General features: G+C 61.0%; 50 protein-coding genes (1 of these 50 cut by a window edge). 21 read left to right on the top strand and 29 right to left on the bottom strand.

The features are described 5' to 3' along the window. The 3 genes from EV674_RS08795 to purL all read right to left on the bottom strand — a co-directional run. Positions 1–194, bottom strand: the 5' portion of a protein-coding gene (locus EV674_RS08795) for a DUF808 domain-containing protein (protein WP_119013115.1). The gene continues 781 nt to the left of window position 1, outside the view; 194 of the gene's 975 nt are visible here — the first part of the coding sequence; it begins with the start codon at positions 192–194; its stop codon lies off the left edge, out of view. Between the two features lie 140 nt (positions 195–334). Next, the gene (locus EV674_RS08790) at positions 335–1,438 is read right to left on the bottom strand and encodes a PDDEXK nuclease domain-containing protein (RefSeq protein WP_119013116.1); all 1,104 of its coding nucleotides are present in this window, start codon (positions 1,436–1,438) and stop codon (positions 335–337) included. A gap of 117 nt (positions 1,439–1,555) precedes the next feature. After that, positions 1,556–5,584: a phosphoribosylformylglycinamidine synthase gene (purL, locus tag EV674_RS08785; RefSeq protein WP_119013179.1), complete on the bottom strand. Its 4,029-nt coding sequence runs from the start codon at positions 5,582–5,584 to the stop codon at positions 1,556–1,558. A gap of 169 nt (positions 5,585–5,753) precedes the next feature. On the opposite strand from purL, the gene map reads away from it, so the two are divergent. Continuing rightward, on the top strand, positions 5,754–6,569 hold the full coding sequence (map, locus tag EV674_RS08780) for a type I methionyl aminopeptidase (protein WP_119013117.1): 816 nt from the start codon (positions 5,754–5,756) through the stop codon (positions 6,567–6,569). Between the two features lie 89 nt (positions 6,570–6,658). Beyond that, positions 6,659–9,238 carry a [protein-PII] uridylyltransferase gene (locus EV674_RS08775; protein WP_119013118.1) on the top strand — a complete coding sequence of 860 codons (2,580 nt, stop codon included), beginning with the start codon at positions 6,659–6,661 and terminating at the stop codon, positions 9,236–9,238. 80 nt (positions 9,239–9,318) lie between these two features. On the opposite strand, the gene EV674_RS08770 is transcribed toward EV674_RS08775, so the two are convergent. The 4 genes from EV674_RS08770 to msrA all read right to left on the bottom strand — a co-directional run bounded on the left by EV674_RS08770 (position 9,319) and on the right by msrA (position 13,074). Then, positions 9,319–11,490 carry a TonB-dependent receptor domain-containing protein gene (locus EV674_RS08770; RefSeq protein ID WP_119013180.1) on the bottom strand — a complete coding sequence of 724 codons (2,172 nt, stop codon included), beginning with the start codon at positions 11,488–11,490 and terminating at the stop codon, positions 9,319–9,321. Positions 11,491–11,690: 200 nt separating this feature from the next. Further along, positions 11,691–12,143, bottom strand: a complete 453-nt coding sequence (locus tag EV674_RS08765; RefSeq protein WP_241524925.1) for a hypothetical protein — start codon at positions 12,141–12,143, stop codon at positions 11,691–11,693. 47 nt (positions 12,144–12,190) lie between these two features. Next, the gene (locus tag EV674_RS08760) at positions 12,191–12,436 is read right to left on the bottom strand and encodes a hypothetical protein (RefSeq protein ID WP_119013119.1); all 246 of its coding nucleotides are present in this window, start codon (positions 12,434–12,436) and stop codon (positions 12,191–12,193) included. A 98-nt stretch (positions 12,437–12,534) separates the two neighbouring features. Beyond that, positions 12,535–13,074, bottom strand: coding sequence for a peptide-methionine (S)-S-oxide reductase MsrA (gene msrA / locus EV674_RS08755; protein WP_119013120.1), 540 nt, complete (start codon positions 13,072–13,074; stop codon positions 12,535–12,537). Between the two features lie 124 nt (positions 13,075–13,198). Between msrA and EV674_RS08750 the strand changes: the two genes are divergently transcribed. The 7 genes from EV674_RS08750 to EV674_RS08720 all read left to right on the top strand — a co-directional run bounded on the left by EV674_RS08750 (position 13,199) and on the right by EV674_RS08720 (position 22,550). After that, entirely contained in the window at positions 13,199–13,903 is a 705-nt protein-coding gene (locus tag EV674_RS08750) for a TetR/AcrR family transcriptional regulator (protein ID WP_119013121.1), read from the top strand. Continuing rightward, positions 13,900–15,069, top strand: coding sequence for an efflux RND transporter periplasmic adaptor subunit (locus tag EV674_RS08745; RefSeq protein WP_119013122.1), 1,170 nt, complete (start codon positions 13,900–13,902; stop codon positions 15,067–15,069). Before EV674_RS08750 ends, EV674_RS08745 begins: the two co-directional genes overlap by 4 nt. Positions 15,070–15,089: 20 nt before the next feature. Beyond that, complete coding sequence (locus EV674_RS08740; RefSeq protein ID WP_119013123.1) at positions 15,090–18,287, top strand: efflux RND transporter permease subunit; 3,198 nt, start codon at positions 15,090–15,092, stop codon at positions 18,285–18,287. Between the two features lie 27 nt (positions 18,288–18,314). Then, positions 18,315–19,025 (top strand): protein-L-isoaspartate O-methyltransferase family protein, encoded by a 711-nt coding sequence (locus tag EV674_RS08735; protein WP_119013124.1) that lies wholly within the window; start codon positions 18,315–18,317, stop codon positions 19,023–19,025. 16 nt (positions 19,026–19,041) lie between these two features. After that, entirely contained in the window at positions 19,042–19,383 is a 342-nt protein-coding gene (locus tag EV674_RS08730; RefSeq protein WP_119013125.1) for a rhodanese-like domain-containing protein, read from the top strand. 32 nt (positions 19,384–19,415) lie between these two features. Continuing rightward, on the top strand, positions 19,416–20,735 hold the full coding sequence (locus EV674_RS08725) for a TolC family outer membrane protein (RefSeq protein WP_119013126.1): 1,320 nt from the start codon (positions 19,416–19,418) through the stop codon (positions 20,733–20,735). Between the two features lie 258 nt (positions 20,736–20,993). After that, the gene (locus EV674_RS08720; RefSeq protein WP_119013127.1) at positions 20,994–22,550 is read left to right on the top strand and encodes a methyl-accepting chemotaxis protein; all 1,557 of its coding nucleotides are present in this window, start codon (positions 20,994–20,996) and stop codon (positions 22,548–22,550) included. A 19-nt stretch (positions 22,551–22,569) separates the two neighbouring features. Here the strand turns inward: EV674_RS08720 and EV674_RS08715 are convergent, their stop codons facing one another. The 3 genes from EV674_RS08715 to EV674_RS08705 all read right to left on the bottom strand — a co-directional run bounded on the left by EV674_RS08715 (position 22,570) and on the right by EV674_RS08705 (position 27,012). Beyond that, positions 22,570–24,147 carry a GGDEF domain-containing protein gene (locus EV674_RS08715; protein WP_119013128.1) on the bottom strand — a complete coding sequence of 526 codons (1,578 nt, stop codon included), beginning with the start codon at positions 24,145–24,147 and terminating at the stop codon, positions 22,570–22,572. Positions 24,148–24,238: 91 nt separating this feature from the next. Beyond that, entirely contained in the window at positions 24,239–25,621 is a 1,383-nt protein-coding gene (locus tag EV674_RS08710) for a 3-deoxy-D-manno-octulosonic acid transferase (protein WP_119013129.1), read from the bottom strand. Between the two features lie 2 nt (positions 25,622–25,623). Further along, a complete protein-coding gene (locus tag EV674_RS08705) occupies positions 25,624–27,012 on the bottom strand; it encodes a phosphomannomutase/phosphoglucomutase (protein WP_119013130.1) in 1,389 nt (462 codons plus the stop codon). 192 nt (positions 27,013–27,204) lie between these two features. On the opposite strand from EV674_RS08705, the gene EV674_RS08700 reads away from it, so the two are divergent. After that, positions 27,205–27,723 (top strand): methylated-DNA--[protein]-cysteine S-methyltransferase, encoded by a 519-nt coding sequence (locus EV674_RS08700; protein WP_119013181.1) that lies wholly within the window; start codon positions 27,205–27,207, stop codon positions 27,721–27,723. Positions 27,724–27,817: 94 nt separating this feature from the next. Continuing rightward, a complete protein-coding gene (locus EV674_RS08695; RefSeq protein ID WP_241524926.1) occupies positions 27,818–30,817 on the top strand; it encodes a sensor domain-containing protein in 3,000 nt (999 codons plus the stop codon). Between the two features lie 67 nt (positions 30,818–30,884). On the opposite strand, the gene EV674_RS08690 is transcribed toward EV674_RS08695, so the two are convergent. After that, positions 30,885–32,780, bottom strand: a complete 1,896-nt coding sequence (locus EV674_RS08690; RefSeq protein WP_119013132.1) for a propionate--CoA ligase — start codon at positions 32,778–32,780, stop codon at positions 30,885–30,887. 152 nt (positions 32,781–32,932) lie between these two features. On the opposite strand from EV674_RS08690, the gene EV674_RS08685 reads away from it, so the two are divergent. Together EV674_RS08685 and EV674_RS08680 are read left to right on the top strand one after the other, a co-directional pair. Next, the gene (locus tag EV674_RS08685; protein ID WP_119013133.1) at positions 32,933–34,129 is read left to right on the top strand and encodes an alpha/beta hydrolase family protein; all 1,197 of its coding nucleotides are present in this window, start codon (positions 32,933–32,935) and stop codon (positions 34,127–34,129) included. Between the two features lie 108 nt (positions 34,130–34,237). Next, positions 34,238–35,599, top strand: coding sequence for a Fic family protein (locus EV674_RS08680; protein ID WP_119013134.1), 1,362 nt, complete (start codon positions 34,238–34,240; stop codon positions 35,597–35,599). Positions 35,600–35,907: 308 nt separating this feature from the next. Here the strand turns inward: EV674_RS08680 and EV674_RS08675 are convergent, their stop codons facing one another. The 16 genes from EV674_RS08675 to EV674_RS08590 form a co-directional block, all read right to left on the bottom strand. Further along, positions 35,908–36,624: a hypothetical protein gene (locus tag EV674_RS08675; protein ID WP_132750405.1), complete on the bottom strand. Its 717-nt coding sequence runs from the start codon at positions 36,622–36,624 to the stop codon at positions 35,908–35,910. 42 nt (positions 36,625–36,666) lie between these two features. After that, positions 36,667–37,404 carry a GNAT family N-acetyltransferase gene (locus tag EV674_RS18010; protein ID WP_165887083.1) on the bottom strand — a complete coding sequence of 246 codons (738 nt, stop codon included), beginning with the start codon at positions 37,402–37,404 and terminating at the stop codon, positions 36,667–36,669. Between the two features lie 67 nt (positions 37,405–37,471). Further along, positions 37,472–37,795 carry a DUF2834 domain-containing protein gene (locus EV674_RS08660; RefSeq protein WP_119013183.1) on the bottom strand — a complete coding sequence of 108 codons (324 nt, stop codon included), beginning with the start codon at positions 37,793–37,795 and terminating at the stop codon, positions 37,472–37,474. 69 nt (positions 37,796–37,864) lie between these two features. After that, positions 37,865–38,263 carry a hypothetical protein gene (locus EV674_RS08655; RefSeq protein WP_132750404.1) on the bottom strand — a complete coding sequence of 133 codons (399 nt, stop codon included), beginning with the start codon at positions 38,261–38,263 and terminating at the stop codon, positions 37,865–37,867. Positions 38,264–39,229: 966 nt separating this feature from the next. After that, the gene (locus EV674_RS08645) at positions 39,230–40,084 is read right to left on the bottom strand and encodes an FRG domain-containing protein (RefSeq protein ID WP_119013136.1); all 855 of its coding nucleotides are present in this window, start codon (positions 40,082–40,084) and stop codon (positions 39,230–39,232) included. 27 nt (positions 40,085–40,111) lie between these two features. Next, the gene (locus EV674_RS08640) at positions 40,112–40,402 is read right to left on the bottom strand and encodes a DUF1010 domain-containing protein (RefSeq protein WP_119013137.1); all 291 of its coding nucleotides are present in this window, start codon (positions 40,400–40,402) and stop codon (positions 40,112–40,114) included. Positions 40,403–40,432: 30 nt separating this feature from the next. Next, positions 40,433–40,648: a DUF1010 domain-containing protein gene (locus EV674_RS08635; RefSeq protein ID WP_241524927.1), complete on the bottom strand. Its 216-nt coding sequence runs from the start codon at positions 40,646–40,648 to the stop codon at positions 40,433–40,435. Between the two features lie 103 nt (positions 40,649–40,751). Then, entirely contained in the window at positions 40,752–40,973 is a 222-nt protein-coding gene (locus tag EV674_RS17960) for a DUF1010 domain-containing protein (protein ID WP_341539455.1), read from the bottom strand. A 221-nt stretch (positions 40,974–41,194) separates the two neighbouring features. Then, positions 41,195–41,443, bottom strand: a complete 249-nt coding sequence (locus EV674_RS08625) for a hypothetical protein (protein WP_132750402.1) — start codon at positions 41,441–41,443, stop codon at positions 41,195–41,197. Between the two features lie 48 nt (positions 41,444–41,491). Next, positions 41,492–41,782 carry a DUF1010 domain-containing protein gene (locus EV674_RS08620; protein ID WP_119013141.1) on the bottom strand — a complete coding sequence of 97 codons (291 nt, stop codon included), beginning with the start codon at positions 41,780–41,782 and terminating at the stop codon, positions 41,492–41,494. Positions 41,783–41,935: 153 nt separating this feature from the next. Continuing rightward, positions 41,936–42,652: an HNH endonuclease signature motif containing protein gene (locus tag EV674_RS08615; RefSeq protein ID WP_132750401.1), complete on the bottom strand. Its 717-nt coding sequence runs from the start codon at positions 42,650–42,652 to the stop codon at positions 41,936–41,938. Between the two features lie 66 nt (positions 42,653–42,718). Beyond that, complete coding sequence (locus EV674_RS08610; protein ID WP_132750400.1) at positions 42,719–43,075, bottom strand: hypothetical protein; 357 nt, start codon at positions 43,073–43,075, stop codon at positions 42,719–42,721. Positions 43,076–43,106: 31 nt separating this feature from the next. Further along, positions 43,107–43,397 (bottom strand): DUF1010 domain-containing protein, encoded by a 291-nt coding sequence (locus EV674_RS08605; RefSeq protein WP_119013142.1) that lies wholly within the window; start codon positions 43,395–43,397, stop codon positions 43,107–43,109. A gap of 28 nt (positions 43,398–43,425) precedes the next feature. Then, complete coding sequence (locus tag EV674_RS08600) at positions 43,426–43,716, bottom strand: DUF1010 domain-containing protein (RefSeq protein ID WP_132750399.1); 291 nt, start codon at positions 43,714–43,716, stop codon at positions 43,426–43,428. An 81-nt stretch (positions 43,717–43,797) separates the two neighbouring features. Further along, the gene (locus EV674_RS08595; RefSeq protein WP_132750398.1) at positions 43,798–44,007 is read right to left on the bottom strand and encodes a hypothetical protein; all 210 of its coding nucleotides are present in this window, start codon (positions 44,005–44,007) and stop codon (positions 43,798–43,800) included. Positions 44,008–44,179: 172 nt separating this feature from the next. After that, complete coding sequence (locus EV674_RS08590; RefSeq protein WP_119013143.1) at positions 44,180–45,094, bottom strand: LysR family transcriptional regulator; 915 nt, start codon at positions 45,092–45,094, stop codon at positions 44,180–44,182. A 132-nt stretch (positions 45,095–45,226) separates the two neighbouring features. Here EV674_RS08590 and EV674_RS08585 point away from each other — a divergent pair, with 132 nt between their 5' ends. From EV674_RS08585 to EV674_RS08555, 7 genes are all read left to right on the top strand, one after another. Beyond that, positions 45,227–46,732 (top strand): CoA-acylating methylmalonate-semialdehyde dehydrogenase, encoded by a 1,506-nt coding sequence (locus EV674_RS08585; RefSeq protein WP_119013144.1) that lies wholly within the window; start codon positions 45,227–45,229, stop codon positions 46,730–46,732. Between the two features lie 99 nt (positions 46,733–46,831). After that, positions 46,832–47,998, top strand: coding sequence for an acyl-CoA dehydrogenase family protein (locus EV674_RS08580; protein WP_119013145.1), 1,167 nt, complete (start codon positions 46,832–46,834; stop codon positions 47,996–47,998). Between the two features lie 225 nt (positions 47,999–48,223). Continuing rightward, the gene (mmsB, locus tag EV674_RS08575) at positions 48,224–49,120 is read left to right on the top strand and encodes a 3-hydroxyisobutyrate dehydrogenase (protein ID WP_119013146.1); all 897 of its coding nucleotides are present in this window, start codon (positions 48,224–48,226) and stop codon (positions 49,118–49,120) included. 162 nt (positions 49,121–49,282) lie between these two features. Continuing rightward, entirely contained in the window at positions 49,283–49,753 is a 471-nt protein-coding gene (locus EV674_RS08570; RefSeq protein WP_206613242.1) for a phage tail protein, read from the top strand. A gap of 10 nt (positions 49,754–49,763) precedes the next feature. Next, entirely contained in the window at positions 49,764–50,276 is a 513-nt protein-coding gene (locus tag EV674_RS08565; protein ID WP_119013148.1) for a phage tail protein, read from the top strand. Between the two features lie 32 nt (positions 50,277–50,308). Then, on the top strand, positions 50,309–50,812 hold the full coding sequence (locus tag EV674_RS08560; protein ID WP_119013149.1) for a phage tail protein: 504 nt from the start codon (positions 50,309–50,311) through the stop codon (positions 50,810–50,812). 11 nt (positions 50,813–50,823) lie between these two features. After that, positions 50,824–51,408, top strand: coding sequence for a GNAT family N-acetyltransferase (locus EV674_RS08555; RefSeq protein WP_119013150.1), 585 nt, complete (start codon positions 50,824–50,826; stop codon positions 51,406–51,408). On the opposite strand, the gene EV674_RS18005 is transcribed toward EV674_RS08555, so the two are convergent. Beyond that, entirely contained in the window at positions 51,346–51,633 is a 288-nt protein-coding gene (locus tag EV674_RS18005) for a DUF6916 family protein (RefSeq protein ID WP_374761677.1), read from the bottom strand. The genes EV674_RS08555 and EV674_RS18005 overlap by 63 nt on opposite strands. 98 nt (positions 51,634–51,731) lie before the next feature. Between EV674_RS18005 and EV674_RS08550 the strand changes: the two genes are divergently transcribed. After that, on the top strand, positions 51,732–52,505 hold the full coding sequence (locus EV674_RS08550; RefSeq protein ID WP_132750397.1) for an NHL repeat-containing protein: 774 nt from the start codon (positions 51,732–51,734) through the stop codon (positions 52,503–52,505). A gap of 64 nt (positions 52,506–52,569) precedes the next feature. Here EV674_RS08550 and EV674_RS17380 read toward each other — a convergent pair whose 3' ends face one another. After that, a complete protein-coding gene (locus tag EV674_RS17380) occupies positions 52,570–57,564 on the bottom strand; it encodes a hypothetical protein (RefSeq protein ID WP_165887082.1) in 4,995 nt (1,664 codons plus the stop codon). Between the last annotated feature and the right edge of the window lie 107 nt (positions 57,565–57,671).

Raw genomic sequence — 57,671 nt, 5'->3', positions numbered from 1 at the left:
GCCACCTGCTGGGCGTTGAGTGCCAAATCGTCACCCAGCACGCCAGCGGTTTTTTGCGCCGCCACCTTGGTCATCACCGACACATCGTCGGCCATGGCCACGCTTTTCTTCGCGGCCACTTTGGTCATCAAGGCCACATCGTCGAGGATGGCGGCAATGTCGTCCAACAGGGTCAGCAAACTGGCTCCGGCCATGGGGTGGCTCCTTGCAAAAAAACAAACAAAAATAGCTTCTGGCGCTTATACAGCAAGCGCAAGAAGCTATGTTTTTGATAGCTAATTTCGGGAATGGAACAAAGTGATCCCGGTGGTCTGTCCATGGTGCGCCACGCAACTCATGGCTCAAGTCCACCCAGTTCACTCTCGATTTGCTCAATGCTGGGCAGGCTGGTTTGCAAATCCTGCGGCAAGGCGCGTGTCAGCTCGTAGCTGGAAACGCCAATCGGCTTTTCGACACCGCGCAAAGCGTACTCGGCCAGCACACGGTTGGGCTGCTGGCACAGAATCAGGCCCACGGTCGGCTGGTCACTGGGGTGGCGCAGCAGGTCATCGACCACGCTGCAATAAAAACTCATCTTGCCTGCGTACTCGGGCTTAAAGTCGCCTCGCTTGAGCTCAATCACCACGTAGCAGCGCAGCTTCAGGTGATAGAACAGCAGGTCGATGTAGAAATCCTGGTCACCAATATCCAAGTGGTACTGGCGCCCGACAAATGCAAAACCCTGCCCCAATTCGAGCAAAAATTTTTCTAGGTGCGCCATCAGCCCAGTTTCCAGTTCGCGTTCGTGAAACGGGTCGGAGAGCGTCAAAAAATCAAACAAGTACGGGTCTTTGAGCGTCTGCTGCACCAGATCGGATTCGGGCTTGGGCAGGCGCAGCGCAAAGTTGCTGGCCGCGCGCCCATGGCGTTGGTGGGCAGCCGTTTCGATCTGCATCAGCAAAACATGGCGGCTCCAGCCATGCTCCAGCGCCGCCTGCATGTACCAGCGGCGTGTGGCGTGGTCTTTGACCTTGGCCATCAGCTCCGCGTGGTGCCCCCAAGGCAAGGCCAAAATCAGTTCGACCGTAAAAAGTGCCACAGCCTGTGGCACTTTTGGTATAGGCGGAGTTGGTGCCACAGGCTGTGGCCCCCACTCCAATTGGGCGTACTCCCGGTAAAACGCCAGCATCCGCTTGATGTTGCGCTCGGAAAACCCCTTCTCCTCGGGCAACTCATTGTGCAAATCCCGCGCCAGCCGGGGAATCACGCCCGCGCCCCAGCCTTCTTGCTGCTGACGCTCATGAATGGTCTGGCCAATGCCCCAATACAGGCGAATCAGCTCCGCGTTGACCGACAGCATGGCCCGCACCTGGGCTTGGCGCACGCGCAGCTTGATGTCGGCAAGCAGCGAGGCGTAGCCCTGGGGCGGGGGCGTGAGGGAGGCGGGTTGTTCGCTCATTTCAGCGCATCCAGATGACTTTGTGACGCAAAAAAGCCGCTTAACTTTCGAACAAAAAAGGCTGCCAGCCCTTGCACAGTAAGCGCCAGCAGCTCTTATTTCAGGAGCAAATCCTGATCAACCTACCCACTTGCGCGCGTTGCGCCAGAGGTGCATCCAGGGGCTGAGGGCAGCCTGACCACCGCTGGCGCCCACGTCTGTCCAGCTCATCTGGATGTTGCGGAACACGCGCTCGGGGTGCGGCATCATGGCGGTGAAGCGGCCGTCAGCAGTGGTCACGGCGGTGAGGCCACCCGCGCTGCCGTTGGGGTTGAACGGGTACTGCTCGGTGGCCGCGCCGGTGTTATCGACAAAGCGCATGGCGCCAATCACCTGCGCCGCGTTGCCCCGGTGTTTGAAGTTGGCGTAGCCCTCGCCGTGCGCCACGGCAATCGGCAGGCGGCTGCCCGCCATGCCTTGCAAGAACAGGCTGGGTGACTCCAGCACCTCGACCATGGACAGGCGCGCCTCGAAGCGCTCGCTCTGGTTGGTGGTGAAGCGCGGCCAGTCTTGCGCGCCGGGGATGATGTCGGCCAGCTCGGCAAACATCTGGCAGCCGTTGCACACGCCCAGACCAAAGGTGTCCTGGCGGGCAAAAAAGCCCTGGAACTGCGCCGCCAGCACCGGGTTGAAGGTGATGGAGCGCGCCCAGCCAATGCCCGCGCCCAGCGTGTCGCCGTAGCTGAAGCCGCCGCAGGCCACCACGCCCTGGAAGTCTTGCAGTTGGACGCGGCCCGTTTGCAGGTCGGTCATGTGGACGTCGTAGGCCTCAAAACCGGCTTCGGTGAAGGCGTAGGCCATTTCGACGTGCGAGTTCACGCCCTGCTCGCGCAGCACCGCCACTTTGGGGCGCGCCAGGTTCAGGAAGGGCGCGGCCACGTTGTCTGCCGGATCAAACGTCAGGTGAACGTGCATGCCGGGGTCTTGCGGGGCACCGGCGGCGGCGTGTTCGGCATCGGCGCAGGCGGGGTTGTCGCGCTGCTGGCAAATCTTCCAGCTCACGCTGTCCCAGACCTGGTGCAGGTCAGCCAGCTCGGCGCTGAACACTTGCTTGGCATCGCGCCAGATGGAGAGCTGGCCCTTGCCCGCATCCATGCTGGAGCTTTGCGGGCGGGTTTTGCCGACAAAGTGGCTGAATTTGGACAAGCCGTGCTCGCGCAGCGTTTGCATGACGGCGTTGCGCTGTTCGGTGCGCACTTGCAGCACCACGCCCAGCTCTTCGTTGAACAGCGCCTTGAGCGTGAGTTCTTCGCGCCGCGCGCTGACCTGCTGTGCCCAGTTTTTGGCGTCGCCGGTTTCCATGCGGCTGTCGCTGATGCCGTCGCCTTCGGTGACGAGCATGTCCACGTTCAGCGCCACGCCCACATGGCCGGCAAAGGCCATTTCGGCCACAGCAGCCAACAGGCCGCCGTCGCTGCGGTCGTGGTAGGCCAGGATGTGGCCTTGCGCGCGCAGGGCGTTGATGGCGTTGACGAGGTTTTTCAGGTCTTGCGCGTCGTCCAGGTCGGGGGCGGCATCGCCTGCCTGGTTCAGCACCTGGCCCAGGATGCTGCCGCCCATGCGGCTTTGGCCGTGCCCCAAGTCAATCAGCACCAGCGTGGTGTCGTCTTCGGTGGCGTTGAGCTGCGGCGTCAGGGTGCCGCGCACGTCCGCCAGCGTGGCAAAGGCCGTGACCACCAGGCTGACGGGCGAGACGACCTTTTTGGCCACGCCACCATCGTTCCACTGCGTGCGCATGGACAGGCTGTCCTTGCCGACCGGAATCGAAATGCCCAGCGCGGGGCACAGCTCCATGCCCACCGCTTTGACGGTCTCGTACAGGGCGGCGTCTTCGCCGGGTTCGCCGCACGCGGCCATCCAGTTGGCCGACAGCTTGACGCGCGGCAGCTCAATCGGCGCCGCCAGCAGGTTGGTGATGCTTTCTGCCACCGCCATGCGGCCCGAGGCCGGGGCGTTGAGCGCGGCCAGCGGTGTGCGCTCGCCCATGGCCATGGCTTCACCGGCAAAGCCTTGGAAGTCGGCCAACGTCACGGCCACATCGGCCACGGGCACCTGCCAGGGGCCAACCATCTGGTCGCGGTGTGTCAGGCCGCCCACGGCGCGGTCGCCAATGGTGATGAGAAAGCGCTTGGAGGCCACGGTGGGGTGGCTCAGCACGTCAATCACCGCCTGTTGCAGGGCCACGCCGGTCAAGTCCATGGGCGTGAATGGGCGCGCTACGGTCTGCACATCGCGGTGCATTTTGGGCGGCTTGCCCAGCAGCACCGACATGGGCATGTCCACGGGCAGCTTCTGGTCGTCGTCGGTGGCTGCCGGGTCGTGCAGCACCAGCTGGCGTTCTTCGGTGGCAGTGCCGATCACGGCAAACGGGCAGCGCTCGCGCTCGCAAAACGCCGTGAACAGCGCCAGCGATTCGGGCGCAATGGCCAGCACGTAGCGCTCCTGGCTTTCGTTGCTCCAGATTTCTTTGGGCGACAGGCCCGATTCTTCGAGCTGCACGGCGCGCAGGTCAAAGCGGGCGCCCCGGCCCGCGTCATTGGTCAGCTCGGGGAAGGCGTTGGAGAGGCCGCCCGCGCCCACGTCGTGGATGGCCAGAATCGGGTTGCCCGCGCCCTGCGCCCAGCAGTGGTTGATGACTTCTTGCGCCCGGCGCTCGATTTCGGGGTTGCCGCGCTGCACCGAGTCAAAGTCGAGTTCAGCGGCGTTCTGGCCAGTGGCCATGGAGCTGGCGGCGCTGCCGCCCATGCCGATGCGCATGCCGGGGCCACCCAGCTGGATCAGCAGCGAGCCCGCCGGGAACAGCACCTTTTGCGTCTGCGCAGCGTCGATCACGCCCAGGCCACCGGCGATCATGATGGGCTTGTGGTAGCCACGCTGCACACCGGCCACTTCCTGCTCGTATTCGCGGAAGTAACCGGCCAGGTTGGGACGGCCAAACTCGTTGTTGAAGGCAGCGCCGCCCAGCGGGCCTTCCGTCATGATTTGCAGCGGGCTGGCGATGTGGCCGGGCTTGCCGCCCTCTTGATCCGAGGCACCGCCCCAGAGCTTGGACACCGTAAAGCCCGTCAGCCCCGCCTTGGGCTTAGAGCCGCGCCCGGTGGCGCCCTCATCGCGGATCTCGCCGCCCGCGCCGGTGCTGGCGCCAGGAAAGGGCGAAATCGCTGTGGGGTGGTTGTGTGTTTCCACCTTCATCAGCACATGGTGGGTTGCGCTCTCTTTTTGATAGCTGCTAGCGCCCGACGCATGGGCGCCAGAGGCCATTTTGGCTACAAACCGTTCGACCGCGCTGCCTTCCATGATGGAGGCGTTGTCCGAGTAGGCCACCACCGTGTGCTGGGGCGCCAGCTGGTGGGTGTTGCGGATCATGGCGAACAGGCTTTTGTCTTGCACTGCGCCATCGATGGTGAACTGGGCATTGAAGATTTTGTGGCGGCAGTGCTCGCTGTTGGCCTGCGCAAACATCATCAGCTCCACGTCGGTGGGGTTGCGCCCCAGCGACTGGAAGGCATGGGCGAGGTAGTCGATTTCATCCTCGGCCAGGGCCAGGCCCCACTGGGTGTTGGCGGCTACCAGCGCAGCGCGGCCACCGCCCAGCACATCGACGTGCTCCATGGGCTGCGCGGGCAGTTCGGTGAACAGGGCCTGGGCGCCTGTCAGGTCGAACAGCACCGATTCGGTCATGCGGTCGTGCAACAACGCGGCCACTTGTTGCAGCTGCTCGGCGCTCAAGGTGGGCTTGCTCAGCAGGCCCGACTGCAGCTGCACGCGGTATTCGGTCACGCGCTCGACGCGGTGGATGTGCAGGCCGCAGTTGCGCGCAATGTCGGTGGCCTTGGAGGCCCAGGGCGACACTGTGCCCCAACGCGGCGTGACGACGATGGCAGCGCCCTCGGTGGGGCCAGCGTAGGGCTCGCCGTAGGTCAGCAGAGCCGACAGGCGCGCGTGCTGATCGGGCGTGGGCGCTGCATCCTGGGCCACCAGGTGGACAAAGCGTGCGGCAATCGACGCAATTTTGGGGTGGATGGCCTGCAACGCAGGCAGGAGTTGCTGGGCGCGAAAGGGGCTGAGGGCGTTGGCGCCCGCAAGCGTGGTCATGTGCAAGGTCACGTTGGCGGCCTGGTTGGGTGGAGAGGGAAAAGCGGAAAAATCGCAGTGGGGGAAAGCGGGCAGAACCGGCGGCGGCGCTGCTGTGCCAAAGGCCAGCGCAGGCACGGGGCAAGCGCGGCATTTTACCGGCCAGGGGCAAGAAAGCCGGTGCGATGGGATAATTGGACGCATGAGCATCACCATCAAAACGGCAGCCGACATCGCCGCCATGCGCGAAGCCTGCCGCCTCGCTTCTGAAGTGCTGGACTACATCGCACCGCACATTCAACCCGGCATCACCACCCTCGAAATCGACCGCCTCGGCGCCGAATGCATGGCCCGCCAGGGCACGCGCTCGGCCACCGTGGGCTACCAGCCACCGGGCTACCCGCCCTACCCGGCCTCGCTGTGTACCTCGGTCAACCATGTGGTGTGCCACGGCATTCCCAACGACAAGCCCCTGAAAAAAGGCGACATCGTCAACGTGGATGTCACCGTCATCACCCAGGACGGCTGGTACGGCGACAGCAGCCGCATGTACCTGATCGGCGAGTGCTCGGTGGCCGCCAAGCGCCTGTGCGCCCTGACCTACGAGGCCATGTGGCACGGCATCTTGCAAGTCAAGCCCGGTGCCAAGCTGGGCGATATTGGCCACGCCATCCAAAAGTTTGCCGAGAGCCACGGCCTGTCGGTGGTGCGCGAGTTTTGCGGCCACGGCATTGGCAAAAACTTCCACGAAGAGCCCCAGGTGCTGCATTACGGCCGCCCCGGCACCCTCGAAGAACTCAAGCCCGGCATGATTTTCACCATCGAGCCCATGCTCAACGTGGGCCGCCGCGAGATCAAAGAGTTGGGCAACGACGGCTGGACCATCATCACCAAAGACCGCAGCCTGTCGGCGCAGTGGGAGCACACCGTGCTGGTCACGCCCACGGGCTACGAGGTGCTGACGCTGTCGGCGGGCTACCCGGCGCTGCCCGATTTCGTCCACGCCACCACCACCTGAGCGCGCCTGCGCGCAGCGCCGCACCTGCGGCGCTTGCACGTTTCTTGCGTAGCGTGGCGCCTGTTGCTTCTCTTCCCGGATAAAACGCCATGACCGAACTGCAAGCCCTGCGCGACACCTACCGCCGCGACAAAGCCGCGCTGCTGGCCCTGCTGGCCGCCTCGCAAGCCTCCACGCGCGGCATTCACTCCCATTTGCGCACGCTGGCGCAGATTGCGGGCAACCTGCTCACCCAGCTGTGGCAGCGCGCTGCCCTGCCCGACTCCATGGCCCTGGTGGCCGTGGGCGGCTTTGGCCGGGGCGAGCTGTTTCCGCATTCCGATGTGGACGTGCTGCTGCTCTTGCCTGGCAGCGACATGGCCGAAACCCAGCGCCAGGCCATCGAATCCTTCATCAGCAGCTGCTGGGATGTGGGGCTGGACATCGGCTCCAGTGTGCGCACCGTGGCCGAATGCACCAGTGAGGCGGCGCAGGACGTGACGGTGCAAACCTCGCTGCTGGAGGCGCGGCTGCTGCACGGCAATGCCGCCTTGTTTGCCGAGTTCCAGGCACAGTACCGCGCCCACCTCGACCCCAAAGCCTTCCTGATCGCCAAAACGCTGGAGATGCGCCAGCGCCACAACAAGTACGACAACACCCCCTACGCGCTGGAGCCCAACTGCAAAGAGTCACCCGGCAGCCTGCGTGACCTGCAAACCGTGCTCTGGGTGGCGCGCGCCGCAGGGTTGGGCAACAGCTGGCACGAGCTGGCCCGCAGCGGCCTGGCCACCCCGTTCGAGCTGCGCCAGCTGGTACGCAACGAAGCCCTGCTCTCTTTGGTGCGCGCACGATTGCACGCCATTGCCGGGCGGCGCGAAGACCGGCTGGTGTTTGACTTGCAAACCGCCGTGGCCGAATCGTTTGGCTACCGCTCCGAGGCCCCCGACGGCAGCGGCCTGCCCCTGCGCGCCAGCGAAACCCTGATGCGCCGCTACTACTGGGCCGCCAAAGCCGTCACCCAGCTGTGCCAAATCCTGCTGCTCAACATCGAAGAGCGGCTCAACCCGTCGGACTGCGCGCCGCGCCCCATCAACGCGCGCTTTCTGGACAAGGCCGGCATGATCGAGATCGCCAGCGACGACCTCTACCAGCGCGACCCACACGCCATCCTCGAAACTTTTTTGCTCTACCAGACCTCGGCGGGCTTGCAGCACCTGTCGGCGCGCACGCTGCGCGCGCTGTACCGGGCGCGCAGCGTGATGGATGGGGCCTTCCGGCGCGACCCGGTCAACCGGGCGGCTTTTTTGCGCATCCTGCAACAGCCCGAAGGCATCACCCACGCCATGCGGCTGATGAACCAGACCTCGGTGCTGGGGCGCTACCTGTGGCCGTTCCGGCGCATCGTCGGGCAGATGCAGCACGACCTGTTCCACGTCTATACGGTCGATCAGCACATCCTGATGGTGCTGCGCAATGTGCGGCGCTTTTTCATGGCCGACCACGCGCATGAATACCCGTTCTGCTCACAGCTGGCCGCTGGCTGGAACAAGCCCTGGACGCTGTACGTGGCCGCGCTGTTCCACGATATTGGCAAGGGCCGGGGCGGCGACCACTCGGAAATCGGCGCCGTGGTGGCACGGCGCTTTTGCCGCCAGCACGGCGTGGCCCGCGAAGACGCCCAGCTCATCGAGTTTCTGGTGCGCGAGCACCTGACCATGAGCCAGGTGGCGCAAAAGCAGGATTTGAGCGACCCCGACGTGATTGGCGCCTTTGCCCAGCGCGTGGGCAACGAGCGCCAACTCACCGCGCTGTACCTGCTCACGGTGGCCGATATTCGCGGCACCAGCCCCAAGGTCTGGAACGCCTGGAAAGGCAAGCTGCTGGAAGACCTGTACCGCGCCACGCTGCGCACGCTGGGCGGGCGCGCCCCCGATGCCGCTGCCGAGATCGAAGCGCGCAAACGCGAAGCGCTGGTGCTGCTGGCCTTGATGGCCCAGCCCTTTGAAGCGCACAAACCACTCTGGGCCACGCTGGACGTGAGCTATTTCATGCGCCACGAGGCCGCCGATATCGCCTGGCACACGCGCCACCTCTCGCGCCACGTGGGCAGCGCACGGCCTGTGGTGCGCGCACGCCAATCGCTGGCGGGCGAAGGCTTGCAGGTGGTGGTCTATGCCGCCGACCAGCCCGACCTGTTTGCGCGCATCTGCGGCTACTTCGACCGCGCGGGCTTCAGCATCCTGGACGCGCGCGTACACACCGCCGCCAACGGCTACGCGCTCGACACCTTCCAGGTCACCACCACCACGCTGCCCGGGCACTACCGCGAACTGACGCACATGGTCGAAAGCGACCTGGCGCGCGCCATCGAAGAAGGCGGTGCGCTGCCCGAGCCGGGGCACCGGCGCCTGTCGCGGCGCGCCAAAAGCTTTCCGATGGCGCCGCGCGTGACGCTGCGCCCCGATGAAAAAGCCCAGCGCTGGCTACTGGGCATTTCTGCCAGCGACCGCGCGGGCCTGCTCTACCTGGTGGCGCGCGTGCTGGCCCAGCACCACCTGAGCGTGCAGCTGGCCAAGGTCAGCACCCTGGGCGAGCGGGTGGAAGACACCTTCCTCATCCAGGGCCCCGAGCTGCAAAGCAACGCCCACCAGATCCAGATCGAAACCGAGCTGCTGCAAGCACTGTCGTAGCAACTCCTGTTTTGATAGCTGAAAGCGCTCACCAGCATTGCGTTTGAAGGCTTTTTAAGCCTTCATCCAAAGGCCGGGCATCAAAACGCGACGCGCACGCCCACGGTGATGTTGCGCCCCATCAAAGGCGCCGCATTCTTGATGAACGAGGTGTGCGCGTAGGCCAGCCGGTCGGTCAGGTTGTGGGCCTTGAGGTAGAGCTGCCACGGGGTGGCGTTCATCTGGCCGCTGTAGCTGATGCCCAGGTTGAGCATGCCGTAGCCCGGTGTGGTGCTCTCGAACTCCGCCACACGGGTCTGGCGGGCCACTTGCACCCATTCAACCTGCCCCTCCCACGCATTCCAGTTCGCATCCAGGCGCAGGCCCGCCCGGGCGGCGGGAATGCGCGGCAGCAAGCCGCCGCCCGCCAGGCGCGCGCGCACCACGTCGCCGAACAAGGTCAGGCCGATGTGGCGCGTCAGGCGCTGGCGCACCTGGCCTTCGATGCCGGTGAAGGTGGCGTCCTGCTGCGCGTATTGCAGCAATTGCAGGCCATCGAGTTCATCGAGCGTGCGGCCATAGATGTAGTTGCTGATGCGGTTGCGGAACACGCTGACGCCAAACGTGGTGTCGCCGCTGGTCTTGCGCAGGCTCAGGTCGATGTTTTGCGAGGTTTCGGCGCGCAAATCGGCATTGCCGCGCTCGTAGGTGCTGGTGGCCATGTGCAGGCCGCGCGCATACAGCTCTTCTGCCGACGGGGCGCGGCTGGCGCGGGTGAAAGACGCACCCAGCGCATAGCCGGGCTGGAACTTCCACACCGCGCCCAGCGATGCCGAGGTGCCGTGGTGGCTGCGCTCGATGCCGCTGGTTTGCGCCTCGGCGGTCTGGCGGTCGTGGCGCAGGGCGCCTTCAAAACGCCAGTCGCCCCAGCGGTATTCCTCCAGCAGGAACAAGCCCGTTTTGCGCGTGACGGTGGGCTGCACATAAGCCTCCTCGCCCACCGCACTGAACTTGCGCTGCGAGGTTTGCAGGCCGATCAGCCCCTTGAAACCGGCCACGGGTTCGTGTTGCAGCTCCAGGCGGGCGTCGTAGGCCTTGTTCTTGAACGTGGTGGAGACGGCACCTTCCTCGATTTCATCGTGCGCGTAGTCGGTGTGGCCCGCGCGCAGGCGCAGGGCGGAGAAACCAGCGAACGGGTTGCGCAGCTCGCCGCGCACATCCAGGCGTTTGCTGCGCAAATCCACCACGGGCACGGCGCCGTGGGCTTCGTCGTGGTCATGGTCGTGGTCGTCGTGCCCGTCCTGCATCTGGGGGCCGTGGGTGCCGCAGTGCAATTGGGCGCCGTGGGTGTGGCAGCCGTCAAAGCTGTGGCTGTGGCCGGGCAGGCCGTATTCGGCGTTCTGGCGTGTGTAGGCCACGCCCAGGTAGCCCTGGCTGCCCACCCACGACAGGCCCAGGCTGGCGCTGTCGGTGCGGTTGAAGCTGCCGGGCACTTTGCGCTCGGCGTGGCCCTCGTGCAGCCAGCCGCCGCCCACGCGGTAGTCGCTGGCGTTGCGCTTGGCGCCTTCGACGTGGATGGCGATGTTGCCCGCCCCGCCGGTCAGTGCAAAGGCGCCTGCCCCCTCACGGGCGCCGCTGTTGGCGCGCAGCTCGGCGCTGCCTTCTATGCCCTTGTCAGGAACGGCGGTGGGCACTTTGCCATCGAGCACGTTGACCACACCGCCCACCGCAGCGCCGCCATAGGCCAGCGCCGAGGGGCCGCGCAGCACCTCGATCTGCGTGGCCAGCAGGGGCTCGGCGGCCACGGCGTGGTCGGGGCTGATGGTGGAGGCGTCGTGCAGCTCGGCGCCGTCGGACAGCACCTTCACGCGCGGGCCATCCATGCCCCGGATGATGGGGCGGCTGGCACCCGCGCCAAAGTGGCTGGAGGTGATGCCGGGCTCGCTGGTGAGTGTTTCGCCCAGGGTGGCTTCGCGCTGGCGCACCAGCGCATCGCCTTCGAGCACGCTCACGGGGGTGGCCATGTCGCTGCTGCCGTGTTGCAGGCCGCTGGCCGAAACGGTGACTTCAGACAGCGCTGCGGTGGCTACTGGCGCCCCGGCGGGCGCCTGCTGGGCCTGTGCCTGGCCCCAGGTGGTGAGCAGCAGCGCCACGGCCAGCGGCAGCGGGCGCAAGGCCTGGGGCTGGCGCCGTGGCAGGGGCTTGGAGCGGGCGGTGGAGACGTCAGCCAGGTGCTGGTCGATCGGGCCTGTACGGTGAAAAATGGAAATCATGGTGTGCATTGAAAAAACACGGGCGGCGCTGGCGCATCAGCGTGCGCAGGCCGCCCCCATGCGGGGCATGGATAAAGGATAAAAAACGGCTCCAGCGCTTACGGGATAAGCGCTAGCAGCTATCAAAAAAGGAGTTATTACCTGGCGCAGCAGCCACTACAGGCCACGCTGCAAACGCAGCGCTGGCCATGCTCGGGTGCTCAGGTGTGGCTGGGCGCGGGGGGCGCGCCCCAGCCCATGGCCAGCGGCGGGGCGCGGGCCTGGAAGGCGGCGGTGCGCCGCGCACTGAAATGCGCGGGCGGGCCAGCGGGGGGCGCGGTGGCGGGCGCTGCATGTGCCAGCGCAGGCGCGCTGCGGGGTACATCGCCCAGGGTGAGCTGGTCGAGTAACTGGCAATCGACCAGGTGGTGGCCAGAAAAAAGCGCAGCCACCCAGGAGGTCTGGTCGCCCGGCGCAGCGTGCGGGCCGCCGTGGACGCTGTGGGCAGACAGCGCTGGCGCCGCATCGCCATGCACGGCGCGGTGCATCTGGCCCAAAGCGGGCGCCAATACCAGCGCCAGCACCAGCCAGACCGACCACCACACGGCGCTGGCCCTGCGGCCCACGGCCCGGCCCCGCTGTGCTGCGGTGGAACGGGTGCTGTGGGCGGGCATCACGGGAATGGGTACGGACTGGCGGGCGAAAAAACGGGCAAACGCGGTCAGTGCGCGTGCTTCATGCCGCAGTATTTGCCGATGGCCAGGTTTTTGCAGGCGGCTTGCAACTCTTTCATGCACTGCTGGGCGTCTTTGCCAGACTCCAGGCACTGCGCCGCTGCGGTGTGGGCGGCGGCCATGGCGCGGTGGCGTTCGATATCAGCCTTGGTTTCCTGGTCGGAATGCACCTGGGCCTGCGCCAAAGGGGCACACAAAGCGGCAAAGGCCAGAAGGGTCAGCAGACGGCGCATGGCAAATTTTCTCCAGATCAGATTCAAAAATCATAGCGTATAGCGCCCGATTGGCGGGCGCCACAGCCATTTTGGCTATCAAAAAAATAGACCCAACCTCAATCGGGCTTCAAAAAGCGGGTAAATGTCTTGCGGAATTTGTTCACCTTGGGGCCGACCACGGCGGCGCAATAACCTTGCTGCGGATTGCGCGCGTAGTAGTCGTGGTGGTAGGGCTCTGCGGGCGAAAAATGGGCCACCGGCACCACCTCAGTGACCACGGGGGCATCGAACCACTGCGCTTGCACCATGTGCTGGATCAGCTCGTGGGCCACCTTTTCTTGCTCGGGCGTGTGAAAGTAAATGCCGCTGCGGTATTGCGTGCCCACATCGTTGCCCTGGCGGTTGGGCGTGGTGGGGTCATGGGTGCCAAAGAAAATCTCCAGAATCTCTCGCACGCTGATGACCGCGGGGTCAAACGTCACGCGCACCACCTCGTTGTGGCCGGTGGTGCCGCTGCACACTTGCTCGTAGGTGGGGTTCAAAACATGGCCGTTGGCGTAGCCACTTTGCACATCCGTGACGCCGCGCACGCGGTCAAACACGGCCTCTGTGCACCAAAAACAGCCTCCGCCGAGGGTGATGGTTTGCAGTTGCATGAAAAGTCTCCTTGGATGGAAGATGAAGCGCCAGGATACAAGCGGGTGTGCGCGATTATGAATTGACGCCATCCAGGGGGATGGGTACATTACTAACCGGTCAGTCAGTAATCATCTTCACCCCATGCCCCCCGATTCACACTCCTTCACGGCCCCTCCCGCGTCCCGGCGCGAGCGCCGCAAAGAGGCGCGCCCGGGCGAGTTGCTGGACGCCGCCCTGGATTTGTTCGTCGAAAAAGGTTACGCCGCCACGCGTGTCGATGATGTGGCAGCACGCGCAGGCGTCTCCAAGGGCACGCTGTTTTTGTACTTTCCCAGCAAGGAAGAGCTGTTCAAGGCCGTGGTGCGCGAGAACCTTGCCGGGCGTTTTCCCGAGTGGAATGCCGAGGTCGATCAATTCCAGGGCAGCACCGCCGACATGTTGCGCTACTGCTACACCGTCTGGTGGGAGCGCATTGGTGCCACCCGCGCCTCGGGCATTACCAAGCTGATGCTGTGCGAGGCGTGTAATTTTCCGCAGATCACCCAGTTCTACCAGCGCGAGGTGGTGGCACAGGGCCAACAGCTGATCCGGCGCATCCTGCAACGCGGGGTGGATCGGGGCGAGTTTCGTGCCCTCAACCTCGATTACGCGGTGTACGCGGTGCTGTCACCCATGATTTTTCTGATGATGGCCAAGCACTCTGAGGAAGCCTGCATGCCCCAAGAAATCCTGATGGCGCCGCAGGCGTACCTGGAAACCCAGATCAACACCCTGTTGTACGGCCTGTGCCAGTCTGGCACGGCGCCAGCAGCGCCCTCCCCCGCCACCCCATCGGAGAACGCATGACGCAGCGCAAACGCTGGTTGCCTTGGGTGGTGGCGGTGGTGGTGGTAGCCCTTCTGGGCGCCACACTGTGGCGCACGCTGCAAGCGCGGCAATCCCAACAAAAAGCCCTGGAAACCGCTGCCACACACAGCGCCGCGGTGGTGATGGACATCGCTGCCGATGAAGTGTGGCCTGTGCGCCGCCAGGCACTGGCCCTGAACGTTCCCGTGACGGGGGCATTGCACGCGGTGCAGTCGGCCACCATCAAAGCGCGCGTGGCCGGGGAGCTGCAAGGCCTGGGCCTGCGCGAAGGCGACAGCGTGCGCGCAGGCCAGGAGGTGGCGCGCATCGAAGCCACCGAGATGCAGGCCCGCCTGCGCCAGGCACAGCAGCAGGCCGACGCGGCCCGCGCGCAGGTCGATATCAGCCAGCGCCAGTTCGACAACAACCGCGCGCTGGTGGCGCAGGGCTTTATCTCGCGCACCGCACTGCAAACCTCGGAGGCCAGCTTGCAGGCGGCGCAGTCGTCGCACCAGGCGGCGGTGGCCGCTGCCGACGTAGCCCGCAAATCGCTGTTGGATACCGTGTTGCGCAGCCCCATCAACGGCCAGGTGGCGCAGCGGCTGGTGCAAAACGGCGAGCGTGTGGCCATAGATACCCGGATTCTGGAAGTGGTGGATTTATCGCGCATGGAAGTCGAAGCACTGCTGGCGCCTGCCGACTCTGTGGCCGTGCGCGTCGGCCAGAGCGCCCTCCTGCACATGGAGGGGCGCAGCGACGCCCTGACGGCCACGGTGGTGCGCATCAACCCCAGCGCCCAGACGGGCAGCCGGGCCGTGCCGGTGTACCTGGCCCTCCAACCCGCCCAAAACGCCAGCCCCGATGCCCTGCGCCAGGGCCTGTTCGTGCAAGGCAGCATCCAGACCGGCACCGCAGAGCCCCTGGTGGTGCCGCTGGATTCGGTGCGCACCGACCAGCCCGCCCCCTACGTGCAAGTGGCTGACCAGGGCCGCGTAGCCCACCACCGCGTGCAAACGGGGGTGCGCAGCCTGACCGACGGCCAGATGCTGGTGGCCGTGGACGGCGTACCCGAAGGCGCCCTGGTACTGGCCGGGCGCGTGGGGGTGCTGCCGCAAGGCACCGCGCTGCGCCTGGCACCCGCCGCCCCCTCCCCAGCCAAGCCCTGAGCGCACGGACACCCCCACCCATGTGGTTCACCCAAGTCAGTCTGAAGAACCCGGTGTTCGCCACCATGGTGATGCTCGCCTTTGTGGTGCTGGGCGTGTTCTCGTACCAGCGCCTGAAGGTAGATCAGTTTCCGGAAATCGACTTCCCCGTCGTCGTGGTCACTGCCGAGTACCCCGGGGCATCGCCTGAAATCGTCGAAAGCGAAGTCACCAAAAAAATCGAAGAGGCCGTCAACTCGATTGCCGGCATCAATGCCCTGACCTCGCGCAGCTACGAAGGCAGCGCGGTGGTCATCATCGAATTCCAGTTGCACATCGACGGGCGCAAAGCGGCAGAAGATGTGCGCGAAAAAGTGGCTGGCGTGCGCCCCCTGCTGCGCGATGAGGTCAAAGAGCCGCGCGTGCTGCGCTTTGACCCGGCCAGCCGTGCCGTGTGGTCGCTGGCCGTGCTGCCGGAGGCGGGCGCTGGAGCCAACGCGGCACCGTCCGCCGTGGCACTGAGCAGCTGGGCCGAACAAACGCTGAAAAAACGCCTGGAAAACGTGCGCGGCGTGGGCGCCGTGAACCTGGTGGGCGCCACCCAGCGCGAAATCAACATCTACCTGAACCCGCAGGCGCTGGAAGCCTTTGGCATCACGCCCGAGCAGGTGGCGCAGGCCGTGCGCACCGAAAACCAGGACTTGCCCCTGGGCGCCGTGCGCTCGCTGGCGCAAGAGCGGGTGGTGCAGATCGACGCGCGCATGCAGCGCCCCGAAGACTTCGGTCAGATCATTGTGGCGCGCAAAAACGGCGCTCCCGTGCGTGTGGCCCAACTGGCGCGGGTACAAGACGGCGCGCAAGAGGTGGAGAGCCTGGCCCTGTACAACGGCCAGCGCACGCTGCTGCTGTCGGTGCAAAAGGCCCAGGGCGAGAACACCATCGAAGTGGTCGATGGCCTGAACGCCGCCGTGGCCGCGCTGCGCGCCGAGCTGCCGCCAGGAGTTCGCCTGGAGACCATTGGCGACAGCGCCCGCCCCATCCGTGTGGCCGTGGACAACGTGCGCCAGACGCTCATCGAGGGCGCGCTGCTCACGGTGCTGATCGTGTTTTTGTTTTTGAACTCGTGGCGCTCCACGGTCATTACGGGGCTGACGCTGCCGATTTCCATCATCGGCACCTTTTTGTTCATGCACTGGTTCGGCTTCACCATCAACATGATCACGCTGATGGCCCTGAGCCTGTGCGTGGGCCTGCTGATTGACGATGCCATCGTGGTGCGCGAAAACATCGTGCGCCATGTGCAAATGGGCAAAGGCAGCTACCAGGCTGCGATGGAGGGCACGCAAGAGATCGGCCTGGCCGTGTTGGCCACCACGCTGTCCATCGTGGCGGTGTTTTTGCCGATTGGCTTCATGGGCGGGATCATCGGCAAGTTTTTTCACGAGTTCGGCATCACCATCGTGGCGGCGGTGCTGATTTCGATGTTCGTCAGCTTCACGCTGGACCCCATGCTCTCCAGTGTCTGGCACGACCCCAGCATCCACACGCACGGCCAGAACGCGCCACCGACCACGCTCTACGACAAGACCATTGGCCGCATCACCGGCTGGTTTGACCGCAGCACCGAGCGGCTGGCCCAGGGCTACCAGCGCATTCTGGGCTGGGCACTGGTACACAAGCTGGCCACCCTGGCCCTGGCCGGGGCGATTTTTGTCGCCAGCATTTTCATGGTGCCGCTGCTGGGCACCGAGTTTGTGCCCAAGGCCGACTTTTCTGAAACTACGGTCAATTTCTATACCCCGGCAGGCTCCTCCATCGAAGCCACTGAGGCCAAGGCCAAACAGGTGGAAGCCCTGGTGCGTGAGCTGCCCGAGGTGCGCTACACGCTGGCCACCCTGAACACCGGCAATGCGCAAGGCAAGATGTACGCCAGCATTTACGTGCGCCTGGTGGATCGCAAAGCGCGCAGCCGCAGTGTGGATGAGATGTCGGGTGTGCTGCGCGAGCGGCTGCGCCAGATTGCGGGCATCACCGTCACGCATGTGGGCCTGCTGGACCCGGTGGGCGGACAAAAACAGATCGAATTCTCGCTGCAAGGGCCTGACTTGCAAGAGTTGGAGCGCCTCACGCACCTGGTGCAAGACAAAATCCGCACCATTCCGGGCCTGGTCGATCTCGATTCCAGCCTCAAGGCCGACAAGCCGGAGATTGCCGTCGCCGTGCGGCGCGATGCAGCCTCTGACCTGGGCTTGTCGGTGGCCTCCATGGCCAACGCCTTGCGCACTTTGATTGCCGGGCAAACCGTGGGCAACTGGCGCGCGCCCAACGACCAGACCTACGATGTCAACGTGCGCTTGGCCCCCGAGGCCCGCACCAGCGTGCAAGACCTGGAGCGCCTGCCCTTTGCCCTGACCGCCGCGGATGGCAGCACGCGCACCGTGCGCCTGAACCAGGTGGCCAGCGTACACACCTCCAGCGGCCCCAACCAGATCAACCGCCGCGACCTGACGCGCGAAGTGGCCATCAGCGCCAACGTGTACCAGCGCTCTACCGGTGCCGTATCGGCAGACCTGCGCAAAGCCCTCGACAGCGTGGCTTTTGCCCCCGGCTACCGCTACCAGTTTGGCGGCTCCACCAAAAACATGACCGAGGCATTTGGCTACGCCATCTCGGCGCTGGTGCTGGCCATTGTGTTCATCTACATGATCCTGGCCAGCCAGTTCAAGAGCTTTGTGCAGCCGCTGGCGCTGATGACGGCGCTGCCGCTGACGCTCATCGGCGTGGTGCTGGCGCTGATGATGTTTGGCTCGGCGCTGTCCATGTTCTCCATCATTGGGGTGGTCATGCTGATGGGACTGGTCACCAAAAACGCTATCTTGCTGGTGGACTTTGCCATCCGCGCCCGCGAAGACCAGGTGGACGCGCACGGCCAGCACCAGCCCGGCCTGGCGCGCGTAGACGCCCTGCTGCTGGCCGCACGCGTGCGCCTGCGCCCCATTTTGATGACCACGCTGGCCATGATCTTCGGGATGGTGCCGCTGGCTTTTGCCATGACCGAGGGCTCCGAGCAGCGCGCCCCCATGGGCCAGGCGGTGATTGGCGGCGTTATCACCTCGTCGCTCTTGACGCTGGTGGTAGTGCCGGTGGTGTATTGCTACATGGACGACCTGGCGTGCTGGGCGCGCCGCTGCCTGGGTTCAGGCACTGCCGCCCGTCCTAAAATCGAAGGCTTGTCCTGAACCGCCCTCTCCCGGAGATTTTTTCCCATGAACATGCCCCTGAACACGTCTGCCAACACCAACGATCCGATAGCGCACGCCCGCTACAACATGATCGAACAGCAGATTCGCCCCTGGAACGTCTCCGACCCTGAGGTGCTGGAGCTGCTGCACCAAGTGCGCCGCGAAGATTTTGTGCCTGCGGCCCACCGCAGCCTGGCCTTCATGGACATTGAAATCCCGCTGCGCGGCACCCCCGAAGAAGGCGTGCGCACCGGCCAGTGCATGCTGGCGCCCCGCGTGGAAGCGCGCCTGCTCAACGACCTGCAAGTGAAAAAGCACGAGCGCGTGCTTGAAATCGGCACCGGCTCGGGCTACATGGCGGCCTTGCTGGCACACCGCGCCAAGGAAGTGCTGTCGCTGGAAATCGTGCCCGAACTGGCCGACGCTGCGCGGGCCAACTTGCAGCGAGCTGGCATCGGCAACGCCACTGTGCGCGTGGCCGATGGCTCCCAAGATCCGCTGCCTGAAGGCCCGTTTGACGTGATCGTGCTCAGTGGCTCGGTGGCCGAGGTGCCGCAAGCGCTGCTGGCCAAGCTCAACGATGGCGGACGCCTGGCTGCCATCGTCGGCCTGGACCCCATCATGCGCATGACCATCGTGCAGCGCCACGGCAACCGTTTTGAAACCACCCAGCCCTGGGACACCAGCTCGCCGCGCCTGACAGGCTTTGCAGAGCCATCGCCCTTCAAGTTCTGACACGCAGGAGCCTTGCATGGTTGCCCACATCCGCCCCCAGGAGCTTGCTGCCTGGTTTACCGAGACCGCACCCGGCCAGCAGCCACTGGTGCTGGATGTGCGCGAGCCCTGGGAGCTGCAAACGGCCAGTGTCACGCCAGAGGGCTTTGAATTGCTGGCTGTGCCCATGGGCAGCGTGCCCCAGCAACTGGCCACGCTGGACCCCGAGCGCGCTGTGGCCTGCTTGTGCCACCACGGCATGCGCAGTCTGCGGGTGGCCGCTTTTCTGGAACACCACGGTTTTGCGCGCGTGGCCAACATCACCGGGGGCATAGACGCCTGGGCCTGCGAGCGCGACCCCGGCGTGCCACGCTACTGACCACAACGCTACCCTCCCTGAAAGACACTGCCATGCACCTGCTGAGGCTTCTTCCCCTGGCGCTGGGCGCCGCTCTCGCTGTTCCTGCCCAGGCCCAGAGCCTGATGGCACTGGTCGAGTCCGCGCGCAGCTACGACGCGCCCTGGCAATCGGCCAAAGCCCAGTTGGATGCCGCCACCAGCCGCGCCGATCAGGCACGCGCGGGCCTGCTGCCCAGCGCGGCTTTGTCGGCGGGGCTGTCGCGCGCCAACACCAGCATCAGCGCGCCCACCGCCGACCGCAGCCTGACCACGCAAACCGTGGGCATCAACGCCACCCAGCCGCTGTACCGTCCGGCCAACCGCATCACGCTGCAACAAGGGCTGCGGGGCGTGGACGTAGCGCAGGCGCAGCTCGATGGCGTCACGCAAGACCTGCTGGTGCGCGTCAGCCAGGGCTACTTTGATGTGCTGGCAGCACAAGACACGCTGGCCTTTGTGCAGGCGCAAAAAGCCGCCGTATCCGAACAACTGGCGGCAGCCAAGCGCAACTTTGAAGTTGGCACCTCCACTGTCACCGATTCGCGTGAGGCCCAGGCCCGCTACGACTTGGTCGTGGCCCAGGAAATCGCCGCCGACAACGATCTGCGGGTGAAAAAACTCGCCCTCGACCAATTGGTAGGCCGCACCGGCACCCAACCCCTGCCGCTGGCCCAGCCGCTCCAGCTGCCCACCGTGCAGCCGGGTGACGTGGCCACCTGGGTGCAACAGGCGCAAGATGCTCAACCGCTGGTGCGCCAGGCCAGCATTGCGCTGGACGTGGCCCAACTGGAAACGAAAAAAGCCCAGACCGGCCACCTGCCCACGGTCGATCTGCAAGCGGGCTACAACATCCAGCGCTCGCCCAACGGCACCGTGAGTGCGCCAGGCATCAACTCGCGCACCAACAGCGCCAGCGTGGGCGTGGCCTTGAACGTGCCGCTGTTTGCGGGTTTTGCGGTGCAAAACCGCATCAAGGAAACCCTGGCGCTGGAAGAAAAAGCCCGTGCCGATCTGGAGAACCTGCGCCGCACCGTGGCGCAATCCACCCGTGCCGCCTTTTATGGCGTGCAGTCCGGCCAAGGCCAGGTCAAAGCGCTGGAAGCCGCCGAAGCCTCCAGCCAGAGCGCGCTGGAAGCCAACCAGCTGGGCTACCAGGTGGGCGTGCGCATCAACATCGATGTGCTCAACGCCCAAAGCCAGCTCTACCAAACCAAGCGCGATCTGGCCCAGGCGCGTTACAACGTGCTGCTGGGAACGCTCAAACTGCGCCAGGCCGCTGGCACCCTGCAAGAAGCCGACGTGCAGGCCATTGACGCACTGCTCGCCAAGTAACCCATTTGCCCACCACCCTGCGGGCGCCCCTGTTGCGCCACGCCTGACTTGACGGCTTGCCCCCCGTCCTCACCACACTGCGCCGCATCGCACTCCTTGCCCAAGCCACCGCCCGGGCAAGGAGTTTTTTGGTGGTGCCGCACGTTGGCGGGGTCTGGAAGCCAGCGCCTTTGCAGTCGTCGCACGACACCGGGGAAACCTGGGCTGGATGTACCCCATCCACGCCCCTCACACTGCTCCAAGAAAGCCTCTTCCTCCATGCAATCGACTTTTCTGGGTGGCCTGTCGGGCCGCCTGTACCTTCTGGCCCTGGCACTGTCTATCGCCCTGGCCGCCCTGGCTGGCGTGGCCTACACCCAACTCCACCAGGTCAGCGAACTGGCGCACCGCACTGAAGACATGCGCGTGCCCCAGCTCTCCCACATCGGCCTGCTGGAGCTGAGCGTCACCCGCGTATCGCTGCAACTGCGCCACGCCATGCTGGCGCGCAACCACCAGGAACGCCAGGCAGCGCTCGATGACATCAGCGCCAAACGCAAGCTGATAGCCGAGCTGATGGCCACCTACGAAAAATCCTTGCAAACGCCTGCCGCCCAAAAGCGCTTTGCCCAGCTCCTGCCCCTCATGGCCGCGTTCTGGCAGCATGGCGATGCCAACATCGCGCTGCTGGGCGCTGATGACCCGGGCGCGGCATTTGCCTACCTGGTGGACAAAACCATTCCGGTGCGCAACCAAGTGCTGACCGTGCTGCACGACACACTGGAGCACCAGCAAACAGCCTTGTCGCAAGACATTGCGGATATCCACCAACTCACCCAAAGCACCCTGCAATGGCTGATGGCACTGGCGCTGGCCATCGTGGCCGGGCTGGTCTTTTTTACCCACCACCTGGGTGGCACCTTGCGCCGGCGCGTGGCCACGGCCCAGACAGTGGCAGAGCGGGTGCGCGATGGCGACCTCACCGTGGCGCTGAACGACCCGGTGCGCGATGAGTTTTCTCCACTGCTCATGGCGCTGCAAGACATGCAAACCTCGCTCTCCAGCGTGGTGGGCGGTGTGCGTGACAGCGCCCAGTCGGTGGCCTTGTCCAGCGCTGAAATTGCCCAGGGCAACGGCGACCTCTCCAGCCGCACCGAGCAACAGGCCAGCGCACTGGAGCAAACCGCAGCCTCCATGCAAGAGCTGGGCGACACCGTGGGCCAGAACGCCGACAACGCCCGCCAAGCCAACCAGTTGGCCATGCAGGCATCCAGCGTGGCCGAATACGGTGGCCAGGTGGTCACGCAGGTGGTGGACACCATGCAGGGCATCAACGCCAGCAGCCGCAAAATTGCCGACATCATCGGCGTGATTGACGGTATCGCTTTTCAGACCAACATCCTGGCGCTCAACGCTGCTGTCGAGGCCGCGCGTGCCGGTGAACAAGGCCGTGGCTTTGCCGTAGTGGCCTCCGAAGTGCGCAGCCTGGCCGGGCGCAGCGCTGCAGCGGCCCGCGAAATCAAAAACCTCATCAGCGACAGCGTGGCGCGCGTGGAGCATGGCTCTGCACTGGCAGACCAGGCGGGCGAAACCATGACCGATGTGGTGTCCGCCATCCGCCGCGTGACCGACATCATGGGCAAAATCAGCAGCGCCAGCCAGGAGCAATCGCAGGGCGTGGCCCAGGTGGGCGAAGCAGTTACCCACATGGACCGAACCACCCAGCAAAACGCTGCCCTGGTCGAAGAAATGGCCGCGTCGGCCCAAGGCCTGAATCAGCAGGCGCAAGAGCTGGTGCGCGCAGTGGCGGTGTTCCAGCTCGCGCTGCCGGGCTGACCGCGCCAGGGCCTGCCGCTCAGTCAGTGGCCCGGGGGGCTACCACCACCCGGTTGCGGCCCGTGTGCTTGGCCTCGTACAGCGCGGCATCAGCGGCCTTGAGCACGGCGGCCATGTCGCTGCCGTGCTGTGGCCAGTGGGCCACCCCCAAAGAGACAGTGATATGCCCCACAGGGGCCATGGCGGTGTTCTGCACCTGCGCACGCAGGCGCTGCGCCACCTGCTCGGCCACCTCCAGGCGGGCCTCTGGCAACAGCATCAGAAACTCTTCACCGCCCACCCGGCACAGCACATCACCACCGCGTGAGTTGTCACGCATCAACTGGGCCAGGCGCTTGAGCACCTGGTCTCCGGCGCTGTGGCCATGGCCGTCGTTGACGCGCTTGAAATGGTCAATGTCCATCGCCACCACCGCCACCGGGGTTTGCGCCGCCTGCCACACCGACAATGCCAGCTCCATGCCGCGCCGGTTGCTCAGGCCCGTCAGGGGATCGGTTTGCACATCCTGGTGCAGCTTGCCGATTTTCTGGTGCAGCAGGTTCACCCCCACCAACATGGCGCGCTTGAGTTCCGAGGTTTCAAAATACCAGGATCGGATCTTGAGAATGCTCTCTGCGGTGGTCGATTTGTCCATGTAGCGCGCGCCATCGGCCAGCTGCCACAAGGGGCGCGCAATCAGCCGCGACAGCCACCCCACCAGGCCCAGCAGCACCACCACCAGGGGCAGGCTTTTGTAGAACACGCTTTGCATCAAGTCGTCCAACGCTGCCAGTGCGGCATGCGTGGGCCGCTGGGCCACGATGCCCCAGGCGGTGGAAGGCACATAGGCATAACCGGCCAGCATGTCGATGTCCTGGCTGTTTTTCAGCTGCATGGCACCACTTTTGCCCTGCAAAACGGCATCAATGACCAGGTTTTTGTCTATCTGCACACCCACCCGGTGAATGTCCGGGTGGTAGATCAGCCGCCGACTCTGGTCCACGGCATACAGGTAAGAACCATCGCTGTGGTAGTGCGCGCCCAGCAAGTTGTGCAGGATGCTTTTTTGTTTGAGGTAAATGGTGCCGCCCACATAGCCCAGGTAGCGGCCCGCACGGTCTGTGACCGGGTGGGAGATAAACACCAGCAAATTGCCCGCTACCGAGACATACGGCTCGCTGACCAACGCACGCTTCTCACGCAGGGCCTCGACAGCACCTGGCGTATCCAGGCGCCGCCCCTGGATTTGCAGGGCCTCGGGTGAAGTGGCCCGCACCCGGCCTTGGGCATCGACCATGACCACGGAGTTGAAGGTGTCCGTTTGCAAGCGCAAACGATCGACTTCGGCCAACAACATCCCCCCCTGGTCAAAGCGCTGGCCCACCACGCCCGCGCTGTAGGCCAGTTGCTGCTGGGCTGCACGCAGAAAGTCATCTACCGAATCGGCCAGCTTTTGCGCGTAGGCACGGTTGCTCTCCAGGGCGCTGTCTATCAGTTGCTGGCGCTGGACGGCGTGGCTCGCATAAAACCCGTTCACCAAGGTGACGATGGCGCTGAAGGTGGCCAAAAGCAATATCAGGCGGCGCAAATCCACCCGAAACAAAGAAGCAGAAGACATGAAAAAAAGTGACCGAGTAACGCCCCCATGGTGCAGCAGGGCGGAATTCTGACATTTCGATGAAAAACCCCCGCCCCACGCGGGCCTGGCCTTACCCCAAGGCCATGGGATCGCGGCACAGCAAAGCGGCCACTGCCTGCGCCGTGGCCTGCGCGGCGCCCCGGTGGGCCTGGGCAAATTGCGCAGCGGCATCTTGGGCCTGGGCCAAGGCAGTGGCGTTGTGTGCCAGTGCAGTGGCCACCTGCATGGCCTGCGCCATATCGGGCATGCGCTGCGCGGCGCCAGCGGCGCAGGCCAGCTCGGCAGCCTGGGCAAAGTTGAAGGTGTACGGCCCCAGCACCACGGGGCAAGTGCAGGCAGCGGCCTCGATCAGGTTTTGCCCGCCCAGCGGCGCAAAACTGCCGCCCAGCAAGGCCACGTCGGCCAGGCCGTAGTACAGGGCCATCTCGCCCAGGGTGTCGCCCAACAGCACATCGGCCTGGGCGTCGGGGCCATCGGCCCACTGGCTGCGGCGCGCCACGCGCAGGCCCGCGCGCTCCAGCAGCTGGGCTACCTCGTCAAAGCGCTGGGGGTGGCGCGGCACGATCAACCACTGCACGCTGGCGTTTGCTGCGGTATCCTGCGCCCCATTTGCTTCATTATTGATAGCTGGTAGCGCCCTATGCGCCTGCTCTGGAGGCCGATTTGGCTTGAAATTTTCCAGCCACATGGCCTCCTCGCCCTCGCGGCTGCTGGCCAGCAACACCACGGGGCGCGGCAGCGGTGCGCGCCAGGCACGGCCCTGGGCCAGCTGGGCGGCGTCGGGCACCACGTCGAACTTGAGGTTGCCGAACACGCCCTGCACCGGCGCCCCCAGACTGCGCAGGCGCTGGGCATCGGCCTCGGTTTGCGCCCACACCGCCGCCAAGGCGGCGTAGGCCGGGCGCGCCAGCCAGGCCATGCGCTGGGCTTGGTGCAGGGATTTATCGTTCAGCCGGGCGTTGGCCAGCACCAGCGGCACACCCTGCGCGCGGCAGGCAGCTATCAGATTGGGCCAGACCTCGGTTTCCATCAGGATGCCGATGGCGGGCCGCAAGTGGCGCAGAAACCGTGCCACCGCGCCGGGCGTGTCCCACGGCTGCCAGACCTGCACATCACCGGGCTGCAACAGCTTTTCGCCCTCGGCGCGGCCCGTGGCGGTGCCGTGGGTGAGCAGCAGGCGCATGCCCGGCAGTTGCTGGCGCAGCGCGCCCAGCAAGATGGCGGCAGCACGCGTTTCGCCCAGCGAGACGGCGTGTATCCAAACCAAAGGCCCAGCAGGCGCGGGGTGGCCACCCACTGGCACATCGCCGTAGTGGCCAAAACGCTCGGCCACGCGCAGGCCGTAGCCGGGCTCGGCCAGGGCGCGGCGGCGCAGCTTGCGGCGCAGCAGTGGCTGGGCCGCCCAGGTCAGGGCCGAATACAGCCCCAGGGCAAGGCGCGATAGGGGCGACACATTCAGTGCGCCGCGCTGCCCACCTGGGCGCCGGGTTTGACGCGGTGCAGCAGCGCCAGCATGGCCGCCTCGATGCGTGCCAGCGCCTCGGGCGTCTGGCCCTCAAAGCGCAGCACCAGCACGGGCGTGGTGTTGCTGGCGCGGATCAGGCCGAAGCCATCGGGCCAGTCCACGCGCAGGCCGTCGATGGTGCTGATCTGCGCCGGGGCGGCAAAGGTGTCGGCAGCCAACGCCTGCAATTGCGCGGTCAGCTGGTGCGGCTCGCCCTCGGCGCAAGCCACGTTCAGCTCGGGCGTGGAAAAGCTGGTCGGCAGGCCGTTGAGCACGGCGCTGGGGTCGCTGCTGCGGCTGAGGATTTCCAGCAAACGGCAACCCGCATAGGTGCCATCGTCAAAGCCGAACCAGCGCTCTTTGAAAAAGATGTGGCCGCTCATCTCGCCGCCCAGGGGCGAGTCCAGCTCTTTCATGCGCGCCTTGATGAGCGAGTGGCCGGTTTTGTACATCACCGGCACGCCGCCCGCTGCGGCAATGGCGGGCGCCAAACGCTGCGTGCATTTCACGTCGAACAGGATGTGGCCGCCGGGCACGCGCGAGAGCACGTCTTGCGCAAACAGCATCATCTGCCGGTCAGGAAAGATGTTGCTGCCGTCTTTGGTGACGATGCCCAGCCGGTCGCCATCGCCGTCAAAGGCCAGGCCCAGCTCGGCATCGCTGGCCTGCAAGGCGGCGATGAGGTCGCGCAGGTTTTCCGGCTTGCTGGGGTCGGGGTGGTGGTTGGGGAAGTTGCCGTCCACCTCCGAGAACAGCTCGACGACTTCGCAGCCCAGCGCGCGGAAAATGGCCGGTGCCGAGGCGCCCGCAATGCCGTTGCCGCAATCGACCACGATTTTCAGAGGCCGCGCCAGCTTCACGTCGCTGGTGATGCGCTGGGTGTAGGCGGCCAGCACGTCCACGCTGCGCACGCTGCCCCCGGCTTGCAGCTGCCAGCTCTCGTCCTGCATGGTTTGGCGCAGCTGTTGGATGTCGTCGCCGTAAATGGCGCGGCCACCCAACACCATCTTGAAGCCGTTGTAGTCTTTGGGGTTGTGGCTGCCGGTGACCTGGATGCCGCTGGCGCACAGGGTGCTGGCCGCAAAATACAGCAGCGGCGTGGTGACCAGGCCCACATCGATCACGGCGATGCCCGCATCCACCAGCCCGGCAATCAATGCGGCGCTCAGTGCAGGCCCGGACAGGCGGCCATCGCGCCCCACGGCCACCGTGGTCTGGCCCTGGGCGCGGGCCACGGTGCCAAAAGCGCGGCCCAGGCCCCGGGCCACGGCCTCGTCCAGGGTGGACGGCACAATGCCACGGATGTCATAGGCTTTGAAGATGGAAGGAGAGAGCTGCACGGCGTCACACTTTCACAGAAGCGGGTGGGGGAAGAAAAAACCGGCTGCATTGTAGGTGCGCGCTGCCATAACCGGCCCTGCCCGCATCCTGCCACAGCCAGGTTTCCGGGGTTTTGAAAACTATCAAATTCATAGCTGCTTGCGCTTGTTCTACGTGGCCTTGAGGCCAAAAACACTCTACACTTTTACACCATGCAATTTCACACCACGACAGTTCAAAAACGCTGCATCACAGCGCTGGGGGGCGTGCGCCTGGCAGCATCGCCACAGGGCTTGTCGGGCCTGTGGTTTGAGGGCCAGCGCCACTGGCCCGCACAGCTCGATGGCGCACAGGCCTGGCCGCATGACGAAGACAACGGCCTGCTGTGCGCTGCCGCCCAGCAGTTGCAGCAGTACCTGGACGGCCAGCGCCTTCACTTTGACGTGCCCCTGGACTACAGCGGTGGCACGCCGTTCCAGCAAAGCGTGTGGCAAGCCCTGCTGGGCATTGCGCCCGGCAGCACCACCAGCTATGGCGCCCTGGCGCAGCAGCTGGGGCGACCCAGCGCCGTGCGGGCCGTGGCCAGTGCGGTGGGGCGCAACCCCTTGAGCATCGTGGTGCCCTGCCACCGCGTGCTGGGGCGCGATGGTAGCCTCACGGGATACGCTGGTGGTCTGGCGCGCAAAACCGCCTTGTTGCAGCGCGAGGGAGCATGGCCTCCAGGCGCCTGATGCGCGTTTGTCAACCGGGTTAATCCGGGTTGGTGGGGCACCGTGCAGGCCAGCCATAGGGCCTGATACTGCACGCCAGCAAAAAACAGAATGGATGAATGTGACAAATTTGCAGCTGGTGCTGGCCTGCGCCACCGTCTTGGCACTGCTGGGCGCCCTGCTGTGGGCGCTGGTGCGCGTGCGCACCTTCAACACCTTGCAGGCAGAACACCAGGCCCTGCGCCAGCGCGAGCAAGAGCTGATCAGTGCCATCCGCGCCTCTGGCGGTGGCCAGTGGGAGTGGGACGTGCGCAACCGCCAGCTCTCGTTCCACGGCCACTTCTATGCCCAGTTCGGGCTCTTCGAGATACCCCCGGAAAAACGCACCGCCTACTGGACCAGCCTGCGCCATCCCGATGACGCCGCCCGCCTGGCCGACCCCTTGCGCCAGGCCATGGACGGTGAAGTCCACACCTACGAAGCCGAACTGCGGGTGCGCGACAAAAACGGCCAATGGCGCTGGGTGCTCTCGCGCGGCAGCGTGACCCAACACGGCGCCGACGGCAAGCCCCTGCGCATGGTCGGCATGAGCCTGGACGTGACCGCCCGCCGCGCCACCGAGCAGGCCCTGCGCACCTCCGAGGCCAAGTACAACACCATCTACCAGGCGCTGCCCGACCCGGCAGGCATCTCGCGCGTGGCCGATGGGCGCTACATCGAAGTCAACCCCGCGTTCTGCCAACTGCTGGGGCGGCCGCGCGAAGACGTGGTGGGCCGCACCTCCGCAGAGCTCAACATCTGGGCCACCGAGCACGAGCGCACGCGCCTGCTGGAAACCTTTGCGCGCGATGGCCAGGTGGACAAACTGAACCTGGTGGCACGCAAGCTCGACGGTACGCGCGTGCCCGGCCTCATGTCGGCCTACCCGGTACAGATTGACGGCGAAGAATGCTTTGTCTTCGTCTTTCACGACATCACCCAGGAACAGCACGCGCGCGATGCCCTGCAAGCCAGCAACAGCCTGCTGCAGCAGGCAGGGCGCCTGGCCCGCCTGGGTGTGTGGGAAGACATGCCCGCACGCGGCCCGGTGTACTGGTCAGACGTGTGCTACGACATCCACGGCCTGCCCCCGGGCAGCCCACTGCCCCAGGACTACGTGCAGCGCCACGTGGCCCCGGCCTGGCACGACACCTTCCGCAACGCACTGCGCCGGTGCATCCGCGAGCGCGTGGAGTGGAGCCTGGAGATTGAGATCGTGCGCGCCGATGGCCGCCTGGTCTGGATGCGCTCGCTGGGCGAACCCGTCATTGAGAATGGCCGCGTCGTGCGCATTCGCGGCGTGATGCAGGACATCGACGCCTCCAAGCGCGCCGAAGCCCTGGTGCGCGAGCGCGAAGCCCTGCTCTCGCTGACCATGACCGCCGCATCGCTGGGCCGCTGGGACTGGGACTTGCCCGCAGGCACCCTGCAAGGCGATGCCCACTGGCAGCACCTGCGCGGCCTGCAACCGGGCGACGAAAGCGCCGCCCGCCCCCAGCCTTGGCAAGACTGCGTGGTGCCTGAAGACGCCGCCAAAATCACCCGCGAACTGGAGCGCCACACCGCCCAGCCCGACACCCACTTCGATGCCACCTGGCGCATCCCGCTGCCCCATGGTGGCCAGCGCTGGCTGCGCAACCTGGGCAAAACCGTGGCCCACGATGCCAGCGGCGCCCCGCTGCGCATGCTGGGCGTATCCATCGACGTGACCCAGCAGCGCGAACAAGAGCAGCAATTGCAGCGCCTGGCCCACCACGACGCCCTCACTGGCCTGCCCAACCGCGTGCTGCTGGCGCGCAAGCTCACCGAAGCCATGGCCCAGGCGCGGGTGCAAGGCAGCTTGCTGGGCGTGGCCTACCTGGATCTGGACGGCTTCAAGCCCGTCAACGACCGCCACGGCCACGACGCGGGCGACCGCCTGCTGGTCATGGCCGCAGGCCGCCTGACCCGCGCCCTGCGCGCCACCGACTGCGTGGCCCGCCTGGGCGGCGACGAGTTCGTGATCCTGCTGCCCGGCCTGCATGGCGCCACCGATTGCGAAAAAGCGCTGCGCCAGGTCATGGCCAGCATTGCCGCCCCCTACGCCCTGGGCAACGACTGCGTGAGCGTGACGGCCAGCATCGGCTACACCCTGTTCCCGCAAGACGACGCCGACGCCGATGCCCTGGTGCGCCACGCCGACCAGGCCATGTACGCCGCCAAGCAGGCCGGGCGCAACCGCTACCACCAGTTCGACAGCGCCTCCGAGCGCGCCGCACAGCAGGTGCAGGCCGACACCGCGCGCGTGCAGGCAGCGCTGCAAGGCGGCCAGTTCATGCTGTATTTGCAGCCCAAGGTGGACATGCGCCTGGGCACCGTGGTGGGCGCCGAAGCCCTGGCACGCTGGCAGCACCCCGAGCAAGGTGTGCTCTCGCCCGCCGCGTTCTTGCCGCTGATCGAGGGCACAGCCCTGGAAATCGCTTTTGGCACCTGGGTGGTCGATACCGCCCTGGAGATGGCGCAAACCCTGCACGCCCAGGGCCTGAACCTGACGATCAGCGTCAACATCACGGCGCCGCACCTGCAACAAACTGACTTTGCCCCCTGGATGGCCAGCCGCCTGGCGCGCTACCCGCAACTGCCCCGGAGCAGCCTGAAGATAGAAATCACCGAGACGGCCGCCCTCTACAACCTCGCCCCGGTGGCGCAAACCCTGCTGCAACTGCGCGAAATCGGCGTCAACACCGCGCTGGACGACTTTGGCACCGGCTACTCGTCACTGACCTACCTGCGCCGCCTGCCGCTGGACACCCTCAAAATCGACCAGAGCTTTGTGCGCGGCATGATGGGCGATGCGGGCGACCTGGCCATCGTGCAGGGGGTGATCGGGCTGGCGCACTCGTTTGGCTACCACGTCATTGCCGAGGGCGTGGAAACCGTGCCCCAGGGCAGCATGTTGCTGGAGCTGGGCTGCCGCCTGGCCCAGGGCTACTGCATCGCACGGCCCATGCCGCTGCAAGACTTCATCGCCTGGGCGCCGCACTGGCAGGCGCCAGCGCCGTGGCGATGCAGCCCAGATTCGCAGGTCACGATTTAACAATAAAAAAGCTGCCAGCGCTTACCCAGTAAGCGCTGGCAGCTCTCATTTCAAGAGCAGATTCAGGTCATTGGCCGACCATGTCACGCACCTGTTGCAGCACGGCGGGGTCTTCCATGGTGGTCAGATCGCCCGGATCGCGCTTTTCTGCCACGGCTTGCAGGGCGCGGCGCAGCAGCTTGCCGCTGCGCGTTTTGGGCAGCAGCGCGACAAAGTACACACGCGATGGCCGGGCCACGGCGCCCAGTTGCGCATCCACCTGCTTCATCACCTCGGCCTCCAGGGCGGCGCGGTCGGCATCGCTGTTGAGGCTGCTGGCATCGCGTGGCACGGCAAAGGCCAGCGCCACCTGGCCCTTGAGGTTGTCGGCCACGCCCACCACGGCCACTTCGGCCACGTTGGGGTGGGCCGAGATGCACTCTTCGATCTCGCGCGTGCCCAGGCGGTGGCCGGCCACGTTGATCACGTCATCGGTGCGGCCCAGGATGAAGTAGTAGCCATCGGCATCGCGGATGCCCCAGTCAAAGGTGCTGTAGACCAGGCGACCCGGAATGCTCTTCCAGTAGGTGTTGACAAAGCGGTCGTCGTCGCGCCAGACGGTTTGCATGCAGCCGGGGGGCAGCGGGCCTTCGATGGCCACCACGCCCTTTTGGTTGGGCGCCGTGAGTTCTTCGCCTGTCGCCTCGTCAATCAGCTTGACGTTGTAGCCATACACCGCCTTGCCGGGGCTGCCAAAACGGGTGGCTTGCTGCTCGACGCCGTTGGCCAGCGTGAGGATGGGCCAGCCGGTTTCGGTCTGCCAGTAGTTGTCGATGATGGGCACGTTGAGTGAGCCGCTGATCCACTGCGCGGTGGGTTCGTCCAGCGGCTCTCCGGCCAGCCACAGCGCCTTGAGGCTGGAGACGTTGTATTTGGCCAGATACGCCGGGTCTTGCTTTTTCAGCACACGCACCGCTGTGGGCGCCGAGAACATGTGCGTGACCTGGTACTTTTCGACAATGCTCCACCAGATGCCCGCGTCGGGGCGGGTGGGCAGGCCCTCGTACATGATGGTGGTCATGCCCGCAATGAGCGGGCCATAAATGATGTAGCTGTGGCCCACCACCCAGCCGATATCGCTGGTGGCAAAGAAGGTCTGGCCCGCCTTGCCATCAAAGATGTGCTTCATGCTGGCCGCCAGCGCCACGGTGTAGCCGCCGGTGTCGCGCTGCACGCCCTTGGGTTTGCCGGTGGTGCCGCTGGTGTAGAGGGTATAGCTGGGCTCGGTCGATTCCAGCCATTCGCAGGGCACCTGCGTATCCAAGTGCAGCGTGCGCAGGGCCGACCAGTCGTGGTCGCGCCCGGCTTGCAGCGGCATGGGCGCCAGGCCCCGGTTGACCATCAGCACCGCCTGGGGCTTGTGCTTGGACAGGGCAATGGCCTCGTCCAGCAGCGGCTTGTAGGGCACGACCTTGCCGCCGCGCGAACCGGCATCGGCACTGACCACGGCCACCGGCTCGGCATCTTCAATGCGCGTGGCCAGCGAACCAGCCGCAAAGCCGCCAAACACCACCGAATGCAGCGCACCAATGCGCACACAGGCCAGCATGGCAAAGGCGGCCTCGGCAATCATGGGCATGTAGATCAGGACACGGTCGCCCTTCTTCACACCCAGCGCTTGCAGGCTGGCGGCCATGCGCTGCACCTCGGCGTGCAGCTCGGCAAAGCTGTAGCTGCGTTCGGTGTTGGTTTCGGTGGAAATGGCTACCAGCGCCGCCTGGTCGGCGCGCTCGGCCAGGTGGCGATCGACGGCGTTGTGGCACAGGTTGGTGGTGCCGCCCACAAACCAGCGCGCAAACGGCGGGTTGCTGTAGTCGCAAATCTGCTGCGGCGGCGTTTGCCAGTCAATCAGGCGGGCCTGTTCGGCCCAGAAGGCATCGCGCTCGGTAATGGAACGTTGGTGAAAGTCGGCGTAGCTGGTCATGCAATGTCTCCGGGTTGCGCACACAGGTTTCAGCAATTTTTGAATTCATAATTATTCAGCCTGCGCTTGCGGGAACCTGACGCCCCACCGGCACAGCCTTCCGTCCAGGCCGAACAAATTAGAATCTGACCCCATTTTTGAGACGATTTCCTATGCAAACTGCTTTTCTTCGCTGGCCCCGTGTGGCCGCCACCTGGGTTCTGGTTGCGGCGCTGGCCGCTTGCGGCGGTGGCGATGGCGAAGACCCCGGGCCTGAGCAGCCCGTGTTGCCGGTCAACCCGGCGGGCGCGGGACAATTGCAAAGCGCCACATTGCTGGGCTCCATCGCGGCCACCGACATCGCCCAGGCCCTGCAAGCGCAGGATTCGCGCATCCCCGACCTGGTGCCGCGCTACGACGTGCTGGCCTACCGGCTTGAATACACCACCTCCGATGTGAATGGCCAACCCATCCGTGCCTCGGGGCTGGTGGGCGTGCCCGCCAAGGCAGCGGGCGCCGCCAGCCCAGTGCTGAGCTACCAGCACGGCACGATTTTTCGGGACAGCGAGGCGCCCAGCAACAACGCCGTGGCCTCGGAGGTGGCGCTGGTGATGGCCTCGGTGGGCTACATCGTGCTGGCGCCCGACTACGTGGGCTACGGCGCCTCCAAGGGCGCGCCCCACCCTTATTTGCTCTCGGGCCCCTCCGCCGCAGCGGTGGTGGATTTTCTGACCGCCGCGCAAACCTGGCGCCGCCAGCAGGGCGTGGCCGACAACGGCCAGCTCTTCATGACCGGCTACTCCGAAGGCGGCTACGTCACCCTGGCCGCGCACCGGGCCTTGCAGTGGGGCAACTCGGCGCACCTGCAAAACCTGCGCCAAGTGGTGGTGGGCGCAGGCCCCTACAACGTGCAGGCCACCATGGATGGCCTGGTGGACGTGGTGCGCCAGGAGAACAAAGTGGTGGGCGCGCTGATCAACCCCGGCTTTTTGCGCCACCTGGGTGGCAGCGCCCAGCGCGAAGTGCGCCGCGCCCTGCTCAAGGCCCTGCTGCCCAACGACGCCGATGTGGTGATTGATGCCACCTTCATCGACAACTTCTTGTCAGACGACGTGGCCAACCTGAACCGCCTGAGCAACGTCCACCAGTGGCGCCCCACCTTGCCGGTGCGCTTCTACCACGGCAAGGACGACCGCACCGTGCCCTACGCCAGCGCAGCCAGCACCGTGCAAGCCATGCAGGCCCAGGGTGCCGGTGATCTGGTCAGCCTGAACGATTGCCCTGCCACCCCGGCAGGCCACCTTGAATGCGTGCCCTCGTTCCTGGACTTCATGCTGCGCCAGCTGGGGGCGCAGGCGCAGGGGCTGTAAAGGCGGCTTCAGCGCCAAAGTGGCGCAGTTTGGCGAACTGCGCCAGAACTGCGCCAAAATAGCGCCAGAAACACCCCAAACAGCGCCAAAAACTGCGCCAACACGGCCATGCCATACACCACAGACTTACTGAGCAGCATCCAGGCATCCCCACATGGATTGACGCTGGCCGAACTCCTGACCGAGCACCCCGGCGTGGCAAGGCGCACGGCACAGCGCCTGGTGGCAAAGCTGCTGGAGAGTGGCCAAATTTATGCGCTGGGTGAAGGCAGAGCCCGCCGTTATTTTGGCGCTGGCACCACCTTGGGCACAGGTGCGGCAGCCAGCCCCACCGACGTATTCCCCCCCTTCATTCCCCTGTCTGCTGACAGCCAGGATATCCTGGCCTATATCAATCAGCCCGCCCCAGCGCGCAAGCCCGTGGGCTACCAACATGAGTTTCTGGATGCCTACCAGCCCAATGCAACCTGGTATTTGTCGCAATCGCTGCGCCGCCAATTGCACAAAATGGGCAGAACCACCGACTTTGGCGCGCCTGCTGGCACCTATAGCCGTGCCATTCTGAACCGATTGCTGATCGATCTATCCTGGGCATCGAGCCACCTGGAAGGCAACACGTACTCCCGGCTCGACACACTTGAACTCATCGAGCACGGCAAGGCGGCCCAAGGCAAAGCCGCCCTTGAAACACAGATGATCCTGAACCACAAGAGGGCCATCGAGCTGCTGGTAGAAAACATCGACAGTGCCCAGTTCAACCGCTACACCTTGATGAACTTGCACAGCGCCCTGGCAGAAAACCTGCTGCCCAACCCCACCGATGAAGGGCGCATTCGCCAGCATGCCGTCGATATTGGCCAAAGCGTTTATCGCCCACTGTCTGCACCGCAGCAGATTGACAACGCACTGGATGCACTGCTGAGCAAAGCCAACCAGATTGGTGACCCGTTCGAGCAGTCTTTTTTCATGATGGTGCACTTGCCCTACTTGCAGCCGTTTGCAGACATCAACAAACGCACCGCGCGCCTGGCCAGCAATTTGCCACTGTTTCGCGCCAACCTCTGTCCGTTGACTTTTCTGGACGTGCCGGAACAGGCTTACAGCCGCGCCACCCTGGGCGTGTATGAAATGACCCGGGTAGAGCTGCTGCGCGACCTTTATGTATGGGCCTATGAACGATCGACGCAGGAATATCTGGCCATCCAGCAAAACCTGGCGGAACCCGATCCGCTGCGCCTGACCTGGCGCGACTTGATCAGACAAACCCTGCGCGAGGTCATCACCCAGCCCGAGCGCGATCCGCTGTCCAGCATTCAGCGCTGCGTAGCCGAGCACGTTCCAGCGGGCGAGCAGCCCGCCGTGCAGGCCCTGATGGTGGAAGAGCTGCGACGGCTGCACGAAGGCGTGCTGGCACGCTATGGTTTGCGGCCATCGGAGTACGCTGCGTGGAAAGCGCAGCATAGGCATTGAAGCGGCCCACTCCTGAAGGCAGCACTGCGCCAGCAGATGCAGAGTGCCCCTCAAAATTGTGAAGAAAAACGGCTCCAGCCCTTGCGCAGCAAGCGCAAGCAGCTACGCTTTTTGAAGCAAATCAAACCCGGCTTTTGCGCCTTGCCAGCCCCGGCACGCCGCGAGGTACCCCATCAGCACCAGATACACCCGCCCCAGCGCGGGGTGGCTGGGCGAGCTTTTTCTGCGCACGAGCAACCACGTACCAATCGCAAAGCCGGAACCACCGCAGCGAGATGCAGGTAAGCCAGTTGCTCGTAAAGCATTTTTTACAACCCCAGAATTTGAACTACTTTTGTTGGCCTTTTGGCAAACGATGCATATTGGCCCCCTTTTTTCTCTACTTCAAATACAGCGCTAAATTCAATAACAACAGATTTATCGAATTCTTCCGTTGTTGAATTCCAGAGAACATCCAGAATAACGCCCCTGCCTTTGTAAAAAAACACATCTCCTTCCAGCGTTTTGAATTCCATTCCTGTGCTCTGATAAATATCACCAACAGCCCAGGTTGAAATCAGCCTCGCCCTCACTTTGACTCGTCCATTCGGCAGAAATAATCCATTACCAATTTCAAAATTTTTTGCGCTCAATGAATTCTCAGGAGATTCACCGAAAAATTTTTTCTTTGGGACTTTGCTTCCGCTCAGAAAATAATAATTTTGGATATTTCCATCCCAGCTCCCTATGATATGAATTTTTTCAGCACCAAGCTTTGCCAAAGATTTTACAAACCATACCGGATGCTCTGATGTATAAGTATAAGAATCAATAGTTAACTTGCAACTATTTCTCTCCATCTTTTCGACATTGATCAATTCGTCTTTGTAGTCAATTTGATTGGCCACTGGATATATGGCATTCAGCGCCTGAGCAAGCTCATGATCGTTTTCAATCAAAGAATTTTTTAATTCCAACTCAGCCTGGGATGCAATTTTTTCATCGACAAAAGTTGCAATTACCCTGACCTTGGCCTCAATTGACATTGCAAATCCTTTAATTTTTCAAAAAAATTTATTTATTTTGATTTACCGAACCACATGTCGGCTATAGGCCAAAAACAAGTCATCGCGCAGCCAACCCAAAGACTCGTAGAGGCGCTGGGCTTGATGGTTCGTGCGCGCGGTGGTGAGATCCATGCGCACTTTGCCATCTGCTTGGGCTCGCGCCTGCGCTGCGCACAAGAGCATTCGACCCACGCCACCCTTGCGAGCGGCTGGCAACACGAACAGGTCATAGAGCGTGTAAATAGGTTGTGCCTCTACAGAGCAGAACGTCGGGTAAAGCTGGCAAAAGCCAACTAACCCATTTGCATCGGATTCAGCGACCAAAATCACAGATTCCTTTTTATCGATTCGCTCTCTGATAAATGTGTTTGCACGGGGCAGATCGGATGGCTGTTCATAGAACTGGCGATACAAGTCGAAGAGTTCAGCGACGGCATACGTGTCTGCACTCATGGCTTGCCTGATGGTAGTACGCATATATGCATCCATAAGCAAGTAGGTTCCCGGTGATCTTTGGTGCTTGTCTATCAGTGGCACCAGCCTCTTGAAGTGCTCAGTGTTGCAATGCACGTCCAATGCTGCACGGTCAGGCCATTCCTCTATGAATACGAAGTGCCCAGGATCCTTTTGGTCGATGTAAAGATCGTACGACACGCACAGCGGTTCTTCTTTGGTTCTTGCCACAAGCTCTCGGTAAAGAGGCATGACATCCTGAATATGTTCAGGCTTGATGAAATCTTGAGCAATAATTTTTAGCATCTTGTGTATTTTATTATTCAGCCTAACGCCTGAATTAATCTGCGCTGCGAAGTGGCGTCGGCTTGAATTAATGGTTAGGAGCTGTCGCCGCAAGATGCCGCTCCCGCAACAACAGAAATAGCGGCAATGCCAATGAAGGGCCGACCATAAGACAAGACAACGGTAGCCATAAGCGACGCATTGCAAGCTTGCGCCCCTCAACAAGTAAGAACACAGCAACAACGATGCCTGAGATCAGAACATCAGCCCAAGCGAATGCGGCGATGTGGCTTGATGTGGCCTGCTGCAACAGGAGAGGCACATTAAGGCCATGTGCAGAAAGCCACGGGACGAACTGCGAGAGTGGTAATGCCGCGCCAGCAATACAAAGAAGGATGTAGAAAATCTGCACGTTTTTTTCCTGCAAAGCTTAACGAACTGAGGTAAGCAGCAGCTGGAAGCTGTCCGCTTGAGCGCATTTTTAGCTGGTAACGCACCCTGTATCGTCACTCGTGTTATTTAAATGATAGCGAACAAGCCTGACTGCCAGTATTAAAGCTGGTGTGAGTGTGATCATAGGAATTACGGTAGGAATCCACGGCAAAATGCTTAAAGTCCCTATTATGGTTCCTGCAATAGGAATGGCTCTGTGAAGCTTTTTATCGTAGGCCCATGCTATCCCCATAGCAATAAGAATTCCCCATGCACCTATTCCGATTATCCATGAGAATACTGCGAGAATACTGCCAATTTTTGATGAGTACGGCCAGCCAAAGCCAAAGGCTGCGGGAGCAATCGTTAGTATTGCAGTCAAACTGAATGAAAATGAAACAGTCAGAAACGTATTCAGCAGCTTCAGTGTTTTATATTTTCTCTTCATAGCGGCTAACGTTGAAATTAAGCTGCCCGCCGAAGGTGAGTCGACTTGATTGCCAGGTTAGACACGACGGCTAAAACCATAGTAAAAGATCCATGCCACTCCGATGTAAACAAATGGATATGCAGCAACATAGATAATTAGCGATAAGTATGCTGATGCAATATTTTCTGCAAAAAATAGGGCGAGGACTAGAGATGTTATCAATAATACGGTGTATATTAATAGCACAAAGTAAGCGCATACAGTTGCAATAAATAATATTGTGCAATACTGAAAAGGCAGTCGCAATTCTCCAGACAAGAGTTTTTTTGGTATCTGGTACAGGCGAAATATTGCAAGTCCGAAGACAAGCGGAAAAATAATCACCGGCAGCACAAACATCTTGAGGCGACTAACGAATTAAGGTAAGCGGCGGCTAGAAGCCGTCCGCTTGAGCGCATTGTTAGATGAGAAAAGTAAAAATTACATAACTCATTGTAAATAAGAAAATTGGCGCAATGAGAATATTTAATAATGAATTAACGATTATTTTTCCATTTCTCTCTGAGAGACTCACTGAATCCCCTATTTTATAGATATAAACCAACAATCCATTGTCAGCCTCAAATTTGCAGGTAACTCCACTCGAATTCTTGTAAGAAATTTCTATAAGTGTTGATTCGGCCGTACCAGTAAGGGCTCTTTTTCGAGTGATGAAATTAGTGACTACACCAGAAACCCTGCTACCTGTAAATAATAGGTGAAATCTATAAAATAATAAAGCTATGGCAAGTACAACTAAGGAGCAGCTTAAGATTATGAAGTACCAATACATATCCTTCTCTTGTGAAAGTAGGAATTAGTTATGTGTGCGCCTAACGCCTACGTTAAAGGGCGACAGCGTGCGAAGTACGTTGGCGTCCCCTTGAACAACCAGTTAGGCGCGGGATAGGTGCTTTACTGCTTATATCGAAAACCACACAAAGACTAAGCACCAATATGAGAGATGGTGCCGGTAGTCCTGTCACCCTCAACTCCGCAAGTGAGTAAGAGCTGATAGCCATTGTCATAAAACGGAGGGGGAAATAAGGAGTGCGTATTCACCATTTTTCCGCTGCCCAGCCAATCTAACGCTTTAGCAAGATCGACGCGGATTACACCCCTAAGCTGACTTGAGTAATCTAGGGCTCGACCTGTAATATCTCCCTTCCTACGGAAAAGCAGCCCGTGTTGCGCATGGGGACGAAGAAAAACAGATGGGGCGGCCATGCGGAGATCAACAAGTTCTGTTTGATCGCCGTGATAATAGCCGGGCTTATCTCTAGAGCGATGATTGATGTTTGCGGCGATGAGAAGAAGGTATGCATACGGGTTGCTGCTAGAGGGAAGACGTCTTTCAAAATGAACAAACTCTCCTCTTTTCCCAACCGACATTGCTTGATGGCAGGCAAACCAAAGAGCTACCCATACGTTGTCAACCAAGTCCATCCATGTAGTGCTAATTCCATAATGCTGGAGAAGTGCTTCGTGCGCGTAGTCGCCAAAGCTACCAAATATGTTTCCGCTATCAACAAAGCGTTGAACAAGCTTTGATAGAGCGGCATGCTTTGCGTTTTGAACTTTGATGGAGGGCGTATCTCGATACAACGTTGGTGACAGGCTTTCGTATATCTTTCGCTGCCCCCGAAAGTAAATTCCTTCGCTTTTGTTTTTTGCTAATGTGAACTTCAAGTACCCCGCTGCCATTACCAACGCATGAGGCTCGTCCGCATGCAAAACATCAATGCCTGATAGATCTTTAAGGTAGGTTGCATTTTTTATTTTCAGCTTGCTTAGTGGCATAGATCCGACTCACATTTCTTGTTGGGCCTAACGGGCGAGGTAAGCCGACCGCAGAATGCGGGTCGGCTTGACCGGAAGGTTAGAGCCAGAAGCCAAAACGGGTAGCCATGATTTGGTGACGGGCGCTAACTGCGAAAAAGCACGGCGCCACCGAGGCGGCACAGCGCTGCAAAAACGATAGCTGTTTGCGCTTGCTGTACAAGGGCCAGAGGCCAAAAAAACCACAAACCAGCGTAACGCCAGCAGGCGAAGCCCAGAGAAACGGCAAACCAAGCGCTGCACAACGCTTGAGAAATTGAATGCCGTTTGAATAAGCATGGCCTTGAATAAAGCGGGTTTTCAGTGGTGCTAACGGGCGAGGTAAGCCGACCGCCGAAGGCGGGTCGGCTTGACCGAAATGTTAGAGCCAGAGGCCAAAACCGATAACTTGGATTTGGCGACGGGCACGAACTGCGAAAAAGCACGGCTCCACCGAGGCGGCACAGCACTACGAAAACAATAGCTGCTTGCGCTTACTGAAAAATGACTAGAGGTCAAAAATGCTGGAAAACGATGGAGCGCCACCAGGCGAAGCCAAGAAAAACGGCAAACTCAGCACTGAACAACGCTTGAGAAACTGAATGCCGTTTGAATAAACATGGGAGAAATAAATTGTTTTTCAGTGGTGCTAACGGGCAAGGCAAGCCGACCGCAGAATGCGGGTCGGCTTGACCGAAATGTTAGAACCAGAAACCAAAAAGGGTAACTCTGATTTGGTGATGGGCGATAACCATGATTTAGTTGTATTGCCTGCCAATATTTCCTTTATGCTCACGTCTGCAGCTAGCACATCGGGAGTACTCAGAGTTAAAGTCCATCCGTAACTCAAAGCGCTTTGGACTTTCACCATTTTCATAATTGGGTACTGTTTCCTTAGCTCCGCATTCACACTCAAAGTGAGTCGCATCACCTTCTCTGGCGATACTCACAGTGCCCATTTTTGCTTTAACCATAATTACTCCCGTCTGGTTGGAAATTCATTGAAATTTAAACAGTGGTCAATCTTGGCTAATATTGGCCTAACGGGCGAGGTAAGCCGACCGCAGAATGCGGGTCGGCTTGAGCGAAAGGTTAGACAGCTTTGGCTGCTTTTACGGCGGCTTTGAGTGCTTCGTCGGAAGCACAAATTGCGATGAATTCTTCCCATTTCACTTTGACGCCGTTTTCCTTCTTTGTTCGTCCCTGACACCAAACAAGGCCTGTCATGGTTGCATAGCAATCGCCCAGTTGCTCTTTTCCATCCTTGCTTCGAACTTCCAATTCAATGCCTTTTTGCTTGACTTGCATCTCGACTTCGAGGGATTTAATCCAAACTTCCATTTTCTTTGCTTTCTTTAATAAATGTAGAACAAGAATCTTGTGAGATATCTAACGGGCGAGGTAAGCCGACCGCCGAAGGCGGGTCGGCTTGACCGAAATGTTAGAACCAGAAGCCAAAACGGGTAGCCATGATTTGGCGACGGGCACTAACTGCGAAAAAGCGCAGCGCCACCGAGGCGGCGCAGAACTACGAAAACAATAGCTGCTTGCGCTTGCTACACAAGGGCCAGAGGCCAAAAAGACCACAAACCAGCGTAACGCCACCAGGCGAAGCCCAGAGAAACGACAAACCAAGCGCTGAACAGCGCTTGAGAAATTGAATGCCGTTTGAATAAGCATGGGCAAATAAATTGGTTTTCTTCGGTGCTAACGCCTCACTCACCGGAATTTTAGGAGTGAAACGAGTAAAATTTCCGAGTGCAGTGACTTGTTATAAGGAAGACTAGGCTAACCTAACCTAACCTAACCTAACCTAACCTAACCTAACCTAACCTAACCTAACCTATTCTCTACATAGTCCCATAACTCGAATGCTAATTTTTGTATTTCCAGTAACTTATCTTCAACAAGCTTTATCTGTGCAGATATTTCATTGTCATACTCAGAAGTACCTGGGGCAGATTTTGGAATAAATTTTGCACAATAGCTTCCATTATAATGATAATTACCCTGCTCTCTAATATTAAGAACCTGCCGCATTAGATCGACTATTCGATCCTGCCTATCCATTACGCTTGGGCCATAAGACCTAAGTTCTAAATTATAAATATGTATGTTCAGAAAAAAGTTACTCAATTTGACATAGACTTCTTGCTCAAACCAATACCCAGTTTCAGAGCCTACCGATGAAATCTCACCACAATCATTATAAGAAAGAATGTCTGTTACTGTTTTTAAAAAGTGATGGACTCTATCGCCCTCCTGCTCCCTAACAAATGCATTGCTATTTAGACGAGCCCTAAGAGCTTCCTTATAATTATGCAGGGCTCTCCTATCAATTACTCCGGCATGTGCCATTTTATGATGCTTATCGCATAGAAGAATTAGATTTTCCTTTCGGTTATCTTCTCGGTTTTGATTGATATGATGAATTTCTAGATATGTATGTTCATTGCATCCTGTTATTGAGCATTCATGTCCCGCCTCTACTTCGACTTCCCGCCTAAGATTCGCCGGAATTGTTGGCCTATCAGACTGATATGTGCTCATTATCGATATTCCTTATAACGAACAAGCTAAGCCGACCGCCGCAGGCGGGTCGGCTTGAGCGCCGGGTTAGAGCAACCCATTTTCCCGAAGCGTTTGCTCACCGTATGGTGTTAGCTTTAAAACACCCTGAAGGTCTGGAAAAATGAAGCCAAATTGCTGCATTCTATAGAGAGCTTCTTCGGGCACGCTTTTGCCATTTACCCAATCTACGAGCGCCAAAATTATCGGAGAAACCTTTGGTTTAGAGATTTCAGCTTTATAGTCATCGATATTAGGAAGCGTGTTAATTGGAGGATTTATCTGACGCTTAATATATATTTCAGGCTCAAGTGACAGAGAATTTCCAAAAGAATCAACAACTTGAACGCCATGGATTTCTCCGCTTTCTAAGCGTTGAACATACAGGCCCGTATAACTACTCATCTTACTTCTCCATAAAATTTATAATTCATAACTAACGGGCGAGGTAAGCCGACCGCAGAATGCGGGTCGGCTTGACCGAAATGTTAGAGCCAGAAGCCGAAACGGATAACCTGAATTTGGCGACGGGCACGAACTGCGGAAAAGCATTGCGCCACCGAGGCGGTGCAGCACTACGAAAAAAATAGCTGCTTGCGCTTGCTACGAAAGGGTCAGAGGCCAAAAAGACTACAAACCAGCGTAACACCAACAGGCGAAGCCCAGAGAAACGACAAACCCAGCGCTGAACAACGCTTGAGAAATTGAATGCCGTTTGAATAAGCATGGGCGAAATAAATTGGTTTTCTGTGGTGCTAACGGGCGAGGTAAGCCGACCGCAGAATGCGGGTCGGCTTGACCGAAATGTTAGAGCCAGAAGCCAAAACCGATAACTTGGATTTGGCGACGGGCACGAGCTGCGAAAAAGCACGGCGCCACCGAGGCGGCGCAGCACTACGAAAACAATAGCTGCTTGCGCTTGCTACACAAGGGCTAGAGGCCAAAAAGAGCACAAACCAGCGTAACGCCAGCAGGCGAAGCCCAGAGAAACGACAAACCCAGCGCTGCACAACGCTTGAGAAATTGAATGCCGTTTTAAAAAGCATGGGCGAAATAAAGATGGGTTTCAGTGGTACTAACGGACAAGATAAGCCGCCCGCAGCATGCGGGTCGGCTTGAGCGCCGGGTTAGGTTTTAAGAAAATCGCCTGTGATTCTTACTGCCTGAAGCGTCCCTGAAGGGAAATAGCTGTTATCTCGCATTTGGTAATACATCTCTTCCAGGTTATTCCGAAATGCTGCGATGAACTCAGGATCTTTTTCACCCATTGTTTTTACAAAGCAAGCGGCTAAAACAGCAATTGCTTGTGTTGATTCATTAGGAAGCGGGCTAGTCATTCAAATGTTCCGAGTAAAAGCTAACTAGAATTAGGCGACAAGCTTCTCCATCCAACGAGTCGCCCATTGCGTGAAATATGACTACCATCCCTCTGAATGGAAAATTTAGGCAAACCTAAAAATATCCAGACGGAAAGCGGCCAAGTGCAAGCACCCATCATCCCGCGTTTTGTTACAGGCGACTTACATTTCCCGCCCCATCGGGCATCAGTTGCTTGGCCTCGCCCACCACGGTTTCTTTCAAAAACGCCCATACCGCCTGCATGCGCGCCAAATGCTTGGATTCGGCAGGCATGCTCATCCAGAAGGTGCGGGTAAATCGCGCCTCGGCGGGCAATACGCGCGCCAATACCGGGTCGCGGTCGGCCAGAAAGGCGGGCAGCACGGCCAGTCCGGCACCGGCGCGCACGGCCTCGTATTGCGCCGTAATGCTGGTGCTGCGAAACGCAAAGCGCTCGGGCGGGTACAGCTGGTCTAAAAACTGCAGCTCTTTGGTAAACAGCAAATCGTCCACGTAGCTGATAAAGGCGTGGTGGCGCAAATCTTCGCGCTGCGTTACCAGCGGGCGGCGCACCAGGTATTCGCGCTGGCCGTACAGGTGCAGGGTGTAGTCGGCCAATTTGCTGACGATGACCGAGCCGCGCGTGGGGCGCTCCAGCGAGATGACGATGTCGGCCTCGCGCCGCGACAGGTGCAGCATGCGCGGCAGGGCCAGCAGGTCAATCGACAGGTGCGGGTGGCGCTGCGTCAGGCGCGCCAGGTGCGGCGCCAGTATCAGGGTGCCAAAGCCTTCGGTGGCGCCCACGCGCACCAGGCCCGATGGCCCGCCACCGGGCACCGGGGCCGAGCGCTCCACGCCCAGCACGGCCGCTTCCATGGCCTCCACGCCGGGCAGCAGGTGGCGGCCCGCCTCGGTCAGCTTGTGCCCCCCGGCCTCGCGCGCAAACAGGGCCGCGCCCATTTGCTTTTCCAGCGCCTGTATGCGCCGCGCCACCGTGGTGTGGTCTACCCCCAGGCGCCGCGCCGCGCCCACCAGCGTGCCCGAGCGGGCCAGTTCCAGAAAATAGCGCAGGTTGTCCCAGTCCATCGTGTCTCCTGAAACGCACTTTTGTGCAAAACTGCACAGCGATAGTGCGTATTTACCCGTTGTTAAAACAATTATGCACAGCTAGGATGCGTGGCCAAACACGTTTTATTCCATCCAAGGAGACACACTGCCATGGGCGCATCCATCCCTACCGTCAAGCTGCTGATCAACGGCCAATTTGTTGAATCCACCACCACCCAGTGGCGCGATGTGGTCAACCCCGCCACGCAAGAGGTGCTGGCCCGCGTGCCGTTTGCCACGCCCGCTGAAATCGATGCCGCCGTGGCATCGGCCAAGGAAGCCTTCAAGACCTGGAAGAAAACCCCCATCGGCACGCGCGCCCGCATCTTCCTGAAGCTGCAACAGCTCATCCGTGAAAACATGGGCGAACTGGCCGCGCTCTTGACCGCCGAGCAAGGCAAAACCCTGCCCGACGCCGAAGGCGACGTGTTCCGTGGCCTCGAAGTGGTGGAGCACGCTGCCAGCATCGGCAACCTGCAACTGGGCGAGCTGGCCAACAACGTGGCCGGTGGCGTCGATACCTACACCATCCTGCAACCGCTGGGCGTGTGCGCTGGCATCACGCCGTTCAACTTCCCGGCCATGATTCCGCTGTGGATGTTCCCCATGGCCATTGCCACGGGCAACACCTTCGTCTTGAAGCCGTCCGAGCAAGACCCCATGGTCACCATGCGCCTGGTCGAGCTGGCCCTGGAAGCGGGCATTCCTGCGGGCGTGCTGAACGTGATCCACGGTGGTGAAGACGCCGTGAACGCCATCTGCGACCACAAAGACATCAAGGCCGTGTCCTTCGTCGGCTCCACCAAGGTGGGCACGCACGTGTACAACCGCGCCACCCTGGCTGGCAAGCGCGCGCAGTGCATGATGGGCGCCAAGAACCACGCCATCGTGATGCCCGACTCGAACAAGGAGCAAACGCTCAACGCCATTGCCGGTGCCGCTTTTGGCGCAGCAGGCCAGCGTTGCATGGCGCTGCCGGTGGTCGTGCTGGTGGGCGAGTCGCAGCAGTGGATTCCTGAGCTGGTGGCCAAGGCCAAGACGCTCAAGGTCAGCGCCGGTACCGAAAAAGGCACCGATGTCGGCCCCGTCATCTCGTGCGCCGCGCTGTCGCGCATCGAGGGTCTGATCGAACGCGGTATTGCCGATGGCGCCACGCTGGAACTCGATGGCCGCAAGCCCAACGTGCCCGGCTTTGAAAAGGGCAACTTTGTTGGCCCAACCATCTTCAGCAACGTCAAGCCCGGCATGGCGATTTACGACCAGGAAATCTTTGGCCCCGTGCTCAGCCTGGTGGCCGCCAAAGACCTGAACGAAGCCATTGCGTTCATCAACGACAACCCCAACGGCAACGGCACGGCCATCTTCACGCAGTCGGGCGCAGCAGCGCGCACCTTCCAGGAAGAAATCGACGTGGGCCAGGTTGGCATCAACGTGCCAATCCCGGTGCCAGTGCCACTGTTCTCGTTCACCGGCTCGCGCGCTTCCAAGCTGGGCGATCTGGGCCCCTACGGCAAGCAAGTGGTGATGTTCTACACGCAGACCAAGACCGTCACGGCGCGCTGGTTTGACGACAGCACCACCAGCCACGGTGTGAACACCACCATCAGCCTGAAGTAAGGCGACCCCACCGGCCTGAGAGCCAAAACCGGCTCTCAGGCCCGCGCAGTAAGCGCGAGCAGCTATAAAAATAAAAGCATCTTCCAAGGAGACACGCCCGTGGACTTTGAACTGACCGAAGACCAGCGCGCCTTTGCCGACACCGCGCGCCAATTCGCCCAGGCCGAGCTGGCCCCCCACGCTGCGCACTGGGATGCCGAAGCCATCTTCCCCCGTGAAGCCATTGCCAAAGCAGGCGAACTGGGCTTTTGCGGCCTGTACGCCCCAGAAAACGCCGGTGGCCTGGCCCTGCCGCGCCTGGACGCCACGCTGGTGTTTGAGGAGCTGGCCGCCGTCGATCCCAGCACCACCGCCTTCATCACCATCCACAACATGGCCACCTGGATGCTGGGCACCTGGGCCACGCCGGAAGTGCGTGCCCAATGGGGCGAACCACTGACCAGCGGCCAAAAACTCGCCAGCTACTGCCTGACCGAACCCGGTGCGGGCTCGGATGCGGCCTCGCTCAAAACCCGTGCCGAGTTGGTAGGTAACGAATACGTCATCAACGGTGCCAAGGCCTTTATCTCGGGTGCGGGCGCCACCGATGTGCTGGTGCTGATGGCGCGCACGGGCGACGCGGCCTCGGGCGCGGGTGGCATCAGCGCCTTTGCCGTGCCCGCCGATGCGCCCGGCATCAGCTACGGTAAAAAAGAAGAAAAAATGGGCTGGAACAGCCAGCCCACGCGCACCATCAGTTTTGACAACGTGCGCATCCCCGCCAACCACCTGCTGGGCCGCGAGGGCGAGGGCTTCAAGATCGCCATGAAGGGCCTGGACGGCGGGCGCATCAACATCGCCACCTGCTCGGTGGGGGCGGCGCAGGGCGCGCTCAAGCAGGCGCAGCAGTACATGCACGACCGCAAGCAGTTTGGCAAGCCGATTGCCAGCTTCCAGGCGCTGCAATTCAAGCTGGCCGACATGGCCACCGAACTGGTCGCCGCGCGGCAAATGGTGCGCCTGGCCGCCAGCAAACTCGACGCCGGCGCGCCCGACGCCTCCACCTACTGCGCCATGGCCAAGCGCTTTGCCACCGATGCGGGCTTCACGGTCTGCAACGAGGCGCTGCAGCTGCACGGCGGCTACGGCTACATCCGCGAATACCCGCTCGAGCGGCTGCTGCGCGACGCGCGCGTACACCAGATTCTGGAAGGCACCAACGAAATCATGCGCGTCATCATCGCCCGGCGCATGCTGGACGGCGACGCGCCGGACGCGATTCGCTAGGGTTTTGATAGCTGCTAGCGCTTATTCTGCGGGCGTTAGCGGCTTTTTTACCCTTCAAAATCATGCTACGAAGCCCCCTGCCCTGCCCCGCTGCCGCCGTGCGCGCTGGCCAGGGGTTGGGCCGGGGCAAAGTTTCAGGCCATTTTGGCCTCTGGCCCTTGTGCAGTGAGCGCAAGCAGCTATTAAAAAGATAGTGTTTTTACCCCCCACCAGGAGACTTTCACCATGCAAATCGCATTCATCGGCCTCGGCAACATGGGCGGCCCTATGGCCATCAACCTCGTCAAAGCAGGCCACAGCGTCAAAGCCTTTGACCTGAGCCAGGACGCCGTGGCCAAAGTGGTGGCCGAAGGCGGCCAGGCCGCTGCCAGTGCGCTGGACGCGGTGCAGGGCGCAGAAGCCATCGTCACCATGCTGCCCGCCAGCCAGCACGTGGAGGGCTTGTTCCTGGGCCAAGGTGGCCAAAGCGGCCTGCTGGCCAGCATTGCCAAAGGCGCGTTGATCATCGACAGCTCAACAATAGCCGCCGCCACCAGCCAAAAAGTGGCCCAGGCCGCGCAAGCCGCAGGCATTGATTTCATCGACGCACCGGTATCTGGCGGCACCGGTGGCGCCATTGCGGGCACCCTCACTTTCATGGTGGGCGGCAGCGCTGGACAACTGGAACGTGCCCGTCCGCTGCTCGAAAAAATGGGCGCCAACATCTTCCACGCAGGCAGCGTGGGCGCAGGCCAGACCGCCAAAATCTGCAACAACATGCTGCTGGGCATTTTGATGGTGGGCACGAGCGAGGCCATTGCCCTGGGCGTGGCCAACGGCCTCGACCCCAAGGTGCTGAGCGAGATCATGCGCCGCAGCTCGGGCGGCAACTGGGCGCTGGAAAAGTACAACCCCTTCCCTGGCGTGCATGAAAACGCCCCGGCCAGCAAAGGCTACACCGGCGGCTTTGGCACCGATTTGATGCTCAAGGACTTGGGCCTGTCGCAAGAAAACGCCACCGCCGTGAAAGCCAGCACCCCGCTGGGTGGCATGGCCCGCGCGATTTACGCCGCGCACAGCATCGCCGGGCACGGCGGCGAGGACTTCTCCAGCGTGATCAAGATGCTGCAAAAACAGGGCTAAATCAGCGGTTTCTGGAAACCGTTCGCAAAAGAATGGCGCTACAGGATGTACCTGTCGCGCCATTTTCTATTTGCCCATCGGCGGATTCAAGTCAGCTAAAATCAAAGAACTTATAGATGGCCTGGAGAAGCTATGGCGCAACCTTATGTAGGCGAGATACGCATGTTCGCCGGCAACTTTGCACCGGCAGGGTGGATGTTCTGCGAAGGTCAGCTTCTTCCGATTTCCGAGAATGAAACACTCTTTCAGCTCATCGGAACCACTTATGGCGGCGACGGTGAATCCACCTTTGCCCTGCCAGACATGCGCGGTCGCATCCCGATTCACCAAGGCAACGGTTTCATCTTGGCCGAAACCGGTGGCGCGGAAGAGATCACGCTGACCGTCAATCAGATCCCGGCTCACACGCACACACTGCTGGGATCGAAAGACCCTGCAAATGCACGCTCGGCGACGGGGCAGATTCTGGGGCGCACGGCGGCAGAGGCCTACGCGAGCGAGTTCACGGCCCAGCAGTTATCGCCAGCAGCCATCACACCAACGGGAGGTAGTCAGCCGCACACGAATTTTCAACCGTACCTGTGCGTCAACTACATCATTTCCCTGTTCGGTATATTCCCGAGCCCGACCTGAGACCGATACCATGGCTGACCCTTTTGTTGCTGAGATCAGAGTTTTCCCTTTCAATTTTGCTCCCAAGGGATGGGCTTGGTGCGATGGGCAACTGCTGCCCCTCTCGCAAAATACCGCATTGTTCTCACTGCTGGGCACCACCTACGGGGGCGATGGTCGCAGCAATTTCGCCCTGCCCGACTTACAGGGCCGTGCCCCCATGCATCCAGGACAAGGGCCTGGTCTGTCGCTACACGATCTGGGTGAGACGGGCGGCGAGGAAACCGTTACGCTGCTTGAAACCGAGATTCCATCGCATTCACATGCGCTGAACACCAGCATCAGAGCGGCCGACTCGCTCAGTCCCGATGCACTCGCTGTAGGCACGGGGAACAATATCTATACCTCCCCCACCAACACCGGTGTCGCTGCACCCCAGGCACTGGCACCTGCTGGGGGAGCCACTCCGCACAACAACATGCAGCCCTATCTCACGTTTTACTTCTGCATCGCTTTGCAGGGCGTGTTCCCGCCGCGCACCTGAAACGCGCGGCCTGACCTCACTGGATCCGAACCATGGCCGAACCCTTCCTCTCCGAAATCCGCCTCATGAGCTTCGTATTTGCGCCCAAAGGGTGGGCGTTGTGCAATGGGCAGCTGCTCCCGATCAATCAAAATCAGGGGCTTTTTTCGTTGCTCGGCACCACCTTCGGCGGTGATGGCCGGGTGAACTTCGCGCTGCCTGACTTGCGCGGACGCACACCCATTCATGTCGGTGCCGGGCATACGTTGGGTGAACGAGGCGGCGAACAAGCCCACACACTGAGAATTACTGAAATTCCCACGCACACCCATGCGCTGTCTGCGAGCAACAACAACGCTACCACTGACATGCCTGCTGCCAACGTGATCATGGGACAAGCTTCCATCGATATGTACCGCAGCCCGACCAACCTGGTGGCCTTGGAACCGGGGAGCGTTTCCAACACAGGCGGCAGCCAAGCACACCTGAACATGCAACCTTTCTTGGCGCTGTCATTTTGCATTGCATTACAGGGCATCTTCCCCAGCCCTAACTGATTAGCTGCTCCATGGCCGTTATTGTTGGACCTACCCTGGCGAAACTGCTGGAAGGGCTGCCTACTGCATACGGACTGAAACAGCGCAGCGAGGCAGACATGCCGTTCCTTCGTCTGCTGTATGCCCAAACGCGCGAAGACGAACTTGCCCCCGTACCATGGACAGCGCAGCAGAAGGAGGCGTTCCTTGCCGACCAGTTCAACAAGCAGCACAGCCACTACCTGCAACACTACCCGCAGGCACAGTGGTGGGTTCTAACCTGCCGAGGCCTCCCGATGGGCAGGCTCTACTTGGAGCAAACCCCACACGAACTGCGCGTCATGGACATCTCACTGATGCCAAACCATCGCAATCAAGGTTTGGGAAATGCCTTGATGTGTTCGCTATTGCAGCATGCTGATTGCCACCAACTGACAGTGGGATTGCATGTGGAACCTTTCAATCCAGCGCTGCGGCTTTACCAAAGACTCGGTTTTTCCCAGGCCGAAACCCGGGGCGTTTATCTGTTCATGCAACGCCCACCAACTGCTGGGTCAGTTAAAAATGAGTTCGTAACGCGTGTGACTGGCATCGCGCCCGATGGGAACCATGAATAAATCCAGGCGACCATGCTGCGGATGTAGCAGGCCGTGAATCCCTTGTGGCAAAACCGGCGATACAGGCCCTTCCAGCACCAGCGAAAACGAACTCTGGCGGGTAGAAACAGACGGCAGGTCTCGCGTTTCGACTACCCGCAATTCGAGCTGCTGTCCAGCATGCTCGAGGCTGAGGCTGCCGGACGACAATTCTTCAAAGTCTTGGCGGGTTAGATATTCAATCATAGTGAAACGCTCGGTTACGAGTTAACATTAACGGCACTGATCGGACATGAAGTCTTCCCAAGGGCCTTTTTCTTTAGCAATTGATCTTAGAGCAGTTCATGAACTTAATTGACCGTCGCACCTTCATGCTGGCCGGAGTTGGCTTGGCACTGCCGATGGCTGGATGTGGCGGTGGTGTTGATCTGCCCCCTGTCACCTTGCAGAGCGCTCCGATTGCGGTCAGCAAGTCGGGCAGCAAGTTCCTGGCACAACCTCTTTCCCATAGTTTGGTTATCACTGATAGCAAGGGCATCAAGAGAACTATCGGTGGAGTAGGCCAAGGCTTGGGCCAGTTCAATTATCCGGCTGACGTAGCGATTCTCAATGAGTTGGCCTACGTGGTCGAGGCTGGCAACCACCGCGTACAAATTTTTGACGACTTGGGTAGATCGATCGGTGTCATGGGAGAAGAAGTTCTCAATTATCCTGGCGGCATCATCACCACAACCGACGAGATTCTGGTTTCTGATTCGCGTAATGCCCGCATTGTGGGTTTCAATACATCAGGCCGGATCACGCGCATTATTGGCGATGGCGTATTGAGCGCACCACGTGGGCTTGCCGTAGTGACTAGCGGCCTGCTCATCGCCGACCCGGGCCTGCGCAAAGTGCTCCACTTCGATATGAATGGCCGTAAGACTGGCGAATTCGGCACTGACTGGGTACTGCCTTGGGATGTAGCTACCGATGGTTCTTTGGTCTTCGTGGCAGACGTGTCAGCCAATGAAGTGGCAGTGCTGGACGAAACCGGTCAGAAAGTTGATCGCATCGCACTGAACTCGCCGCCGCAATACCTCTCGTTTCGCAACGACACGCTTCACGTGGTTCAGTAACGCACTGCACTTCAGGCGTCATAGTTCATTTTCCGCAGCCAAGCTGGTCACACTGTGCCCAGCGTTACGCGCCGATCTCCTCTGGCGAAATGCCAACCAGCTGCACCTCGGACATGTGGCGTTGGCCGACGTCCAGGTAACTATCCATCACGCCCCCCCAATCGCCCGGATAGTGGTCGGCGAGTCCGATGATATGGCCAAGCTCATGCATCAGCACCGTGAGTAAATCCATTCGCGCACCCATGTTGCCTGCCATCTCAGCCGTCCAGGGGAATTCCTCGTCAGCCATTGGCGTCTCATCAACGAACCAACCCCAACCCGCAGCATTGCTATCGATCAACACCAAGCCAGTCGTAGACAGCCCCAAGATGGATCCCTTCAGATCCGCAACGCCAAAGGAAACCGACTCCAGCAATTGCAATTGGGCCGCGCCAATACCGAAAGCAACCCAGCGCGCTATCGCAGCCTCTGCCATGGTCTGGAGAGTTGCAAGTTCGAGTACATCGGCATTCTGCCCGCCTGTGGCACCTTGCCGCGCAAGCAGCGGCAGTGAAGGCGTCGCAGGCAGAGAGGGAGGAGAGACCCCGAAAGTAGGTGACCCAGTCACCGTCACCGTGGCGTCGCCGTTAACGGTGCCAACAGCGGCTGAATTTGCTTGCGCAACATTGATCGTCCCAGCTGCGCCCTCAGAGATTTGAAGCACCCCACTTGGGTTCAAGGTATTGCCAGTAACGCTGAGATTGACAGTTCCAGCGAGCGTGCTGGTACCGGCAGTAGCATCGAACTCGACGTGGGTGCCGCTGGTATCCTGGATGTTATTGCCCGTTACAGTGGCATTGATGGTGCCACCCGGATTGCCCACAGTGGATGCTGCGCGCACCCTGACAACCTCCAATGTCGCGTTGGCATCGACCACATTATTTTGTATTAACGCTGTCATCGACGCACCATTCATGGCCTGTAGGAGGACTGCATTGGCACTACCATCGCCGCCAGTCCACAGAGGCGATCCATTCTGACCAATGCTATTACCGCTGACAGTGACATTGCCGGTTCCCACCGTACCCAGGCCAGCTCCGGTATTGTTGGTGTAGCTGATATTGATAGCAGACTTTGAACCAGAGCCGAGTCCATCTATGGTGTTCTGGTCGATCAGTAGATCGGTTGTCCCACCATCCGCAGTCACTGTGATCCCGCGGCCACCAATAATATTGTCCAGATCGTTGTTGCGGATCGTGACATCCGCGTCCGCAGTCATGCCGTTTGTCATTCCGATCGCACCGATCGTAGTAACGTTGTTCAATATTCCTGAGAAAACATTGTTGTTGATATCAGCGAAGAAGTTGATATTGCCCCAAGGGTTCATCGAAATACCCCCGTTACCCGATGACACCGCACTGGTGAAGTCCGAGTCCTTGACGATGAGACGGACGCTACCGTTTGAACCAGCAGTTCCGTTGACCTGGATGGCATCGCCGTAAAACTGGCTGAAGTTACTGTTGATCACGGACAAGGCCATGTTCGACGTACCCTGGGCCTCCATGAAGATGCCATCGTTGGCGCCACCGGCATTGGAGAACGTCGTGTTGGTGACCGTCAGCGAGGTCATGTTCACGTTGTTGTTGACGATTTCAAAGCCGTTTTCGCTGGTGGTGTTGCCCAGACCAGCGCCGAACCCACTGACCTTGCTGTCAGAAAGCGAATTCACTCCCCGCAGATCGGTGGCGATGATTCCGTGATTTGAGGGGTTCAGGATGCTCATCCAGGCCAGGTTCAGGTCTTGTGTATTGGTCGCAACAATGGCCGATCCAGTGGAGCTTGCAATGATTCCGCCTGAATCGGCTGTGCCCGCTCCTGTGATCGTCAGCCCCCCCAAATTGCCGGTGTTGATGAGTACGATACCGTTCACCGGATCTGCGCCGCCATCATTGTTTCCCGAAGAAACTCTCTGGAAGAGCAAGGCGCTGGAACCGATGGTTGTGCCGTTGACACTGAGTGCAGTGGCGTTGGGTGAACTGATGGTGTTGCTGCTACCTTGCACAGTGACCGTACCACCACCGCTGGCACTGAACCCTGTACCGGTTGCGGTCACGATGTCCAGGCCATTGCCGGTATTGTTAAAAGCAACAGTGCCGGAATTTCCCGTCAGGCCAATGCCAGCGCCAACACCCGTGGCATTGACCGTGATCTGTGAACCAGTGAAATTCACGTTAGCGCTGCTGCTAGCTACTGAAATTCCAGTCCCCGATGTGGTGTTGATATCAAGGTTTCCCGAGAAGTTGACGGTACCTGCCGTACCCGATATCTGGAGGGCATTGGCAACACCAGAGTTCAGAACATTGTTGGCTCCCGAGAAGGTAATCGTTCCACCGGAGTTGCTCGTGATGGAAATGCCACCGCCCACATCATTGGTGTCGGTGATGTCACCAGAAAGCGTCACGGTGCCGCCAGTTCGATTGGAGATCAAGGCGGACAATCCCGACCCATTGCCGATCGATCCCGCATAACCCACCGCCCCGGCCCCGCCATTGAGATCGAGTTCAGCGACAGAATGGTTTGATAGCATGCCTCCTGAAGCCGAGAAAGTTCCAGTGAATGATGTGCCCACCAACTGAATACCATGCGTTCCACCACTGGAGGACACGGTTTCCAGGACAACATTCAGTACCCCACCGTCTTGATCGATGTCTACGGCCTGACCAGCGCCTGTGATCGACATACCGGACACAGTCAGGTTTCCTACGTTGCCGCCTGTGATACCAGTCCCATCATCCAGACCTGATGTTCCAGCCACCGTGACAATGTGGATGCCACGAATCGTATTGCCTGATGCAAGATCAATGGCTTGGTCAGAGGCAACGTTCACCGCGATGATGGGCCTCGCTCCCCCCCCCTCTTCCACTGCAATGACCGCGTTAGTGAATGGATTGGTAAACGAGAGTGCCTGATCAGCTCCCAGCAAGATTTGCCCATCCTTCAGGTTGATACCCGAGCCGGTGTAAGTCCCGGACTGGACATAGATGTAGTCGTTGGCACCTGGCCCACCGGCAAGTGCAGAGGCGTCATTGAAGGCCTCGATCGAGGTGAACGGATTGGTTTGTGAACCTATTGGGCCGCTGGGGCTGGTCGGCGGGGTGTTGTCGATGAACCAGACTTGTGGCAATACTGCGACCTGAATGGTGGCCACGTCGGCTTCGCTCGTACCGTTGCTGGTTGTCCCTGGGTCTTGGCCGGTATTGCCTGCATCGTTGGTGGTGAAGGTCACCGTGCTCGCAGTAAACGGGGTTGTTGGTGAGGTGAACCCGTCCGCCGACTTGTAAACAACATTCTGACCTCCAAGGGAGGCGTTGATTTCGGCCACGCTGCCCGTGAGCGTGACCGTCGCCGTTCCATTACCAGCAATAGTTGCGCCCCCAGAAACTCCACCAGTGGATCCGCCGCTGAGGCTGCCAATGGTGATACTCGCTGCATCGGAGGCCGCCAGTGTGGCCGTCAGGTTGGTCGCATCGCCAGCATCGACATCAGCGATAGACAGGCCCGTGAGCGGCGTGCCGGTGAACGAATGCAGAACGACCTGGCTGGTAGTGACTGCGTTCAGCGGTGCATCATTCACTGGTGTCACGTTGACTGTTGCGCTCGCAATACCGCTGGTCAAACCCAGGCTGTCGGTGGCAGTAAAGCTGATGGTGCGGGCTGCGCCCGAAGGATCATCGCTGTTATTAACGTAGGTGACAGACCGCAGGACAGTTTGGTATTCAGTTGTCGTCCCGGTGCCCGACAGGGTCAAAACCCCTGTTCCTGCATCGAAACTGCCAGTGATCGAACCGGAGGGAGTGAACGACAGCACATCCTGGCCACTGACAAAGTTAGCCGAGATGGAGGCCGTAGCACTCGCAATCGTGTCGCCTTCTACGTCGGACAAAGTGAGAGTAGTACTGACAACGGTGGCAACCGCGTTCTCGGTGTAGGTGATGGTTCCTCCGGCCGTGATCACTGGTGCATCGTTGACCGGGGTGACGGCGACGTCTCGGACGACCACCTCGCTGTTGGTCGTGCCATCGTTGACCATCCACGAAATGGTCTTGCTGGTCTGCGGATTCTCTTGAGTGCTCTGGAAAGTGATGGAACGCAACGCGGCCTGGTAGTTGATCACCGTATCAACGCCGGTAAGCGTTAGTACACCGGTACCAGCGTTGTATGCGCCCGTGATAGTGGCCGTGCTCACAAACACCAGCGTGTCACCGGCCTGCAAACCATGCGAGATGCTTACCGTTGCACTGGACAGGGTAGAACTGTCCGTGTCAGCAACGGTGATTGCTGCATCAACCACCACAGCTGCACTGCCTTCAGTGTAAGAAATTGATCCCACAGAGGCCACCACCACTGGGGCATCATTGGCGAAGGTGGTCACAGGCGTGACTGTCTGGACGCTGGAAGCACTTGGCGTACCGTTGTCGGTGGCTGTCAGGCTGATGGTGGGCAGGGCGCCGCCCCCGTTGACGAAGGCAGCCCCAGTGGCCGTCAGCGTCACTTCCCGGGTCGCCGTGTTCAGTGCGTAATAGCCATCGCCGTTGCTGCCTGCGGTGAAACCCACCGTGACCGTGTCGCCCTCTTCGTCGGTGGGTGCGCTGTAGGTGGCCACCACCAGGCCATCTACCGTAGCCGCCGCATCTTCCACCACAGGCGCGCCCACAGCCACCGATAGCACTGGCGCATCGTTGACCAGAGTGGTCACCAGCGTGGCCGTCTGAACGCTGGAAGCGCTTGGCGTACCGTTGTCGGTGGCTGTCAGGCTGATGGTGGGCAGGGCGCCGCCCCCGTTGACGAAGGCTGCCCCAGTGGCCGTCAGCGTCACTTCCCGGGTCGCCGTGTTCAGTGCGTAGTAGCCATCGCCGTTGCTGCCTGCGGTGAAGTCCACCGTGACCGTGTCGCCCTCTTCATCGGTGGGTGCGCTGTAGGTGGCCACCACCAAGCCCGCTGTAGTAACAGCATCGTGCTCCACCACGGGAGCCCCTGCACTCAGGGTGAATACTGGCGCACCATTGACGAAGGTGGTCACAGGCGTGACCGTCTGGACGCTGGAAGCACTTGGCGTACCGTTGTCGGTGGCTGTCAGGCTGATGGTGGGCAGGGCGCCGCCCCCGTTGACGAAGGCAGCCCCAGTGG

The sequence above is a fragment of the Simplicispira metamorpha genome (assembly GCF_004341365.1).
GTDB classification, from domain to species: Bacteria; Pseudomonadota; Gammaproteobacteria; order Burkholderiales; family Burkholderiaceae_C; genus Simplicispira; species Simplicispira metamorpha.
The sequence above is the reverse complement of the archived record's forward strand: the minus strand, read 5'-3'. Positions and strand labels throughout refer to the sequence as shown.

Excerpts from the sequence above, each read along its gene's own strand:
- EV674_RS08640 (WP_119013137.1), bottom strand. The coding sequence starts at position 40,402 with ATGCTTATTCAAACGGCATTCAATTTCTCAAGCGTTGTGCAGCGCTTG.
- EV674_RS08590 (WP_119013143.1), bottom strand. The coding sequence starts at position 45,094 with ATGGACTGGGACAACCTGCGCTATTTTCTGGAACTGGCCCGCTCGGGC.
- EV674_RS08615 (WP_132750401.1), bottom strand. The coding sequence starts at position 42,652 with ATGAGCACATATCAGTCTGATAGGCCAACAATTCCGGCGAATCTTAGG.
- EV674_RS08565 (WP_119013148.1), top strand. The coding sequence starts at position 49,764 with ATGGCTGACCCTTTTGTTGCTGAGATCAGAGTTTTCCCTTTCAATTTT.
- EV674_RS08720 (WP_119013127.1), top strand. The coding sequence starts at position 20,994 with ATGCAATCGACTTTTCTGGGTGGCCTGTCGGGCCGCCTGTACCTTCTG.
- EV674_RS18005 (WP_374761677.1), bottom strand. The coding sequence starts at position 51,633 with ATGATTGAATATCTAACCCGCCAAGACTTTGAAGAATTGTCGTCCGGC.
- EV674_RS08730 (WP_119013125.1), top strand. The coding sequence starts at position 19,042 with ATGGTTGCCCACATCCGCCCCCAGGAGCTTGCTGCCTGGTTTACCGAG.
- EV674_RS08690 (WP_119013132.1), bottom strand. The coding sequence starts at position 32,780 with ATGACCAGCTACGCCGACTTTCACCAACGTTCCATTACCGAGCGCGAT.
- EV674_RS08555 (WP_119013150.1), top strand. The coding sequence starts at position 50,824 with ATGGCCGTTATTGTTGGACCTACCCTGGCGAAACTGCTGGAAGGGCTG.
- EV674_RS08585 (WP_119013144.1), top strand. The coding sequence starts at position 45,227 with ATGGGCGCATCCATCCCTACCGTCAAGCTGCTGATCAACGGCCAATTT.
- EV674_RS08550 (WP_132750397.1), top strand. The coding sequence starts at position 51,732 with ATGAACTTAATTGACCGTCGCACCTTCATGCTGGCCGGAGTTGGCTTG.
- EV674_RS08625 (WP_132750402.1), bottom strand. The coding sequence starts at position 41,443 with ATGGAAGTTTGGATTAAATCCCTCGAAGTCGAGATGCAAGTCAAGCAA.
- mmsB (WP_119013146.1), top strand. The coding sequence starts at position 48,224 with ATGCAAATCGCATTCATCGGCCTCGGCAACATGGGCGGCCCTATGGCC.
- EV674_RS08560 (WP_119013149.1), top strand. The coding sequence starts at position 50,309 with ATGGCCGAACCCTTCCTCTCCGAAATCCGCCTCATGAGCTTCGTATTT.
- EV674_RS08695 (WP_241524926.1), top strand. The coding sequence starts at position 27,818 with ATGAATGTGACAAATTTGCAGCTGGTGCTGGCCTGCGCCACCGTCTTG.
- EV674_RS18010 (WP_165887083.1), bottom strand. The coding sequence starts at position 37,404 with ATGCTAAAAATTATTGCTCAAGATTTCATCAAGCCTGAACATATTCAG.
- EV674_RS08595 (WP_132750398.1), bottom strand. The coding sequence starts at position 44,007 with ATGACTAGCCCGCTTCCTAATGAATCAACACAAGCAATTGCTGTTTTA.
- EV674_RS08740 (WP_119013123.1), top strand. The coding sequence starts at position 15,090 with ATGTGGTTCACCCAAGTCAGTCTGAAGAACCCGGTGTTCGCCACCATG.
- EV674_RS08600 (WP_132750399.1), bottom strand. The coding sequence starts at position 43,716 with ATGCTTTTTAAAACGGCATTCAATTTCTCAAGCGTTGTGCAGCGCTGG.
- map (WP_119013117.1), top strand. The coding sequence starts at position 5,754 with ATGAGCATCACCATCAAAACGGCAGCCGACATCGCCGCCATGCGCGAA.
- EV674_RS08700 (WP_119013181.1), top strand. The coding sequence starts at position 27,205 with ATGCAATTTCACACCACGACAGTTCAAAAACGCTGCATCACAGCGCTG.
- EV674_RS08655 (WP_132750404.1), bottom strand. The coding sequence starts at position 38,263 with ATGAAGAGAAAATATAAAACACTGAAGCTGCTGAATACGTTTCTGACT.
- msrA (WP_119013120.1), bottom strand. The coding sequence starts at position 13,074 with ATGCAACTGCAAACCATCACCCTCGGCGGAGGCTGTTTTTGGTGCACA.
- EV674_RS08715 (WP_119013128.1), bottom strand. The coding sequence starts at position 24,147 with ATGTCTTCTGCTTCTTTGTTTCGGGTGGATTTGCGCCGCCTGATATTG.
- EV674_RS08685 (WP_119013133.1), top strand. The coding sequence starts at position 32,933 with ATGCAAACTGCTTTTCTTCGCTGGCCCCGTGTGGCCGCCACCTGGGTT.
- EV674_RS08675 (WP_132750405.1), bottom strand. The coding sequence starts at position 36,624 with ATGTCAATTGAGGCCAAGGTCAGGGTAATTGCAACTTTTGTCGATGAA.
- EV674_RS08765 (WP_241524925.1), bottom strand. The coding sequence starts at position 12,143 with ATGCCCGCCCACAGCACCCGTTCCACCGCAGCACAGCGGGGCCGGGCC.
- EV674_RS08790 (WP_119013116.1), bottom strand. The coding sequence starts at position 1,438 with ATGAGCGAACAACCCGCCTCCCTCACGCCCCCGCCCCAGGGCTACGCC.
- EV674_RS08680 (WP_119013134.1), top strand. The coding sequence starts at position 34,238 with ATGCCATACACCACAGACTTACTGAGCAGCATCCAGGCATCCCCACAT.
- EV674_RS08725 (WP_119013126.1), top strand. The coding sequence starts at position 19,416 with ATGCACCTGCTGAGGCTTCTTCCCCTGGCGCTGGGCGCCGCTCTCGCT.
- EV674_RS08735 (WP_119013124.1), top strand. The coding sequence starts at position 18,315 with ATGAACATGCCCCTGAACACGTCTGCCAACACCAACGATCCGATAGCG.
- EV674_RS17960 (WP_341539455.1), bottom strand. The coding sequence starts at position 40,973 with ATGGTGAAAGTCCAAAGCGCTTTGAGTTACGGATGGACTTTAACTCTG.
- EV674_RS08770 (WP_119013180.1), bottom strand. The coding sequence starts at position 11,490 with ATGATTTCCATTTTTCACCGTACAGGCCCGATCGACCAGCACCTGGCT.
- EV674_RS08760 (WP_119013119.1), bottom strand. The coding sequence starts at position 12,436 with ATGCGCCGTCTGCTGACCCTTCTGGCCTTTGCCGCTTTGTGTGCCCCT.
- EV674_RS08570 (WP_206613242.1), top strand. The coding sequence starts at position 49,283 with ATGTTCGCCGGCAACTTTGCACCGGCAGGGTGGATGTTCTGCGAAGGT.
- EV674_RS08775 (WP_119013118.1), top strand. The coding sequence starts at position 6,659 with ATGACCGAACTGCAAGCCCTGCGCGACACCTACCGCCGCGACAAAGCC.
- EV674_RS08750 (WP_119013121.1), top strand. The coding sequence starts at position 13,199 with ATGCCCCCCGATTCACACTCCTTCACGGCCCCTCCCGCGTCCCGGCGC.
- EV674_RS08605 (WP_119013142.1), bottom strand. The coding sequence starts at position 43,397 with ATGCTTATTCAAACGGCATTCAATTTCTCAAGCGTTGTTCAGCGCTGG.
- EV674_RS08745 (WP_119013122.1), top strand. The coding sequence starts at position 13,900 with ATGACGCAGCGCAAACGCTGGTTGCCTTGGGTGGTGGCGGTGGTGGTG.
- EV674_RS08620 (WP_119013141.1), bottom strand. The coding sequence starts at position 41,782 with ATGCTTATTCAAACGGCATTCAATTTCTCAAGCGCTGTTCAGCGCTTG.
- EV674_RS08645 (WP_119013136.1), bottom strand. The coding sequence starts at position 40,084 with ATGCCACTAAGCAAGCTGAAAATAAAAAATGCAACCTACCTTAAAGAT.
- EV674_RS08610 (WP_132750400.1), bottom strand. The coding sequence starts at position 43,075 with ATGAGTAGTTATACGGGCCTGTATGTTCAACGCTTAGAAAGCGGAGAA.